The organism is Acinetobacter sp. YH12096 (assembly GCF_013419215.1).
Classification (GTDB): domain Bacteria; phylum Pseudomonadota; class Gammaproteobacteria; order Pseudomonadales; family Moraxellaceae; genus Acinetobacter; species Acinetobacter amyesii.
In genome coordinates this window covers 1-57,671 of the sequence record NZ_VPAM01000018.1, presented here as the reverse complement: position 1 = coordinate 57,671, position 57,671 = coordinate 1, and the positions used below count along the sequence as shown (strand labels likewise).

Annotated in this window: 54 protein-coding genes, 1 tRNA gene, 1 other RNA gene and 2 pseudogenes (1 of these 58 running past the window's edge); 27 read left to right on the top strand and 31 right to left on the bottom strand. The window is 40.6% G+C overall.

The genetic code is table 11. The features are described 5' to 3' along the window. Positions 1-190, top strand: the 3' portion of a protein-coding gene (locus FTU36_RS09245) for a hypothetical protein (RefSeq protein WP_180117573.1). It extends 131 nt beyond the left edge of the window; the window shows 190 of its 321 coding nt (coding positions 132-321); its start codon lies beyond the left edge, outside the window; its stop codon occupies positions 188-190. After that, complete coding sequence (locus FTU36_RS09240) at positions 180-584, top strand: DUF3106 domain-containing protein (protein ID WP_180054931.1); 405 nt, start codon at positions 180-182, stop codon at positions 582-584. Before FTU36_RS09245 ends, FTU36_RS09240 begins: the two co-directional genes overlap by 11 nt. A gap of 86 nt (positions 585-670) precedes the next feature. On the opposite strand, the gene FTU36_RS09235 is transcribed toward FTU36_RS09240, so the two are convergent. The 4 genes from FTU36_RS09235 to cxpE all read right to left on the bottom strand — a co-directional run bounded on the left by FTU36_RS09235 (position 671) and on the right by cxpE (position 6,980). Then, a complete protein-coding gene (locus FTU36_RS09235) occupies positions 671-3,085 on the bottom strand; it encodes a CSLREA domain-containing protein (RefSeq protein WP_180117585.1) in 2,415 nt (804 codons plus the stop codon). 24 nt (positions 3,086-3,109) lie between these two features. Further along, positions 3,110-4,921, bottom strand: a complete 1,812-nt coding sequence (gene rbtA, locus FTU36_RS09230) for a rhombotarget A (RefSeq protein WP_180117571.1) — start codon at positions 4,919-4,921, stop codon at positions 3,110-3,112. A 118-nt stretch (positions 4,922-5,039) separates the two neighbouring features. Further along, entirely contained in the window at positions 5,040-5,744 is a 705-nt protein-coding gene (hda, locus tag FTU36_RS09225; RefSeq protein WP_078190380.1) for a DnaA regulatory inactivator Hda, read from the bottom strand. Between the two features lie 18 nt (positions 5,745-5,762). Beyond that, a complete protein-coding gene (cxpE, locus tag FTU36_RS09220; protein ID WP_180021921.1) occupies positions 5,763-6,980 on the bottom strand; it encodes a chloramphenicol efflux transporter CxpE in 1,218 nt (405 codons plus the stop codon). A 134-nt stretch (positions 6,981-7,114) separates the two neighbouring features. Here cxpE and purM point away from each other — a divergent pair, with 134 nt between their 5' ends. Further along, the gene (gene purM, locus FTU36_RS09215) at positions 7,115-8,185 is read left to right on the top strand and encodes a phosphoribosylformylglycinamidine cyclo-ligase (protein WP_078190382.1); all 1,071 of its coding nucleotides are present in this window, start codon (positions 7,115-7,117) and stop codon (positions 8,183-8,185) included. 9 nt (positions 8,186-8,194) lie between these two features. Further along, entirely contained in the window at positions 8,195-8,824 is a 630-nt protein-coding gene (gene purN, locus FTU36_RS09210) for a phosphoribosylglycinamide formyltransferase (protein WP_180117569.1), read from the top strand. Between the two features lie 74 nt (positions 8,825-8,898). Here the strand turns inward: purN and FTU36_RS09205 are convergent, their stop codons facing one another. After that, positions 8,899-9,708, bottom strand: a complete 810-nt coding sequence (locus FTU36_RS09205) for an alpha/beta fold hydrolase (RefSeq protein ID WP_180117568.1) — start codon at positions 9,706-9,708, stop codon at positions 8,899-8,901. Beyond that, positions 9,705-10,730, bottom strand: a complete 1,026-nt coding sequence (gene sppA / locus FTU36_RS09200) for a signal peptide peptidase SppA (RefSeq protein ID WP_078190385.1) — start codon at positions 10,728-10,730, stop codon at positions 9,705-9,707. Before sppA ends, FTU36_RS09205 begins: the two co-directional genes overlap by 4 nt. 127 nt (positions 10,731-10,857) lie before the next feature. Between sppA and FTU36_RS09195 the strand changes: the two genes are divergently transcribed. Beyond that, positions 10,858-11,829 (top strand): lysophospholipid acyltransferase family protein, encoded by a 972-nt coding sequence (locus tag FTU36_RS09195; RefSeq protein ID WP_180117566.1) that lies wholly within the window; start codon positions 10,858-10,860, stop codon positions 11,827-11,829. A 31-nt stretch (positions 11,830-11,860) separates the two neighbouring features. On the opposite strand, the gene FTU36_RS09190 is transcribed toward FTU36_RS09195, so the two are convergent. The 3 genes from FTU36_RS09190 to FTU36_RS09180 form a co-directional block, all read right to left on the bottom strand. Beyond that, positions 11,861-14,320, bottom strand: coding sequence for a DNA internalization-related competence protein ComEC/Rec2 (locus FTU36_RS09190; protein ID WP_180117564.1), 2,460 nt, complete (start codon positions 14,318-14,320; stop codon positions 11,861-11,863). A gap of 106 nt (positions 14,321-14,426) precedes the next feature. Beyond that, positions 14,427-15,110, bottom strand: a complete 684-nt coding sequence (gene lolD, locus FTU36_RS09185; protein WP_180117562.1) for a lipoprotein-releasing ABC transporter ATP-binding protein LolD — start codon at positions 15,108-15,110, stop codon at positions 14,427-14,429. Then, positions 15,103-16,338 (bottom strand): lipoprotein-releasing ABC transporter permease subunit, encoded by a 1,236-nt coding sequence (locus FTU36_RS09180; protein WP_078190389.1) that lies wholly within the window; start codon positions 16,336-16,338, stop codon positions 15,103-15,105. The genes lolD and FTU36_RS09180 overlap by 8 nt, the downstream gene beginning before the upstream one ends. Before the next feature lie 28 nt (positions 16,339-16,366). On the opposite strand from FTU36_RS09180, the gene FTU36_RS09175 reads away from it, so the two are divergent. Further along, complete coding sequence (locus tag FTU36_RS09175) at positions 16,367-16,936, top strand: PilZ domain-containing protein (RefSeq protein WP_180117560.1); 570 nt, start codon at positions 16,367-16,369, stop codon at positions 16,934-16,936. 7 nt (positions 16,937-16,943) lie between these two features. On the opposite strand, the gene FTU36_RS09170 is transcribed toward FTU36_RS09175, so the two are convergent. Then, positions 16,944-17,849 carry a DMT family transporter gene (locus FTU36_RS09170; RefSeq protein ID WP_180026965.1) on the bottom strand — a complete coding sequence of 302 codons (906 nt, stop codon included), beginning with the start codon at positions 17,847-17,849 and terminating at the stop codon, positions 16,944-16,946. Between the two features lie 5 nt (positions 17,850-17,854). After that, complete coding sequence (locus FTU36_RS09165) at positions 17,855-18,343, bottom strand: YaiI/YqxD family protein (RefSeq protein ID WP_372491130.1); 489 nt, start codon at positions 18,341-18,343, stop codon at positions 17,855-17,857. A gap of 266 nt (positions 18,344-18,609) precedes the next feature. On the opposite strand from FTU36_RS09165, the gene FTU36_RS09160 reads away from it, so the two are divergent. After that, positions 18,610-19,542, top strand: a complete 933-nt coding sequence (locus FTU36_RS09160) for a hypothetical protein (protein WP_180083887.1) — start codon at positions 18,610-18,612, stop codon at positions 19,540-19,542. A gap of 286 nt (positions 19,543-19,828) precedes the next feature. Here the strand turns inward: FTU36_RS09160 and FTU36_RS09155 are convergent, their stop codons facing one another. The 4 genes from FTU36_RS09155 to FTU36_RS09140 are packed head-to-tail and all read right to left on the bottom strand — an operon-like array spanning position 19,829 to position 22,884. After that, entirely contained in the window at positions 19,829-20,701 is an 873-nt protein-coding gene (locus FTU36_RS09155) for an alpha/beta hydrolase (protein WP_180008944.1), read from the bottom strand. Between the two features lie 25 nt (positions 20,702-20,726). Further along, complete coding sequence (locus FTU36_RS09150; RefSeq protein WP_180117558.1) at positions 20,727-21,425, bottom strand: BON domain-containing protein; 699 nt, start codon at positions 21,423-21,425, stop codon at positions 20,727-20,729. Between the two features lie 60 nt (positions 21,426-21,485). After that, positions 21,486-21,893: a YraN family protein gene (locus tag FTU36_RS09145; protein WP_180117583.1), complete on the bottom strand. Its 408-nt coding sequence runs from the start codon at positions 21,891-21,893 to the stop codon at positions 21,486-21,488. Positions 21,894-21,939: 46 nt separating this feature from the next. Continuing rightward, positions 21,940-22,884 carry a penicillin-binding protein activator gene (locus FTU36_RS09140; protein ID WP_180011993.1) on the bottom strand — a complete coding sequence of 315 codons (945 nt, stop codon included), beginning with the start codon at positions 22,882-22,884 and terminating at the stop codon, positions 21,940-21,942. Positions 22,885-22,894: 10 nt separating this feature from the next. Between FTU36_RS09140 and rsmI the strand changes: the two genes are divergently transcribed. Both rsmI and FTU36_RS09130 read left to right on the top strand, forming a co-directional pair. Continuing rightward, positions 22,895-23,737 (top strand): 16S rRNA (cytidine(1402)-2'-O)-methyltransferase, encoded by an 843-nt coding sequence (gene rsmI / locus FTU36_RS09135; protein ID WP_078189168.1) that lies wholly within the window; start codon positions 22,895-22,897, stop codon positions 23,735-23,737. Between the two features lie 101 nt (positions 23,738-23,838). Then, positions 23,839-24,261, top strand: coding sequence for a hypothetical protein (locus FTU36_RS09130; protein WP_180089311.1), 423 nt, complete (start codon positions 23,839-23,841; stop codon positions 24,259-24,261). A gap of 113 nt (positions 24,262-24,374) precedes the next feature. On the opposite strand, the gene FTU36_RS09125 is transcribed toward FTU36_RS09130, so the two are convergent. The 6 genes from FTU36_RS09125 to FTU36_RS09100 all read right to left on the bottom strand — a co-directional run bounded on the left by FTU36_RS09125 (position 24,375) and on the right by FTU36_RS09100 (position 31,049). Beyond that, entirely contained in the window at positions 24,375-24,623 is a 249-nt protein-coding gene (locus FTU36_RS09125) for a hypothetical protein (RefSeq protein ID WP_078189169.1), read from the bottom strand. Positions 24,624-24,797: 174 nt separating this feature from the next. Next, positions 24,798-26,042 carry an FAD-dependent monooxygenase gene (locus FTU36_RS09120; RefSeq protein ID WP_180117556.1) on the bottom strand — a complete coding sequence of 415 codons (1,245 nt, stop codon included), beginning with the start codon at positions 26,040-26,042 and terminating at the stop codon, positions 24,798-24,800. After that, positions 26,039-27,247 carry a 2-octaprenyl-6-methoxyphenyl hydroxylase gene (ubiH, locus tag FTU36_RS09115; protein WP_180021933.1) on the bottom strand — a complete coding sequence of 403 codons (1,209 nt, stop codon included), beginning with the start codon at positions 27,245-27,247 and terminating at the stop codon, positions 26,039-26,041. The genes FTU36_RS09120 and ubiH overlap by 4 nt, the downstream gene beginning before the upstream one ends. Before the next feature lie 382 nt (positions 27,248-27,629). Next, on the bottom strand, positions 27,630-28,805 hold the full coding sequence (locus tag FTU36_RS09110) for a tetratricopeptide repeat protein (protein WP_180117554.1): 1,176 nt from the start codon (positions 28,803-28,805) through the stop codon (positions 27,630-27,632). 189 nt (positions 28,806-28,994) lie between these two features. After that, positions 28,995-30,329, bottom strand: a complete 1,335-nt coding sequence (gene pepP / locus FTU36_RS09105; RefSeq protein WP_180117552.1) for a Xaa-Pro aminopeptidase — start codon at positions 30,327-30,329, stop codon at positions 28,995-28,997. A gap of 102 nt (positions 30,330-30,431) precedes the next feature. Beyond that, positions 30,432-31,049: a UPF0149 family protein gene (locus FTU36_RS09100; protein WP_180008931.1), complete on the bottom strand. Its 618-nt coding sequence runs from the start codon at positions 31,047-31,049 to the stop codon at positions 30,432-30,434. Positions 31,050-31,113: 64 nt separating this feature from the next. Here FTU36_RS09100 and FTU36_RS09095 point away from each other — a divergent pair, with 64 nt between their 5' ends. The 3 genes from FTU36_RS09095 (at position 31,114) to ssrS (ending at position 32,237) form a co-directional block, all read left to right on the top strand. After that, entirely contained in the window at positions 31,114-31,665 is a 552-nt protein-coding gene (locus FTU36_RS09095; protein ID WP_180117550.1) for a hypothetical protein, read from the top strand. 2 nt (positions 31,666-31,667) lie between these two features. After that, a complete protein-coding gene (locus FTU36_RS09090; protein WP_180106900.1) occupies positions 31,668-31,955 on the top strand; it encodes a cell division protein ZapA in 288 nt (95 codons plus the stop codon). A gap of 99 nt (positions 31,956-32,054) precedes the next feature. Continuing rightward, positions 32,055-32,237, top strand: a non-coding RNA gene (gene ssrS, locus FTU36_RS09085) — 6S RNA. A gap of 472 nt (positions 32,238-32,709) precedes the next feature. Here ssrS and FTU36_RS09080 read toward each other — a convergent pair. Both FTU36_RS09080 and FTU36_RS09075 read right to left on the bottom strand, forming a co-directional pair. Then, positions 32,710-33,174, bottom strand: a complete 465-nt coding sequence (locus FTU36_RS09080; protein WP_180117548.1) for a hypothetical protein — start codon at positions 33,172-33,174, stop codon at positions 32,710-32,712. An 84-nt stretch (positions 33,175-33,258) separates the two neighbouring features. Continuing rightward, positions 33,259-34,458: a YncE family protein gene (locus FTU36_RS09075; RefSeq protein WP_257224818.1), complete on the bottom strand. Its 1,200-nt coding sequence runs from the start codon at positions 34,456-34,458 to the stop codon at positions 33,259-33,261. Positions 34,459-34,787: 329 nt separating this feature from the next. On the opposite strand from FTU36_RS09075, the pseudogene FTU36_RS16895 reads away from it, so the two are divergent. Continuing rightward, positions 34,788-34,889 (top strand): annotated as a pseudogene (locus tag FTU36_RS16895) (IS5/IS1182 family transposase); the annotation flags it as partial. An 88-nt stretch (positions 34,890-34,977) separates the two neighbouring features. Here the strand turns inward: FTU36_RS16895 and FTU36_RS09070 are convergent. Beyond that, the gene (locus tag FTU36_RS09070; protein WP_168378085.1) at positions 34,978-36,582 is read right to left on the bottom strand and encodes an isocitrate lyase; all 1,605 of its coding nucleotides are present in this window, start codon (positions 36,580-36,582) and stop codon (positions 34,978-34,980) included. 683 nt (positions 36,583-37,265) lie between these two features. Here FTU36_RS09070 and FTU36_RS09065 point away from each other — a divergent pair. The 4 genes and pseudogenes from FTU36_RS09065 to FTU36_RS09050 all read left to right on the top strand — a co-directional run bounded on the left by FTU36_RS09065 (position 37,266) and on the right by FTU36_RS09050 (position 41,657). Then, complete coding sequence (locus tag FTU36_RS09065; RefSeq protein WP_078191331.1) at positions 37,266-38,258, top strand: LysR family transcriptional regulator; 993 nt, start codon at positions 37,266-37,268, stop codon at positions 38,256-38,258. A gap of 129 nt (positions 38,259-38,387) precedes the next feature. Further along, positions 38,388-39,716, top strand: coding sequence for a hemolysin family protein (locus FTU36_RS09060; protein ID WP_180117544.1), 1,329 nt, complete (start codon positions 38,388-38,390; stop codon positions 39,714-39,716). Positions 39,717-39,769: 53 nt separating this feature from the next. Further along, positions 39,770-40,048 (top strand): hypothetical protein, encoded by a 279-nt coding sequence (locus tag FTU36_RS09055; protein ID WP_180026970.1) that lies wholly within the window; start codon positions 39,770-39,772, stop codon positions 40,046-40,048. 267 nt (positions 40,049-40,315) lie between these two features. After that, positions 40,316-41,657: pseudogene (locus tag FTU36_RS09050) on the top strand (CitMHS family transporter). Positions 41,658-41,753: 96 nt separating this feature from the next. On the opposite strand, the gene FTU36_RS09045 reads toward FTU36_RS09050, so the two are convergent. Then, positions 41,754-42,260 (bottom strand): hypothetical protein, encoded by a 507-nt coding sequence (locus tag FTU36_RS09045; RefSeq protein WP_078191335.1) that lies wholly within the window; start codon positions 42,258-42,260, stop codon positions 41,754-41,756. Between the two features lie 195 nt (positions 42,261-42,455). Here FTU36_RS09045 and FTU36_RS09040 point away from each other — a divergent pair, with 195 nt between their 5' ends. The 3 genes from FTU36_RS09040 (at position 42,456) to FTU36_RS09030 (ending at position 44,202) form a co-directional block, all read left to right on the top strand. Beyond that, positions 42,456-43,190: a hypothetical protein gene (locus FTU36_RS09040; RefSeq protein WP_180117543.1), complete on the top strand. Its 735-nt coding sequence runs from the start codon at positions 42,456-42,458 to the stop codon at positions 43,188-43,190. 169 nt (positions 43,191-43,359) lie between these two features. Next, positions 43,360-43,445, top strand: a tRNA-Leu gene (locus FTU36_RS09035). Between the two features lie 88 nt (positions 43,446-43,533). Next, on the top strand, positions 43,534-44,202 hold the full coding sequence (locus tag FTU36_RS09030; RefSeq protein ID WP_180105386.1) for a hypothetical protein: 669 nt from the start codon (positions 43,534-43,536) through the stop codon (positions 44,200-44,202). Between the two features lie 60 nt (positions 44,203-44,262). Here FTU36_RS09030 and FTU36_RS09025 read toward each other — a convergent pair whose 3' ends face one another. From FTU36_RS09025 to rlmE, 4 genes are all read right to left on the bottom strand, one after another. After that, positions 44,263-44,577, bottom strand: a complete 315-nt coding sequence (locus tag FTU36_RS09025; protein WP_180073592.1) for a DUF5713 family protein — start codon at positions 44,575-44,577, stop codon at positions 44,263-44,265. An 87-nt stretch (positions 44,578-44,664) separates the two neighbouring features. Further along, entirely contained in the window at positions 44,665-45,519 is an 855-nt protein-coding gene (gene folP / locus FTU36_RS09020; protein WP_218949917.1) for a dihydropteroate synthase, read from the bottom strand. A 112-nt stretch (positions 45,520-45,631) separates the two neighbouring features. After that, positions 45,632-47,530, bottom strand: a complete 1,899-nt coding sequence (ftsH, locus tag FTU36_RS09015; protein WP_078191443.1) for an ATP-dependent zinc metalloprotease FtsH — start codon at positions 47,528-47,530, stop codon at positions 45,632-45,634. A 136-nt stretch (positions 47,531-47,666) separates the two neighbouring features. Beyond that, entirely contained in the window at positions 47,667-48,317 is a 651-nt protein-coding gene (rlmE, locus tag FTU36_RS09010) for a 23S rRNA (uridine(2552)-2'-O)-methyltransferase RlmE (protein WP_078191339.1), read from the bottom strand. Positions 48,318-48,512: 195 nt separating this feature from the next. Here rlmE and FTU36_RS09005 point away from each other — a divergent pair, with 195 nt between their 5' ends. Continuing rightward, positions 48,513-48,836 (top strand): YhbY family RNA-binding protein, encoded by a 324-nt coding sequence (locus FTU36_RS09005; RefSeq protein ID WP_078191340.1) that lies wholly within the window; start codon positions 48,513-48,515, stop codon positions 48,834-48,836. Between the two features lie 6 nt (positions 48,837-48,842). Next, positions 48,843-49,382 (top strand): DOMON-like domain-containing protein, encoded by a 540-nt coding sequence (locus FTU36_RS09000; protein WP_078191341.1) that lies wholly within the window; start codon positions 48,843-48,845, stop codon positions 49,380-49,382. A 255-nt stretch (positions 49,383-49,637) separates the two neighbouring features. On the opposite strand, the gene FTU36_RS08995 is transcribed toward FTU36_RS09000, so the two are convergent. Continuing rightward, positions 49,638-50,123, bottom strand: coding sequence for a hypothetical protein (locus tag FTU36_RS08995; protein ID WP_180005424.1), 486 nt, complete (start codon positions 50,121-50,123; stop codon positions 49,638-49,640). Positions 50,124-50,432: 309 nt separating this feature from the next. Here FTU36_RS08995 and carA point away from each other — a divergent pair, with 309 nt between their 5' ends. The 3 genes from carA to greA all read left to right on the top strand — a co-directional run bounded on the left by carA (position 50,433) and on the right by greA (position 55,403). After that, positions 50,433-51,575, top strand: coding sequence for a glutamine-hydrolyzing carbamoyl-phosphate synthase small subunit (carA, locus tag FTU36_RS08990; RefSeq protein ID WP_180117541.1), 1,143 nt, complete (start codon positions 50,433-50,435; stop codon positions 51,573-51,575). Between the two features lie 13 nt (positions 51,576-51,588). Beyond that, positions 51,589-54,819 (top strand): carbamoyl-phosphate synthase large subunit, encoded by a 3,231-nt coding sequence (gene carB, locus FTU36_RS08985; RefSeq protein WP_168378094.1) that lies wholly within the window; start codon positions 51,589-51,591, stop codon positions 54,817-54,819. Between the two features lie 107 nt (positions 54,820-54,926). Further along, positions 54,927-55,403, top strand: coding sequence for a transcription elongation factor GreA (gene greA / locus FTU36_RS08980; protein ID WP_180117539.1), 477 nt, complete (start codon positions 54,927-54,929; stop codon positions 55,401-55,403). A 77-nt stretch (positions 55,404-55,480) separates the two neighbouring features. Here the strand turns inward: greA and FTU36_RS08975 are convergent, their stop codons facing one another. Beyond that, the gene (locus FTU36_RS08975; protein ID WP_180117537.1) at positions 55,481-56,062 is read right to left on the bottom strand and encodes a TetR/AcrR family transcriptional regulator; all 582 of its coding nucleotides are present in this window, start codon (positions 56,060-56,062) and stop codon (positions 55,481-55,483) included. A 139-nt stretch (positions 56,063-56,201) separates the two neighbouring features. On the opposite strand from FTU36_RS08975, the gene FTU36_RS08970 reads away from it, so the two are divergent. Together FTU36_RS08970 and FTU36_RS08965 are read left to right on the top strand one after the other, a co-directional pair. Continuing rightward, positions 56,202-56,606, top strand: a complete 405-nt coding sequence (locus FTU36_RS08970) for a RidA family protein (protein ID WP_180117534.1) — start codon at positions 56,202-56,204, stop codon at positions 56,604-56,606. A gap of 98 nt (positions 56,607-56,704) precedes the next feature. Beyond that, complete coding sequence (locus FTU36_RS08965) at positions 56,705-57,337, top strand: CatB-related O-acetyltransferase (RefSeq protein WP_180117532.1); 633 nt, start codon at positions 56,705-56,707, stop codon at positions 57,335-57,337. The last annotated feature ends 334 nt before the right edge of the window (positions 57,338-57,671 follow it).

The following is a 57,671-nucleotide window of genomic DNA, read 5'->3' as shown; positions in this document are numbered from 1 at the left end:
TTTCTGGAAAATGTCTGGCTTTGCACTTGCAGCAGCAATTGCAGGTTTTGTCATTTTACCGAATGCGACTGTACTGGATGACAAACCACAAAATCAGGTGATTTCAACCCCTAAGCTCTCCCCTCAAATGGTGGAGGATCTTGAAATGTTGATGGTTCTGGGTGAGGACAAAGTTCCACATGGCAGCTAAAAAATTAGCAATTGCATTCTGTGCTTTTAGTTTTTTGCAAACCAGTTTTGCTGGCTTTGATCGCTTTTGGATATTTTCAAAAGATGCAAATACTCAAGTCAATGAAACTTGGGATTCGCTATCTGAAGCAGAACAACAGGCTTTAATTAAAAAGTATCAGGCTCTCAAAGAGATTCCTGCAGATCAACGTGTCAGCTTGCAACAGCGCATGGATTGGTTCACCCAACTTCCAGATAGTGAAAAGCAGCGTATGCGCGAAACATGGCAAAAAATGAGTACTTTAGAACGTAAAGAACTCGCGACACGTATGCAAAAAGCTAGTCCTGATGAAAGACCTGCTATTCGCGATGAGTATATCAATAAATATTTACAGCCTATCGCTGTCGTTCACTAATCAAAAACAACAGTATGTTGTGAAAATCAAATCTATTACATTAGTTAAGCCATAAAAAAAAGCCTCTTATCGAGGCTTTTTTTGTCTTACTTGCTCAACCGACGTTGACGATACACACCTAAACCAATTAATGCCAACAGTCCAAATACTCCCATTGAGCCACCGCCGCTAGAAGAAGAGTTGGTGTTTTTCGCGGTATTCTTAAGAGTCAGAATTGCATTGCTTGATGCAATGCCATCACTATCGACAACACTATATTCAACAGGATAGTCAAACTGACTAAAGCTATTTTTTACAGAGAAGGTAATCTTGCCACCGTAGCAGGTTTCCTTTAAATAACTTGCTGGGCAACTGCCACTATACTCAGCTTCAAAGTTTAAACCTGCTGGGATTTTCGTAAAGCGAATGGGAATAATTTGGCCTTCATCATTTTTATGCCATACCGATTTGCCCGCTGGCATAGATGCAACTGGACCATCACCATCATCATTGGCATTTTCTAATAAATTATTGACGGTAACAGACAAATTATTTGACGGACTAATTGTATATTGGGCAGCTTTGGCCACTGGAGTCATATTTTTAAATGCCACACGGACCACACCAGAGGATTCCGCCTGACTCCCTGTCTTTTGTTTTAGCGTATATTTACAAAAACCGTATTCGGTAGGTGCTGTTGTTGCCCCACTGGTGCGATAAATAACGATTTGTTTTATTCCCGCATCCCAATCACAGTGTAGGTCATGTGGTGGATTACCCACAATACTTGCTTCGCCTGTACTAGACACCGTAATTTCACTACCAATGCCGATTGGTGAAGTCGTCACGGTATAGTTGTCTGCATTTAAGGCAATTTGTCGTTTTTCAGCACTACCATTCACTGACTCTTCTTGAGGTAATGATGCCGGGAACGGATCAAAATAAACCGCACGATATTTAAGGTTATTTTTTAATGCACTGAATACCGCTTCGTATTTTGTTAAATCATCCTGATTGGCAACTTTGTATTCTGCATAATCTGGATCTTCGATATCCTTTTTCAAATCATCAATTGTTTTTTGATATTTCTCTTGAATAGCTGCTAAGGACTCGTTGGTAATCTCTGCCATATCTGCTGCAGTTAAATTCATTAATTCAACCGAACCAATCTCACAAGTATTTCGTTGTGCAGGTGATAGCTGCAAGGTACCATTCGTAATCCGCAAAATACCCCGTTGATCGGCTTTACTACATCCCTCTAAGCCAAGATTGATCAAGTCAAAACCACTGCCGATCGCTTTCGGGTAATACAAAGGTAAATACAAGTTATAAGCAGATTTTGTTTGTAGGGCGCTTAATAAAGTGCCCATAGCATAACTACTTACATCATGGTTTTGCAGAAAGCTTTCTGTATTATTCAGCACACTTTCGGGTAAATCACACTGCCCAGCTGCCAGTTCAAAAGCATTATTACTCGCAACAAACTTTTGACCATTATCAGGTACAGCATTATTCAGATAACGACAAGACTTACCACCAGTATTATAGGACAACACATTGAAATACCAAGCTTTTCCACCATTATTGTCATAATAATAAGTACTAGCCGCATTATTTTCGACTATTGTATTACTGGTTAAAACGAAGCTAGAAAAAGCACTTAAACGTTCCGTTCCCTGAGAAATGGCACGGATAATACTACCCGCACTTGGATTTGCTTGGTTTTTTGCAATCGTATTTGCTGTCAATTCAACTTTGGCCTTTCCACAGAAGTCCATCACACTATTACTCGTCGATGAACCATTTTGAATAATACTGCTTTGCTGGAACACAATTTCAGGCTGGGTATCCCCCAAGTTCCCGATACAGTCCATAGCAACAACACTACCTTTAGGTGCAACGTTGCCCTGAACTAAACTGCTCACCAATAATGTTTTTTTCGACATATTATGCGCAACAGAGTAAATCGCACCACCTGCAACTTTGGCTTGAGAGTTTTCTATTGCACCATTATTTAAGGTAAATGCCCCCCCTAAATACAAGGCACCACCTCGATCTTCTGCCATCCCGCCAGTAAGGCGAACATTATTGACGATAAAGTTGGCTTCTGAACGTGAAGTATTAAAAATACGCGATTTGCCTTGGGCATTAATCGTCGTTCTAATATCTTCATAGGCAGGAAATTTCTGCGTCAGTAAATTTTTTGAATCATAGTTAAAGCGACTTTTCCCCTCAATCACGATCTGATTGAGCGGAACTAACTCACCTTTAGTCAGAAGATATTCACCTGCTTCAAGTTGAATATAATCGGTCTGCCCATTATTTGGATTACCGACATTACATCCACCAAAAGATTTGTTTTTACGTGCAGTTTCAATCGCTTCACGTAAAGAACATTGATTGAGATTTTCACCATTTTCATCCTCAAAGGTCGTAACTTTGATGATGTTACTTGTCGCTGCCATAGATGACATAGCCGCAAGGACCATGACCGCCAGCAATCCTTTTTTATAATTTTTCATGTGCTGTCCTTAATTCTATCCAGACTATTTTTTAAAGCGACGAAATCCAACTAAGCCAAGCAGCGCAAAAATACTCGCCCAGCCTAGAGCACCACCCGAAGTTTTAACGGTTTTACTTTCCATTTCATTGTTTGGTTCTTGGAAAATACGCACTTCTGCAGCTAAATAATTTTTTGCCGAAGTATTAAAACGGGTTGAAGACGTCACCACACGCAATTCAAAAATATCTGCGCCATGCCAATTTCCATTTGGCGTGTATTCAAAATCACCATTCAAATTCAGTGTGAATTTACCTTTTGATTCGGTGCTTTGTACAACTATTGGACAACCATCTTGCCATGGCTCACCTGTTGGATTTGCCATACCCATCACTTTTGTACATTCTTCTTTTGGAATTAAATCACTGTCACCTAAAGCATCTAAGATATTAAACTTCGCCACTTCACCTGTACGTATGTCTTTACCTAAGCGAGGCATGCTCACAGGAACCACAATTTCTATAGCCCCACGATCACACCAAACATCATCCAAATTACGATTTTTTCCACGCTGATCAGAAGACTCACAATACACATGATGCTCATTGCCATCTGCTGTGGTCTTCCCCTTATTTAATATCGGGCTTGAGAAAATCGTTTCGTAATCTAATAAAATACGAGGACGTAAATAACCAATAAATGCGTTATTTGCTGTGGTAAATGGACAGAAAAGTGCATTACGATCTTCTGTTAAGGTTTTACAGCTACCTTCATCTTCACCCGCAATTAAACTCGTCCCAGACCATACATCATTTAAATTTGCAGCAGGCCCAACAGGACAACTCGCAGCCACTAAGTTGTTATAAAAAACAGATTGGTCTGTTCCTGAGTTCACGACTTTACAATCTTGAGCGGTACCACTGAGCGCATTACCAATCACCACACTATTGGCTAAATAAGCATGCTCAGAGGTACTATTTAGTTCGATACCGCCACTGTTCTTCAGTACTGTAATATTATTGAGTGCTAAACCATCACGTAAGTTGACAGCAAAACCTTTGTTTTTGAAAAAGGTGCTATTGGCAATGATATTTTGAGGGTTACTGAACACCAACTTACTGATGTCTGCGAGCCCATTTTGATTGTAAACAATCGCTCGACCAGAAGTGCTTTCATTATTTTTGAACAAAGATGTATAGATTTCATAAGCCGGTGCTTCTGAGTAAATTGCACCACCATCTACCGCTTTGTTGTTTTGAAAAATCGTGGTTCGTATATATAGACGGCTTGCTACAGCTGCGCCATCTTCTGAGAATCCAACATTGTAGATTGCACCACCAAGTCGTGCATAGCCATCTTCAAACTTTACATTTTCAAGTGTAAGTTTTTCATTATTAAAAATGATGCCGCCTTTATCAGCACATTGATCTTGCTTACATCCTTTAAATGAAATTTCTTTAAAATTGATCGCAAGTAGTTCTTTTTCGCCATCATTAATATTAAAAATTTGATCCTTACCCGTCATTTCAATGACGGCATTATTGAGACCGAGTACGACATCTTCATTGACGTTACTGTCATACGCCGTTTTCAGATTCAGTTCTGCTTTAATATCAATTTTTTTAGTGAGTTTATAAACTTCATTTTTTTTCAGAGAAATTGAGGCATAGGCATCTTTACCCCCGCAACCATTATATCCGGCTTCTGGCATACCATTATTGATATATTCTATGGCTTCACGAAGTGAACATTCCTTGTCATCCTTTACAACATCTTCAGTGGTTGTAACGGTAATTTCTGCGCTAAATGCATGACCTGCCATGAGAAGCATGCCAATGCCTATGCTCTGTTTGAGCATATCCATCTCCTTAAATATTTTTTATCTTTTTATTCTTAAGTTGCACAATCCTTGCAACATTAAAATATTTTTACGTACTTTGTCACAGCTTGAGTAATTACTCAAGAATTTTTATTGCTTACCGATATTCATCAATTAGGGCAAAAATCTGTCTTAAATTTGCATGACTCAATTTGACTTTTTCACCTTTTAACATCTGAATAAGTTGTTCTAAAGAGCGAAGTAAAATAGACGCCTGATGCGGCCCATGTGCCAACAAATAATCTACAATTTGTTGATCCATATGGATGCCACGTCGCGCCAAAACAGAGTTTACGAGTGCTTGTCGGTCTGCGTATAAACTACCATTTGGTACTTTTACACTGACAGCCTGAGTTAATCGAGACTGTAAATCTGGCAGTTCAAGTTTGAGTTCAATGGGCGCCAGCCGAGATGAAAAGACCAATTGACCACCTTCTTCGTTATTATAATTAATCAGGTGAAAAACAGCTTTTTGCCAATGTGGAACTCCGCTAATCGCTTCAATATCATCTAAAGCCACTAAGTCATAGCGATCTAGCGAAGTAATCGCTTCAGTGGGAGCATCGAGCAATTCAAGCAATGAAACTTGAATTGCTGATTTGCCAATTTCTAAATAGGAGTCACATATTGCAGACAGTAAATGGCTTTTTCCTGTGCCAGCTCCACCATAGATATAGAAACGATTCATTAAACCAGCATGTAACTGACGAACACCATCGATTACATGCCCCCAACTCGGCCCAGAAAAATCACTAATTCGGGCATCGAGTTGTGGTTCTATATCTAGCTGCAATTGACGCATATCTATATTTTGGCCTTATCAATCTTTATGTTCTGATCTTTCAATGTTACTCGAAATTTCAGGATCTTGCAGCGAATTTGCAGACTGATTTTTGAGCTCAATATCGACAGCAACTTGATTGGTTTCTACGTTTAAAGTGCCACTTGCAGCATCATTTACGACAAGTACATCATTTCGGTATAAATTACTTTTCTCGTAATTTTCGCGTGCATGACGTAATAAGACCACAATAATCGCTGCAACGGGTAGTGCAATGAGCATTCCGAGGAGTCCTGCCAATTGCGCGCCTGCAAGGACTGCAAATACCACTGCCACAGGAGACAAACCAATTTTGTCGCCTAATAAGAAAGGCTGCAAAATATAACCTTCTATTGCCTGCCCTACCATGAATACCACCAGTACTAAGGCCAAATGCACCCAATCCAAACCGAATTGGAACAGGCAAGCCACAATTGCCGAAATAATACCAACCGCAAAACCCAAATACGGAATAATACTGGCTAGACCCGCAATCATCCCAATGATGATGCCAACCTCAATACCGACTAATTGGAGTCCAACCGCATAAACAACGCCCAATAAGAACATTACCAAGAATTGGCCTTTTACAAATGCACCTAAAACTTCATGACATTCGCCCACGATTGTGAGCGTGCTTTTTTCATATTTACGTGGAATAAGTCGACGCATGTTTTCTAACATACGCTCCCAATCTAATAAGAAATAGAAAGCTATGATTGGAATTAAGACAATCGTGCCACCAATCTGTATGAAATTCAGACCCGATTGTGCCACTTTTAACAACATGGCTTGGATACTGTCTGCACTATAGTTGGTTTGAATATACTCCATGATCGCTGCTGACATTTGCTCTGTATCAATTTCCATCGGTACAAGATTAAATGTCTCTGATAACCACGGCAGGAATGTATAGTTGACCCAATGAATATTGCTTGGAATATTGTTTTTCGCATACATCAACTGTTCCCATACCAGTGGTACGAGGAACCACATTGAAAGGAATATAGCGACACCAATTCCAATAAAGACCAAACTGATAGATAACCAGCGCGGCAAGCCAATATTATGTAATTTATCGACTAAAGGGCTAAATAAATATGCAATTAGAAATGCGCCGATAAAAGGAACAACTACAGGCTTTAATAAGTATAAAACCCATATGATCAATGCTATCCCAGCAAGAATAAATATTCGGCGCAAGGTGCGATCACCCATATAAAGTCACCTTTTTTCAATGTAATCGTTATAGAAAGGAAAATATTTTAATAAAGATAACATTTTAGTGCGAAATAGCATAAGAGTTTTGCATATTCAGGTTATAATCCCCGCGCGAATGCGGAGACTTCATTATGAGCAACTCAACTTCTACCCCAAACACTGGTTTAAGCTACAAAGATGCAGGTGTCGACATTGAAGCGGGCGACGCGTTAGTCGATCGTATCAAATCTGTCGCGAAACGTACTGCACGTCCTGAAGTAATGGGCGGCCTAGGCGGCTTCGGCGCTCTTTGTAAAATTCCTAAAGGTTATGAAGAACCTGTTCTCGTATCTGGCACAGATGGTGTTGGTACAAAATTACGTTTAGCATTGAATTTGAACCGTCATGACACAATTGGTCAAGACTTGGTTGCAATGTGCGTAAACGATCTTCTCGTATGTGGTGCTGAACCACTGTTCTTCCTTGACTACTATGCAACTGGCCACCTCAACGTTGACGTTGCAGCAAATGTTGTGACTGGTATCGGTGCGGGTTGTGAACTTGCAGGCTGTGCATTGGTTGGCGGTGAAACTGCCGAAATGCCTGGTATGTATGAAGGCGAAGACTACGACCTTGCAGGTTTCTGCGTAGGTGTCGTTGAGCAAAGCAAAATTATTGATGGCTCTAAAGTTAAAGCGGGTGACGTTTTAGTTGGTGTTGCATCTTCTGGCGCACACTCAAACGGTTATTCACTTCTTCGTAAAATTTTAGATGTGAAAAACGTTGACCTTACTCAAATCGTTGATGGTCGTCCACTTGCAGATACAGCAATGGAACCAACTCGTATTTATGTAAAACCAATACTTCAGTTATTGAAAGAAGTGGATGTACACGCAATGGCACACATCACGGGTGGCGGCTTACCAGGCAACCTACCTCGCGTACTGCCAAATGGTGCTCAAGCGGTAGTCAATGAAGCATCTTGGGAATGGCCAGAATTGTTCAAACTACTTCAAAAAGAAGGTGGTGTTGAACAATTTGAAATGTACCGCACATTTAACTGTGGCGTAGGTATGGTTCTCGTGGTTGATGCAGCCGATGCTGACAAAACAGTTGAATTACTCAATAGCCTTGGCGAAAAAGCATTCACAATGGGTCACATTGCAGACAATGCTGAATCTGTTGAAGGCGCTGACGAAAAAATCCGTGTAGTTTTCGCATAAGCAACGTTCATGATTAAAATTGCTGTACTTGTTTCAGGCAGCGGATCTAACCTGCAAGCCCTGATTGATGCCAATCTATCAGGTCAAATCGTTGGGGTGATTTCCAATAGACCTGACGCTTTTGCACTGCAACGTGCAGAAAAAGCAAAGATTGCAACTGCAGTCATTGAACATAAGCAATATCCAAGTCGTGAAGCTTTTGATGATGTGATGCATCAACAACTGCTCGACTGGGATGTTGATTTGGTCATTTTGGCAGGCTTTATGCGCATTTTAAGCGCAAAATTTGTCAAAGCATGGGAAGGAAAAATGATTAACATCCACCCTTCTCTGCTGCCAAATTATAAAGGAATGCATACTCATCAACGTGTTTTAAACACCGGTGATGTCTTCCATGGCTGTACAGTTCACTATGTGACTGCAGAGCTGGATGCTGGTCAAGCGCTTGCTCAAGGCGTACTTAAAGTCAAAGTGCATGATCATGCTGAAAGTCTGGCAGATCGTGTTCACGAGCTTGAGCATGTGATTTATCCTCAAGTGGCAGAATGGATTTGTAATGGTACGATCCAACATACTGCTGATGGGGTGTTATATCGCAATCAACCGATGCAAGAACCTATTCAATTCTGCAAGTTTTAAAATCAGTTTTATCTATTTTAAATAGAAATAAAAAACGCATCCTTGGATGCGTTTTTTTATTTGACTACATTTAATCATTCATGTTTGGCATGAACCGCTAACATTTGTTTGATTAACTCAACCATTTCTACTGGTTTTTCTAATGGAAACATATGACTGCCGCTAACCACTTTAAATGGAATCGCAAATTTTTTCTCGACCATTTGGGGAAAGTGACGTGCCAAAAATGGCCCCTGCTCTGCAATTAACTGCTGTACAGGTACTTGCGGTTGAGCATGAGGTAACCACCACAGTGAAGGATTGGTTCGAAAAATATGAACTTCATCATCACGTGAAATCGTCAACTCCACCCCACCACGCAGTTTATCGTCCATCAAGGCATGATCAATATAAGCTTGATAACAGTCTGGATCGAAATCTTTATAAAAACCTTTCGGCCTTAAAAGCTCTGCTGCTTGTTCACGGCTGTCCCAATGATCACGACGACGCTTCGACAATCCTGCTGGGGACATTTTATCGAGGACTTTAAGTTTGAGGAGTTTTGCGATGTGCAAAGCAAAAGACTCTTTCCCCATGATCATAGGCGGATCAATCATTAACACTTGTTCAAACAATTCTGGGCGTTGTAACGCAGCCTGAAATGTTAAAACCGAACCTAATGAGTGACCTAATCCAATCACCTTACGACCATTGGCCTGACGTACAATACTGTCTATTACCTGCTGTGTTAAGCTTTTCCAATGGTTATCGATTGGGTAACGCTTATCTGGCCCAAGTAACGGCACATAGATCACATCATATTCATCACTCAGTAAATCAAACAATTTTTGATAAACCTGTGATGGCACGCCATTGGCGTGCGCAAAATGAATTAACGGTTTCATTGTAACTTCGTGCTGTTTTCAGATTGAACCTGTTGTGACAATGCACTTGCCAAACCTTGACCAAATGAACTTCCCATACGACCTAGCACAGAATCAAATGGACTATTTTCAATGGTGTAGTTTACGGCTTTTTCAGTTTTCAATTCACGTTTCAGGCTATTTAAACTACCTGTACGGTCAGCAATACCCAGCTTCACAGCCTGATCACCTGTCCAAAATAAACCTGAGAAAATAGCCGGATCATTTGATTTTAATTTCTTACCGCGACCTTCTTTCACGGCATTAATGAAATGCGCATGAACGTTATCGAGTACACCTTGAACATGTGCTTTTTGTGCAGCATCGACAGGTTGAGTCATGGATAAAATCGCTTTGTTCTCACCCGAAGTCATAGTGCGATCTTCTACACCGAACTTTTGCATCAAACCACTAACACCATAATTCGGCATGATCACGCCGATTGAACCCACTAAACTTGAAGGATTGACAATAATTTCATCTGCAGCAGACGCAATATAGTACGCACCTGAAGCACCAGTATCACCAATAATGGCATACAGTTTTTTATCGGTATGGGCTTTTTTCAAGTACTGAATTTCTTGCCAGATTTCATCAGACTGAACAGGTGAGCCACCCGGTGAGTTAATATTTAGAACAACGGCTTTGCTTTGTTTATTTTCATAAGCTTTTTTCAAAGCTTTGATGGTATTTGCGCTGTTTACACTTTGCTTGTCCGCTGCAATGGTCCCAATGATATCAACCACGGCAATATGTGAACCCGCTGTTGCTGCAGGATCTGATGATGACATGCTACAACTTTTCGCCATCGCAATGATAATAAATAGCAAATAAGCAAAGGTTAAAAATTTAAAAAATATACCCCATCTACGTGCTCTACGTTGTTCCTCAACGGAAGAAAGCACGGCTTTTTCTAATATTTTCCATTCATTTCCAGTTGGCTGCTGGATATTGTTTGAAGAACTTTGCTGTTTTTCTTCAGGTTTTGGTGGCCATTCGGACATAAAAAAACCCATTTGATCGTTAATTTGTAGTCATTATATACACGCTAATCGCTATAACTGTCTAATCAATTCATTTTCCCCTATAATTATTTTAAATTTTCTTTCATTTCTTTCAGACTTAAATAAGATGACCGACCAAAATTCACAGGACACTACATATCACCTGTTAAAATTTATCAGCCGTCAACCTATTCAAATTTCTAGATTAATTGCAAAAGGTTTGGCTGGGTTAGTCAATGTTTTAAAAATCTCTAAAACCTACTCTACGATTCAACGCAATCTTAAAATTGCATTGCCTGAATTATCAGAGTCAGCTCGCATTCAACTCACTAAACAAGCGATTCGAAACGAACTTTGTTCTTATTTTGAATTTTTTAACATTTGGGGTGCAAGTACAGAAAAAAATATTCAACGAATTCATCACGTACATGGCGCTGAATATTTACATGAAGCGCTCGCCCTACAAAAAGGCGTTGTACTCGTAGTACCACATTTTGGTACTTGGGAAATCATGAATGCATGGGTTGCGCAGTACACTCAAATGACCATCATGTACAAGCCGGTAAAAAGTGAATCTGCCAACAATTTTGTTCGTGCTGCACGAAGCCGCGAGCAAGCCACATTGGTTCCAACCGATGAATCAGGTGTACGTCAAATTTTCAAAGCCTTAAAACAAGGTGGGACGACAGTGATTTTGCCAGACCATACGCCAAATGCCGGCGGCGAAATGATCCCTTATTTTGGCATCCCATTAAAAACCAGTAATTTAAGTGCCAAACTGATTCAAAAAACCAAAGCACGTGCACTCCTACTTTATGCTATTCGCAATGATAATCATGGTTTTGATATGCATATCGAACCTATGGATGAGAATATCTATCAAGGCAATGCAGATGATGGCTCGATAGTTATCTTTAAAGCAGTGGAAGATTTAATTCATCGTTATCCAGAGCATTATCACTGGAGCTATAAACGCTTTAAAGCCAACCCAAAATTGAGAAATCTATACAATATTAGTGATGAAGAAGCCGCTCAACGCATTCGTGATATTCGTGAGGAATATCAAAGACAGCAAAAAATGAAAAATGTGACAGAATGACATTTTCAAGCAATATACTTGAAGCAGTTTTCTATTCAGATTCTTTTGATAGGCTGCGATATAGATCGAGCCATTTATACTTTGTTCGCTCTTCGATCAACTCGATTTGCTGTTTATTTTGATTGAAATGAATACTTCCACTTTGTGCAGTTTGCAAGAGTGGAATGTCTAATTGTTTGAGACGTGTTTGGGTCATCTTTGCAGGATGTCCATAACGATTAAATCGCCCCGCAGAAGCAATCGCCAACTTGGGCTTAAAATGGTTTAAAAACGCATAGGATGAACTGTGCTGACTACCATGGTGTCCAAGCACCAAGACATCGACTTTTAGGTCTGGATAATCACGTAATATTTGATATTCAGTCTCCCAACCCGCATCCCCCATCAATAGAAAATGTCTTGGTCCATTGACGCCTTTGACCGTCACATACAGTACACAAGAGCGTTCATTGGCATTCCATTGGGCATTTGTCAGATCTTCAGGCTTTGGCGAGAGTATTTCAAAATAGACTTGCTGATCCCAATTCCACTGTTGACCACGCTGACATAAACGCTGTGGAACTTGGTTCGTGGTTTGTACTCGCTCATTACTTGAAAGCTGCCCGATATCAAGCTGTTGCTCCAATGAGAAAAAACCACCGCTATGGTCTTGATCTAAATGAGTCAATAACACCCGATCTAGTCGATGGACACCATTCACACTCAAAAATGGCCGGATGATATTTTGCCCGACACTAAATTGACTTTCATCATAGTTTCCACCGAAGTCTACCATCATATGATGATCTACAGAACGGATATAGATCGCCTGCCCTTGCCCCACATCTAAAATTGAAAGTTGAAAGTTTGCTGAATTTCTCCATGGGATAAACAGAGCAAAAAAGGCAATGACCGCCCAATATTTTGGCAAGATACCTTCAGGTAAAAATAAGATTACTACAACGAGTATCAACAGTATGATTTGAGTTGACGTCAATGCGACATCGTGCATTTTTGGTGCAAAGAGTCGATCTAAGCCATAGAGAAACACATGCAATATTTCCAAACACAGATCATTGAATAAAAAAACCAAATGCGCCAAAGGTGTAGAAATATAAGAAAGTGCCCCTCCGATGATATCTAAAGGAACCACCACTGCCCCTAGCCACGGGATGGCGAATAAATTACTTAATGGGCTAATCCACGTGACTTGCTTGAAAAAAATCACCATCAATGGAAATAAGGCAACAAAGATTTTCCATTGTGATTCCACCATCAACCACATTGAATGCCTTAACTTTTGCCAAAAACTGACTTCCGCTTGAGCCAGTAAATGCTTCCTTAAGGTTTGATAAATCCGCAGTAAAATAAAGCATGCGCCATAAGACAACCAAAATGCTGCGGATAAAATACTAAAGGGGTCCACTAGCAATAAAATAGCGGCACTAAAAATCAGCAGTTGAAAAGGCTGAATGGTTTGCCGTAACAAAAGCATGCTACTTGCAACTAGGCAGATCGTCAGCGTTCTCAGTGCAGGTATTTCAAAGCCAGTAAATGCGCAATATAGAAGGACACAGAAGATAAAGGGCACGACCAATACATATTGTTTAGGCCATTTGAGATAGATTTTGGGACAATATTTACGGATACCCAACTGCATCGCCCAACAGAGCATGCTAGCAAAAACCAGCACATGCGGACCAGAGATCGCCAGTAAATGACTCATCCCAAAGCGTTGAAATAACTCACTGGTGCCTTCAGTGAGTAAACTTTTATCGCCTGTAAGCAGTGCTAGCAGTAAGCCATGATTCCGCAGCGGTTGTTGATATATAAACGCTCTTAAATATAAACGTTGTTGTTCGACTTTTATTTTGAACTGATGTAACACACCTTGATGCCGTTGATACTGTTGACCGTAGCCCATTGCAGTCATATGTTGGGGTGGTATCAATTCGACCGACTTCACCTTTAAACTGGCATGTATATTTTGCTGTACGCTCCACCGCTCTTGGTCAAATGCACCTTCTGTCACATAGCTTTGGGTAGGTCGTAACTCACCATACATACGGTAGTACTGTCCAGGGACCAACTGAATCGTCTGTTCATTATTTTGCAAAATTGAATTGGGTAAATACGCCATAAAATATTGAATCTGCTGATTCACATTGAGCACTTCAATTTTTTGCTGAATCGCTTGGTCTTTGAGTTGGCTGATCTGTGGAATATACACAATAAACTCATCTTGTTTGCTCTGATGCTCAACCAATGCCAAACGCTGATCGAGTTGAGTATTGGCGAAACTAAAGCCGAGAATTGCACCTATGCAAAGATTTGCACTGAGCTGTAAGATTTTCGAAAAGATACTTTTTAGTTTTGGTGAAATGTAGAGCTGTAGCACTAGCCAAATCAGGACAATAAAAAGCAACTGAGCTGTCGAGAGTTGTGGATTCCAAAACATGAACCCCATAAAAGAAATACCTAAAATCCAGCCAATACAAAAACTTTGTAACATGAGTCGTCATTATTTTTATTATGTGCTGGCAATAATAAAGCCCACCGCGGTGAGCTTCAATCAAACAATCTTAATCCACTAATTTTTTACAAAATCAATTTAGCGCTTAGTCATCTACCCATAAACCATCTTGCATATGCAAAATCGCATCAGCAGATTGAGCTAAATATTCATCATGGGTCACAATTAGCATTGCCATGTTAAATTCTTTACGTAATTCAGACAGCAACTCAAAAATCCTCACCGCGGTTTTGCGGTCTAAGTTCCCTGTTGGCTCATCAGCCATCATCAACTTAGGTCTTGCTACCAATGCACGAGCCAAAGCCACACGTTGACGTTCACCGCCTGAAAGCTCACCCGGTTTGTGCGTCATGCGGTGGGAAAGTCCAACGCGTTCCAAAAGATATTCAGCTTGCTGCTTCACTTCTTTGAAGTTACTCAACTTACGTAACATCAATGGCATTGCCACATTTTCAAAGGCGGTAAATTCAGGCAGCAAGTGATGGAATTGGTATACAAAACCTAAATGCTCATTACGGATATAACCACGCTCTGCTTCACCTAAAGTGTCAAAGCGTTGACCATTAATCATCACTTGACCCGATGTTGGACGATCTAAGCCACCCAATACATGCAATAACGTACTTTTACCAGAACCACTTGACCCCACAATCGAAACAAACTCACCTGCTTTGACTTGTAATGAAAGTCCACGAATCACATCGACTGTAGACTTCCCATCGGTAAAAGATTTGGTAATGTTTTGGGCATCTAAAACTAAATTACTCATAGCGTAGAGCCTCTGCAGGTTGAACTTTAGCTGCACGTAATGCCGGATAAATAGTCGCGATAAAGCTAAGACCCAATGATAAAGATACAATCACCACAACATCTTGCCATCTTAAATAAGACGGTAAATAGTTGATGAAGTAAGCATCAAACATATTTAAGCCCAATGTTGTATTCAACCAACCGACTAAATTACTAATACTCGATGCAGCGATAATCCCTAAAATCGCCCCAGACACCGTACCAATCACCCCAATCACTGTACCTTGCACCATGAAGATCCGCGTGATTGTAGCCGGTGAAGCGCCTAGAGTACGCAAAATGGCAATATCGGATTTTTTATCAGTAACCACCATCACCAATGAAGACACGATATTAAATGCTGCAACCAATACAATCAGGAACAGCAATAAACTCACCATTGCCTTTTCCATTTGAATCGCGCTGAATAGGTTGCCGTGTGTATAAGTCCAGTCAGAAGCATAGAAGTTTGCAGGTAGATCACGCACAATTTCTTGAGACACTTGTGGCGCTGCAAAAATATCATCCAACTTCATACGGATGCCTTGCGCACCATCTGGCAGTCTTAATAAAGTCGACGCATCGTTCAGGGCCACGTAGCCCATCATCGAATCAACCTCTGCACCAATACTGAAAATACCCACAATTTTAAATCGTTTAAAACGCGGAACGACCCCAGCCGGCGAAGGAGTTGCTTCAGGAAGCACTAAGGTCACACTGTCATTCAAGCCTAAACCTAAGGCATCTGTCATTTGCTTGCCAAGGACAATACCAAACTCACCTTTTTTCAGGTTATCGATACTGCCTTCCACCATATGGTCTTGGATAATTGATACCTTTTTTTCATACTGCGGTTCAATCCCACTGACCATAATGCCAGACACTTGACCTTGTGCCGTCAACATTCCCTGTAATTGGGTGAATGGTGCGACCCCTTGAACATGCTCATGCTGCTCAATTTTTTTTGCAAGTTCAGGCCAATTTGTTAAAATTTGTGTTGAAGAAACAGTGGCTTGAGGTATCATTCCTAAGACACGAGTTTTCAGCTCACGATCGAAACCATTCATCACAGATAAAACTGTAATAAGGACTGCCACACCAAGCGTGAGGCCGATCATGGATACCAGAGCAATAAAAGAAATAAAGTGGTTACTGCGCCGAGCGCGAGTGTATCTCAACCCTATATACAGCGAGATTGGTTTAAACATAACCATCTAGTCCGAGGTAATATATATTATGGAAAACTTACAGCATCAAAGCGTTCAAACTGAACGCCGTGTAATGTCGCGTATCGATGCTGCTTTGCGCATCAACTATCAGATTATCTCTGATGATGTTGCACTGAATGATCCTTACGATCCTAATTTTGTATTGCCGCGCTATTTTCTACTACTTGCTGAATTAGATCAATTTGATCATGCACTCAACTACGAATTAGAACAATTAGCTGAGAAAGATCAACAAATTGCTCGAATCTTATCCTTATTTAACCAAAAGTTAAACCTTATTACGGGTTCTTTATACGACGCAATTGTACAAAGCATGTTACCAGTGCCTGAACATGTCAATTTTTCAGAAACAGGATTAAGTTTTTTCAGTGAACGTCCAATCAAAGAAGGTACTTATATCCACCTCACCTTAAGCCACCCTGAAAATTTTTTCCATATTGCGGCAACTGCGCAAGTGGTTTATAGCCGTGAAGAAGAAAGCAACTTATACCGTACGGGTGCCTATTTTATCACACTGCTCCCTCAAGACCGCGTCAAACTTGCAGAGTGTATCGCACTGACCCAAAACAAAGAGTGATTTTTAATCAATGTTTTAATTTGTGGGCGAGCTCTCTGTTCGCCCGAAAATCTTTATAAAAATAAACAAACAAGCCTGATAATAGAATCACAGCACCAAGTAAAACCATCAATGATAATTTTTCATCATTCAGTAAAGCACCAAAGAGCATAGCAAGCATGGGTGTGAGTACCGTTGTTAAAGACAAAGTTGTCGCCTTGATGTTTTGTACCAGTTTGAAATAACAAAACATTGCAATCAATGAAGCCATAATCACTGCATAAAATAAGCCAATGAGTGCTTTGGTCGAAGGCATCTGTGTAGGTGTATACTGCCAAATAAACGGTAGCATTGCAGCAGAAAATAGTGCTGAGATAAGAATCGAACCCGTGGCTTGAGACATGGGCTGCAATGGCGCATTGACTTTTTTCACCCAAAAAATCGACATACAGTAGACGAATACGCTCATTAACATTAAGACAATACCAACAGGCTGTACGTGCTGATCACTGCCGCCTAAGCAAATAATGGCTAAACCACAAACGGCAATCAACATCCCAATCCATTGCAAGCGATGCAGATAGGTATGAAAGAAGAAACGACCGATCAGACCCGTCATAATTGGTGCCAAACCAAACATCAGGGCAATAATGCCTGAGCTGAGATAGGCCGTTGCCATATAGGTAAAAATCTGAGAACCAATAAAACTAAATGCCCCCGCCAAATAACTGTGCAGCGAGGTTTTATCCATCGGAAGTTTATGTTTAAAAATAAACAATAATGCAACAGCCAAGGGTAATGCGATAAAAAAGCGTAATGTCAGTGCCCAAAACGCATTGATATCACTGACACTCCAAACGATGGCAAGTGGCGTGGTCGACCAAATGAACACCAACAACGCATAGGTCGTCGCTAGATTTGTTTTAGATGGCATGGTTTTTACTTCTGCGCCGTTTTACGTTTTTGCTTTTGAATGGTTTGATCTAAGCTACTAGAAAATTCGCGCTTATCACGTTCAGAAATCGGGGCTGGACCACCGGTTTGCACACCTGCGCCCCGTAAAGTATCCATAAAGTCGCGTAAGTGTAGGCGAGCTTTGACATTTGCTGTGGTATAAATCTCACCGCGTGGATGTATCGCTATACCGCCCCGCTCAATCACTTCAGCAGCAAGTGGAATATCCTGTGTCATCACGATATCGTGCTCTTTCATGCGCTGAATAATTTCTTTATCCGCTGCATCTGCCCCACTCATCACTTGAATCGAGTTAATCCGCACTGAAGGCGTTATCCCAACATTTTGATTGGCGACAAACGTGACTTCTAACTGGTAACGATCAGAAGCACGAATAATTACATCACGTAAAATGCGTGGTAGCGCATCTGCATCCACCCATAATTTAAATGGCAGCACTGATTTTCCATTCACTTTTAAACATGACTCATAGTAACAAATCTACATGACAATTTGGGGATCTGCATCCGCTGAATGGATCTACATTTCTCTAATCATGAGAATCGAAAAGCTGCAAAATGACTCCAACTTGGGCTTATTTTCCAATGCTTTTACATTTAAATCCTACTGAAAACATTTTTTATGCATGATTTCATGATAAATATGACGTCGGTGACTTGAAAATTTCAAATAACCCTCGATTTATGAATTATGAAACCAACCCAATATCAATTGTGCATATGAAAAAACAAAATAGCCCTGAAATTATCACTATTGAAGATCAAACTTTTGGTAGTCATGTTGAACATTGGAATTTGCTCACCGGCAACCCGACAACGGATGTACCAGTTTGGCTGGGTCAGGCATTGGATGCACCCATTATGCCGATGGGCTTATGCGCACAAGAATCTGATATGGATCAAAGTACCTGGCTGATTCAAGGTCCATCACAAGCGTCGATTCAACTGTGCCAAGTGATTGCGGTAGAAAATAATAAACCTAAAGCCGTTAAAACTGCATTTCCAAGTTTTGATAGCCCGTATAAAACCAAAGCCACCATTGAACGTATTATTACCTGTAAATCCAATACGCAAGCTGTGCTTTGCCTCGACTTAGGCGCAAATACCAGTGTGTATGCTTTTGATAGTTTATATAGCGTCAATCACGACCAATATGAAAAAGATGCAAGCTACAGTGTGCAACTCAATGCTTGGGCCTATGAACTCGAAGCTGTCGCAGAACATGAACAGCTTGTCGTTGACGATCCTGCATCGATTAAACATCATCGTGCTTTAAACGATATCTTGGCAGCAAATAATGGTATTGCCCCTGCAGACTTACACGAACAAATTAAAGCGTGGCAACCGAAGTCTGAAGATGACAAAGCGCCAGTCACAGTCGATTTTTCTAAAATGGTTGCATACCTATATGGTGAAAATCTTGGCCAAGAAGACGAAGCATGGTTCCAAGGGCATATAGTTGGCAAAACCGCCATGCAATTTAAAGAGCAAGACTATACGCTGTATGATGTGACCTTAATCCACGAAGAAAACCAAGAAGCGGTGATTGTTCGTGTTGCAACACGAAATCCGGCGCATAAAGATTTCAATGTTGGGCAATATATTCGTGGCAATCTGTGGATACAAGCCAATATTTACGCGAAATCTGCCTAATTGGAATTCAAATCTAAGAAGAAAAAAACCACCAAAATATGGTGGTTTTTTTTATTACTTAAATTAGTATTTAACGTCAAACACTAAACTTCTTTCATAAATCAATTTTAAATCAATACTTAATTCACAAAAAATATTCCCTCTCCTTTTCAAGGATGAGCATAATTACGCGCAAGAAGGAGAGGATTTATATGAAAAATTTCCCTCATCTTAGAGGAAGAAGGGCTTTCAGTATTAATCTTGCTACGAATTAATGATCATTTTTTTGACTTATGAAAGCTATCTACTAGCGTGGACTAATTTCATCGAGTACACGCATGATTTCAGCTTTGGTTTTAAAGAAGCGACTAAATAAACTCGAAACTGAACCAATCATCGTGATGTGCCCAACACGTGGGATTTGAATCAACTGACTGTGGTTGCCTGAGGCTTTTAATCGACGATCTAAATCTTCACTATTGCTATAGCCAACGATATTGTCTTTATCCGCAGTAAATAGATAATGCTTCACTTGATTGTGCTCAACAAAATAATACGGCATCACTTGTTGATACGGTACATTTTGATCAAAGGCATCTGCACAAATCGGATCACCTTTATAATCAAAATGATATGGCCCTGCCAATCCCACAATTGCACGAATATTCTCTTTCACTTGTAGCTGATAAGGCGTCGGATGATACAGTGCAGACATGACATTAAATGCCCCTGCCGAATGTCCCATTAACACCACATTTTCCACTTCAATCTGCAACTTATGCTGAGACTGCGTCAAATAGTTTAATGCAAGGCTAAGATCATCAATTGAAGCCGGAAAAATATATTCAGGTGCGAGATGGTAATTAATGACAGCAACATCGAAGCCTTCTTTGGCAAAAGCTTCACCAATGAATCCATAGTCCTTTTTGTCACCATGCATCCACGCTCCACCATGTACAAATACGATGAGTGGACGTTGCTGACGAGGTGCTGACGTGCGATACAAATCTAGGCGATGGCGCGCTTTTAGACCATAAGGGATATTGTTTTGAACATGATATCCTTGTTTGGGTGTCAGTCGATTTAATGCATAACTGCCAAAATCATATAACCGAAAATTTCGGTATAAAGATTTAGCCAAATCCATTTTTTGCTGAAGCCGCAGAGACCATTGATTCATATTTTACAGCATCATTTCCGACATTTTATTGAGCATTTGGATCGACAGCATCCGGATCTATCGCTACAGGCGTTTGTACTTCAGGTTGCACATTACCTACAGCAGGTGTGGTGTAACTTGAGTTAATTGAACGTGCCCGTGGATTTGGGTTCTGATCAATATTATCGATTAAAGTGACAATTCGCGTTACATTACCCACTTGTTGCAAGATTTGATTTAAGTCTGTGATTTCCGCACTGTTTAAACGGCCCATCACATAAAGAACAGCATCTTCAGTATGAATGTGTACTTTGCTGTCAGATACCACAGACGCTTTCATAATCAAACCACGGGTATTCGCAGTGACCGCAGTATCTTGCATGATGGTGCTATAGCTGATCTGATTACCCACTGTAATATAGTTATGTACAGTTTTGACATCACTCATTGAACGGACATTTTCTTCTGCCAATTCTTTTAAATGATTATCTGGCACCTGCCCAGTCAATAAGACATTGCCATGAAAACTTTCAATATTGACACGTGACTGTTTAAAACGAGTATCTAATTTATATAAGTTAATTTTTGCTGTTCGAACAATGGAAGAGTCAATAAAAACTTGTCCCAATGAGCGTGCGCCGCTTTCAGTTCCTACAGGTGCTGATCCTGTTCCATTCGAAATAAAACTCGCACAGCCAGATAAACTTGCGACACAAAGCATCGTTATTGCAATACGCTTAACCACTCAGCACGACTCCTCAAATTTCCACACGTATTTTTCTATGCGTTTACACAGTTTGTTTTATCAAAGATTAATCAACTCTTGATCAAAAGTAAAAGCATTTTCAATCCATTGCTGATGATACGGGTATTTAGAAAAGTCTTGCTGTAGTGTTTTTGCAAAGTGTTGATAAAAATCAAAACAAATTGCATCAAAGCGACAATAATAATTTTGAAAATGTGACTGTTCATTTAAAAAATGCAACGCAGTCTTCATCATCTTACGTTGTTTATGAATAGAGATACTTTCGATGGCTTGGGCATAACGGGTATGCGAACGAGCTTTAACTTCAATAAACACCAATTCTTGACCACGTGTGATGATCAAATCAATTTCACCATAACGACTATGATAATTCTGTTGCACCTGTACATAGCCTTGCTGCTCAACCAAACGCAGCGCTTGCCGTTCTGCCCACTGCCCCAGATTCATCTGTCCCAAATTCATCTGCTCTAAGTTTAGCTGCATCATTTCATCCCTAAAGTGAGATTGCCACGATGCCTTTTTTACTTCGCTCATAGCAGTGAGGAACACGCTGAATATTGTTTTGACTAATTTTGATTAGCCCTGTTCGTCCCTGAAACTCAATGCTTTTTAATTTCGGTTCTTGCAAATATTGTTTTGCGATATGCCATGTGTCTCCGCCAAAAGCTAAAAGACGTTGATATGGCATATCTACTGGATTTTCCTCATAAGCTCGGATCAGGTCAGGCCAACGCGCGTCATGCAAGGCAGGTGCATCACAAAATTTCAGCCCTACAGGAATGGGCTTAGTGGCTTCAATCGCATTGGCGACGCTATATAGTTTCGTTTTAGGTAGTTTTTTTTGACTGTTTATCCATCCATTATTGCCTAGCAACAGCACCCCTTGATTTTTGTCTAGCTTCGTTGGGAGTTGTTCAACCACTTGAATCGGCACTGAACTTTGGCTGATTAAGGACATGAGCAGTAATTCATGTTCTGCCTCTGTTGCGGGCTGACGTAACACTAACACTTGCGCTAATTTGTCTTTTTCGAAGACTTTTTGGAGTGCTAAAGCATCATCACGTTTCGATAGACTGTACTGCCAGACATTGGGAATTTGGCTCGTCGTTTCATTTAAAGCCAACACGCGGACTTTCGGCTTGGCTTTTACAAGTGCTTCAACATCTTGGCGTGCTAATGGACCAATCACCAATTGAGTTTTTTTATTTACCTGTTGCTTCAATATCGCCGCAATTTGCTTTTGATTTGAATCCACAAACTTAATGGGTACTTTGTAATCTGATGATTGATATGCGCTATTGAAACCTTGCTTAATACTGGATGCGGCTCGCGCCATAGGGCCAGATTCAGGTAGAATGACCAAGACGTCTGCCTGTGCAGCAGTAAACAGACTGCTTAAAAGGCAAAGACCCAAAATTTTGTTCTTATTATCCAACATGGAGAAACCTATGAGTGCTCAGTTATTTGTTGTTGCAACTCCAATCGGGCACTTAGATGATATTAGTTATCGTGCAATTGAGGTATTGAAGTCGGTTAAAATTATTGCCGCCGAGGATACACGAACTTCAGCACAATTACTTAAACATTTTAGTATCAATACACCTTTAACCGCCTGCCACGACCATAACGAAAGTAACAAAATCGACCAGCTGATTGAACGCCTCGAAAAGGGTGAAAATATGGCGCTAATCAGTGATGCAGGCACGCCATTGATCAGTGATCCTGGCTTTAAATTGGTTCGAGCTGCACAAGAAAAAAATATTCGTGTCATTCCTGTGCCAGGTGCCTGTGCTGCCATTGCAGCTCTCAGTGCTGTCGGCCTACCCAGTGACCGTTTTAGTTTCGAAGGCTTTTTACCTTCTAAACAGTCACAACGTCTTCTAGCATTGGAAAAACTGAAAGACGAAACTCAAACCATGATTATTTATGAAGCGCCGCACCGTATTGTGGATTGCCTAAAAGATATGTCGAATGTCTTTGGTGCAGATCGTCCTGTGGGCTTTGCACGTGAAATTACCAAAACATTTGAAACTATTAAAAAAATGTCTTTGGGTGAATTGGTTCATTTTGTCGAATCTGATCACAATCAGCAAAAAGGCGAAATCGTTTTGGTGATTGGTGGTGCGACCGAAGAAAAAGACCTAGAGCAAGAAAAGTTAGACAAATTGCTAACACGTTTACTTCAAGATTTGTCCGTTAAAGCTGCCTCTCAATTGGCTGCAGATTTAACTGGGATTAAAAAGAAAGTGGCCTATCAACGAGCTTTAGAGTTAACCCAAGCGAACGATTAAGCTTAATTTTTTCTTTTAATTTGAACCGCTTATGGAACCTACGGGTTCCATAAGCTATCCCATACAATAATTTAAATAGAATGAAAAAAGTTGCTTATAACATGTCCATAAATCTGTCTGTCAAAAAACCGCTGGTGTTCATTCTCTTTAATCTGGTTTGGCTCACGACCCTTGCACATATTATTTATACTGGCATTCAACCCTATCCGCACTATATTAGTGGCGAGCAAATGACGGCCGATCATAGCGCGATTGCGATGGTCTGTGGATATTGTTCCCTCTATTTTGTAGTCGGTAATTTACTGAAACTGAGCCAATTTTGGGATAGGCATCGCTATTGGGCTTATGTCGTTTTGAGTGCGGTATTACTTTTTCAATCTTTTGTCGCTGCTGTGGCGGCCATGCATGCACCGCCGTATATTGCTGCATTTATTATTAATTGTATGTTTTTGCTTTTACTGCATTTTGTTTTCTATCCTATTTACGCGATCAGTCGTAAATATATGAAGCCAAAGACGGCTTAAAATAACTACACAACGTCATAACTAAACATGCTTAGTTTAAAAATGAATGACCTTCAGCCTCGCACAAGTGAATGAAGCAAAAAAAACACCACATGACGTGGTGTTTTTTCATTTTAATCTTTTGCCGATTCGTCTGGAGGGACTTCGGTAATACGACCACCACGCGCTAAGAACGCAGCAACTTCATCTTCAAGCGCCTGACGTTGTTTTAGTTTTGCAGTCACTGTTAATGTTTCAGCTTCAGAGGTGTCACCATCAGAGGCAGAATCAGCTGCGTCACCTGCACCTTTTTCAGCTGCTTGTGCTTCATCTTCATCAACTACTGAATCTTCTGGATCATCATAATCGTTCATATCAGTCATTGTGTTCTCCCCGCGAATGACTTCTGTTTGCCAGCGAATGGCTGGTTTTAAATTAACAGAAATTTAGCAATCTCTGAGCATTTCGACTAGTACCCACAATCAAAAAATCGTATCTTTTTTAATCAAAATCGTAACCTTGTTTATACGACTGTCTAAAAAATATCTGACTTTGACCTAAGCTGCGTAGATTGTATCTTTTAAAATACTCAGACCATTGGCTTGAGCCATAAATGCATCTTTTAGAACAGTCTGATTTTCCACTTGTTTTAAACCAAAGTTTCGCGCCCACACCACAGGTGAAAAAGTGGTGGTTTCTAACCAACCAATCGCGGACATACTATGCATCATGGCATCGTTTTGCCCTTTACGGCGGTGCTCATAGCGCTTCAAACTTTGTTCATGTGCCCACACACCACGTTTTTTATCGGTCAAAAGCACATCGCAAAGCACTGCTGCATCTAAACAGCCAATATTCACGCCTTGTCCTGCAAGTGGATGAATCACATGAGCCGCATCACCAATCAACGCCAGACCATCATGCACATATTGCTGTGCTGCTCGCGCTTTCAATGGAAATTTGGCACGTGGTGTTGCTTCTAAGACCTCACCGAGCATGTGATGACTTTCTCGAGTGAGCAACGCAGTAAATTCAATATCGGATAAAGCCACATATTCATCGGCATAATCATCTGGTAAGGTCCACACAATCGATTGCCAATAACCGCTTTCTTCTTTTTTCAGACTCGCCATCGGCAAAAATGCCAAAGGTCCTGTTTCTAAGAAAATTTGACGCGCTACATGCTGATGCGTTTGGGCGGTTTTAATTGCACAGCTTACACCGGCTTGTTTATAGTCCAGCACATCTAGATCGATGAAAGCTTGCTCACGGACAAATGAGTTTGCACCATCTGCACCAATCACCAGTTTTGTTTTGAGCTGGGTACCATCTGCGAGGTGAATGATCCACACACCAACGCCACGCTCAACTCGACTGACCTTAACTTGGGTTCGGTAGTCTTCAAGCTGTTCTAGCATTTTTTCTTGAATGGCTAAATTCAATACACTTGGTTCAACCATTGAACCTAAAGCTTGCTCAACTGATGGTGTTTGATCTGCAACATGACCAAAATTGATTTCGCCATAGCCATTTTTATTCCACACCTGCATGCCTGTATAAGGCTGCTGACGGGCAAGCTTTTCCCAAACGCCCACAGTCTTGAGTAAATGAATGGTGGCTTGACTGAGCGCCAAAACTCGAGGATTCGCAACACTTTTGGTTTTTTCTGCATCCAATATAGGTGCCGCATCCAATACCGTAGCCTGCACACCGCCCTGCGCCAATAACAATGCCGTTAAGCCACCGACCAAGCCGCCGCCGACAATCACAGCATCCAGTACATCTGTATGATTTAAACTCATGCTTTTAGCCCCATTGCATAATTCGCGACCAAAGGCTTGATACCCGGAATGGTGTCAAAGGCAACTAATCCTGTATTACGGATCAATTTTAAAATTGGGTTCTGGTTGCTAAAACCACGTACAACTGAATCACAGAATTTAATCACCCGCTGCTGATCGGTCAGGCGCGATTTTTCATAATCCAGCAGCATAGCTGCATCACCCAAATCGGCATTTTTTTCAACTTGCTCTGTTAAATAACGACGCAGTACATAGGCATCGCGCATACATAAGTTAAAACCCTGACCCGCCACTGGATGAATGGTATGTGCAGCATTGCCCATCAGCACTACACGGCCGACAGCTTGTTTTTCTGCAAGCACTTGGGATAATGGGAAGCTGAAACGTTTACCCGTTTTTTGGAATTTACCTGCACGGTCGCCATAGGTTTCTTGTAAGGCATCTAAGAAGTGCTGATCATTTTCATCACCCATCCACTCGCCTTCAGTTCCTTTAGGAACAGGCCAAACCACTGAGCGGCGGTATTCACCCGGAAGTGGCAATAGCGCTAACGGGCCAAGTGGACTAAAGCGCTCGAAACCGACATGAGCATGCGGTTTAGAGGTTTGCACCGTAGTGACAATCGCCACTTGGTCATAGTCATGTTCTGATGCGCCAACGCCTAGGGCTTTGCGGCAGAATGAATCACGGCCATCTGCGGCAATCACGATTTTAGATTGTAGTTTGAGCTGTTCTTCAGCACGCTGTGCTTCTATATATGCAAAGTCTGCATCTTGCATCAGTGAAGTCACTTGTACGCCATCAATTAATTCGATTAATGGTTGTTTTTTAACTTCTGTGAGCAACACACGACCGAGCCATGCATTTTCAATGACTTGTCCAAAGCTTTCGACTTTTTCTTGTTCTGCTTTTAGTCGTGCCTTACCAAAACTGCCTTGCTCTGTAATATTCACCTCTAAAATAGGCGTGGCATGTTCTTGCAAAGCATCCCACAGACCAAGTTCTTGATAAATCTGCACCGTACGGCGTGACAAGGCGCTGTTTCGCGCATCAAAACTAGAGTGATAAGGCGCAAGGTTTGCATCATCATAATTTGGGTATTTAATGGCTTCTAAAAGTTTTACGCCAATTTTGGCTTTGGCCAACATGAGTGCCAGACTTAAACCGACCATACCACCACCGACAATGATGACTTCTTGCTGCATGCTTACTTCCTTTTTTATCAAGTATTCGAATTTAGGAAATTCACTCGAAATACATATAATCTGTAATGGATTTTATCTTACATCAAGGGCATGATTTTTTATAATGAAATACAAATTTGTTGCGGGTATTTGCACTGAATAAATACAAAATAAATCATCTCTCGCCGTAAATATTCATCTCAAAAAATAGCGAATCACTTAAAATCACAATAAAAATGACTGAGCCGATTAAATTTCCGGCTCAACCACAGATCATTTTAATTTCAAGCATCAGCTTCCTCATTCAAATGATTCACATCGCCCTTCATAAAAAGTGCCTTGTTATTCTGCCTAACTGATGTTACGCAGTAACATCAGTAATTTAAATAAGGTGCTTAGGAAGTTAAGCATTAAAATACTGGATTAATTTCTGTAATCGAATTTCTGCATCTTGATTAAAAGCATTCGCCGCTTGGTGATACCAGCGCTTTGCTATCTTTAAGTCTAGATTTACACCATTACCCAGCTCATACATTAAACCAATTTTATAGGGGGCAATTGCACAGCCTTGTTTTGCCGATTGCTTGTACAAGTTCATAGCTAGATTATAATCTTGATCAAGAATTTCGCCCTTTTCATATATTTCAGCAAGGGCCGTTCTTGCGTTTATATTTCCCTTTTCCACTGACTGATTCAGTAGATCTAAAGCAATATGAACCTCTGTTTTACATGGTTTTTTGAACAACAGCGCTGCTAACTTCAGCATCGCCGCATCATCCCCTTGATCAACCGCTTTTTGATACCATCCTTGTGCTGTTAAATCATTTTTTTCGACGCCGCATCCCATTTCATACATTTCACCCAATTTAATTTGGGCTGCAATATCCCCTCTTGATGCTAAACTTAAATAATCATCATAAGTACGCTGATTGTTATACTTAAACTTTATTTTCTTTACTGGATTATAATCACTATCAAAGATTTCAAAACCGACATAGATTTTAAAGAGTTCAATCAATAACAGCCGAACCAATTGAGTATGATAAATTAAATGATCCTTTTCGCTAAAATAATAATATTGATAATAGCTTTCCAAATCTTCATTGATTTCTTCTTTTAAACTGTTTAAATCAGTCGTCCATTTTTTTTGAACTTTGCCATTTTCAACATATTCGTATAAATACCTTGTTGAAAAGTTTAACCATTCCTTTTCAAAATCTTGTCTTTCTCCATCCATGTAAAGTTCCTCTTCTTCCGCTTGAATGACACATCTAATTTCTGCACCCTCTTTATAAAGCGCATAGCTATAGCTTGAATTTGTGTCTGCAAAATCAAAGAATATCATCCATTTAATCGGTAACCCACTGCTCAGCAAGCTGCTCCATTTTTCAGGTTCAGTAAAAGCAAAATGCGCTAATCCGGCACTATTGATACAAACAACATGATCCGTCAGCCACTCTATATCTAATGCAGATTTTGAGTTTTCTTCAAAATAAACCAGCCAATCATTTACCAGTCTTTCTATATCCTGTTGATTGCCATTAAAGGGAATAACCACCCCAGCTTTTCTAACGCCCATAATTATGATTAAAATAAAAAATTTATACGATTAATTTTAAAAGACTTATATCTAATTTTTGTAAAAACTTAACATCAGAAAATCAACTCCATTGTTAATTACACTTGTCTATATAACTAGTATTTATAAGACTGCTTGTAGATAAAAAAAGCCGATCATCTGACCGGCTTTTTTAATTACTATATTAACTTAAGCGGCTTTCGCTTTCGCCATCAGCGCTTCAATCTCTTCTACAGATTTCACCACTGCAGCGGTTAAAACACGTGGACCATTTTGAGTTGCTACAACATCATCTTCAATACGGATGCCAATCCCACGCCATTTTTCATCCACTGTTTCATCATCTGGCGCAATATAAAGACCTGGCTCAACAGTCACAACCATACCTTCTTCATAGGCACGCCATTCACCGTCTTGTTTGTAAGAACCGACGTCATGCACGTCCATACCGAGCCAGTGACCTGTTCCATGCATATAGAACTGGCGGTAACTTTCTTTTGCGATGATTTCGTTAATATCGCCCTGCATGATGCCAAGATCCAGCAAGCCTTGAACTAAAATACGCACTGCAACGTTATGCGGTTCTTTATAAGAGTTGCCGATACGCACAGCATCAATCGCCGCAATTTGCGAATCGAGGACAACATTATAAAGTGCTTTTTGTTCAGGGCTGAATTTACCGTTGACTGGGAAAGTACGGGTAATATCTGAGGCATATAGCTGATATTCACATGCGGCATCAATCAGTACCAAATCACCATCTTTTAATTCTTTATCATTTTCCACATAGTGCAGAATACAGCCATTTTCACCACCACCAACGATGCTGTTATAGGACGGTACACAACCATTTTGACCAAAGACATAATTCAGTTCTGCTTCTAGTGCATATTCCATCATGCCCGGTTTAACCGTTTGCATGGCGCGGGTATGCGCTTCTGCTGAAATATCCGAAGCAATCTGCATCAGTTCGAGTTCATCATCAGACTTATGCAAACGCATTTCATCGATAATGCGATCCAATTGAATGACTTGTGCAGGCGCACTTGCACCCTTACGTGATTCACCGCTTGCAGTTGCAATCCACTGCGCCACACGAGCATCAAAATCTGCTTGCTGCCCAATACGGTAAAATAATTTATCTTTATTTTGTAATTTTTCTAAAATTTCTTCGTCTAATAAATCGATAGCAAAGGCTTCATCCGCGTCATAGTCATCAATCGCACCATCAATACCCGCACGGTAACCATTCCAAATTTCCATTTCACGGTCACGTTCACGGCAGAACAAACTATAGCTATAACCTTCTTCTTCGCTATCAAAGGTTTCAATCACTGCAACCGCTTCAGGTTCAGCAAAACCTGTTAAATAAAAGAAACTACTATCAGCACGGAATTTATAGTCAGCATCTCGGTTTCGCATGGCTTCTTTGCTCGTGGCAATAATTGCGATGCTGCGTAAGCCCATTTCACCTGCAAGGATGTCACGACGTTCCTGAAAATCTGCTTGAGTTAATTTCTTCATTGATATGCTTCTTATACGCTTGGACTATGATTGATTTAATAGGATGATGAACTCCTTAGATAGAGCCCATCATCTATTAATTATTAATGCAAAAAGAATGCCTTAACTTGGACGGTGTGGGGTGAACATTTCAACCACATTGCCCGCTTGAGCCAATGAATTTTTAGCGCTCAGTTGTAGCAACGGTGTTTCTGAAACATCAACTTTGGTACGTCCCATCGACAGACTCACTGGGATTAAACGAACAAATTCGTATAATTCCTGATAGCTTTCTTCACCTTCTTCATCATCATCTGAATCTTCAAATTCTACTGAAGCGACATCTTGTAAATGCTCAATCAATTCTTGCTCATTGGTACGCAGATGTCCTGCCGCCAAACCAAAACCAAGAACCACACCTGCACACCAGTCTGCCAATGCTTGTACACGCTCACCTAGTAAGTGATCATCATCTGGTAATAAAGGAAGATAGTCGAGTTCATCATCTGAAAGTGAATGAGCTACATCTTCTGCTTCTTCAGTTAACAATGCCAATGCATCTTCATCTAATTCAGCAACATCAAGCGTTGCTAAAATTTGTTGCCACTCTTCACGACTCGGGGGTTGTGACACACAAACTATACCAGTGAGTAGACCATGTAACTCACTTGGGCTTGAAATTTCTTCAATTTTAGAAAAATTGTGGGACCAATCTGACCAACCTGAAATATCGTCTTGCATTCGCTTATCCAATCTCTATACTTCGTATATATTACCTTTGTTTGCAAGACTGTGCGACTACGTTATGTTAGAAGAATTACAGCGTCTCCAAGCGCATATTAGCGTTTTAAAAAAGCGACTGGCGCAATTTGAAAGCGAAAATAATGCCCTACAAGATGAGAAAAACTCGTCTGATGAGCAGCATCATGCTCAAATTGTACATAAGAACGGTATTATCACCTCCAAACAAGAAGAAATTGATACGCTGAATGAGCAATTAACTGATTCACGTGCTCAACTTCAACAGCTGAATACTGATGCAACTGCTTTGGCTGACCGATATAGCCGTCTTGAAAAAAGCTGTACTGATCTAAAAAATCGTTTTCAAGAAATTTTGGCAGAACGTAATGAGCTACGTATCGTTAAAGAAAAGATGCAAAATGAACAGCGTCATGCTCAGCAAGAAATTCAGGGTTTAAAGCAAGAACGTGAACGTTTATTACAAAAAAATGAACATGCTAAAGCAAAAGTTGAAGTGATTATTCAACGTTTAGCTATTTTAGGTACAGCTCAAGATCAACATGCGCAAGAAATTCAACAATTGGCACATCCGACTGAAAGTAATGAGGAAGTTTGATCATGAGTGAACAAATTGCAGTTGATTTAAAAGTTCTAGGTCATAGTTTCCGTTTAGCAACGACTTCTGACCAACAAGTCGATTTAGAACGCGCAGCACAATTACTGAATGACAAATACGATGAATTTCGTCGTAAAGCACCACGTATGGAACCGAGTAAGCTGATCATTATGGTCGCACTTGAATTAATGCAAGAAGTCCTGTCAATGAATAAGAGTTTGCAAGAATATGCAAACTGCGAACTTTTGTTGCAAAATATTTTGGAACAAGTTGAAGAATTGACTGATTAATCGGTGGTTTAGTGATTATACTTTGCCCGATTGCTTCATTTTAAACACTTTGTCAGTGTTTGGTGATTTGCCAATAACGCTGAATTCGTTATACTGAGCACATCTCTGAGGTGTTCGCCAGCTAGGTCTAATCCCCTGCCGATACTTAAACTTATGGATGTGTTCTGTATATTCTGAGCGTATGCCCTCCTCGAGTGGGAAACCCAGCGAGTGTACGTCGCGTCCACCTTGAACTCATCGGGTTCAGGGTCACGACATTTGCAGCGGCATCTTCGGAGTGTTTATCTTCCAAGTCATTAAATGAATTTTCAGCATTCAACTCAATTCAAAAATATTCTAAAAAATTCACTATTCTATTTCTGCGCTATTCGACTCCTGTTCTTTTCTTAAAAACTGATGTTACGCACATAAAAGTAATTTCGCATTTTTAAAATAATTTTAAGCCTATTCGACGGAGTCTTACATCTAAGGATTAAATAAAGAGATTAGCCTTCGGCTGGAGATACTTTTGTTTCGGCAAAAGTACCCAAAACCATTGTCATCCGCAAAACTCGTTCACTACCGTCAAATTATTCAAAGCATCACAAAAACATTTTTGATTAGAAGTAGTCCTGTCTTAAACACTTGCGGATGACGTTACCGCGTATCGTTGTTTTATTTGAAGCAAATTGCGCTTTGATGTTACTGCGTAACATCAGTTAAAAATTTTTATTCAAGTTTGTTCACCTTCAAAAGCTGATTTAATCCGCCTTATTCAATTTTTGAGTTGTTCCAGTTTAGCTAACTGTCTATCCAAAGCTCTGTCCATTTCAGGAAGTATTTGTCGTAAATATTGAATTGATGAAATGGCTTCATCCAATTTCACGACGCCTTTTTCAACCAATCTGTATTGTTGCTCGAGTAGAGCGAGTACTTGATTTTGATTCGGCTGCTGTCCCTGACTCATCAGCGTGTTTATTTGCTGAAATTGTTGATATACCTGTTCACGTTGCTGTAATAGCTCAGAGTGCGTTTCTCTGTCGAGTATTGATTGTTTGGAATTAGAACTTGAATGCTGCAATACATTTTCTGTAGTTCGCTCAGAACGTGTTTCAGACACTTTTTGTTGATCTAACGGTAGCTGTTCATGAACCTCCTGCTGCTTTGGTTTTAATAACTGAATCATCAACAATAAAATCAAGCCAACCACTAACCCAATAACAATCCATTTCTTATACATGATTCAATCTCTAAATGTTTTTCAATTAAAAATTCAGAGCCGATTTGACTCTGATTTTTCCATTTTCTTTTGATTTAAACTGTTTTACTGACTGCCCCATCCTGCTGGTGCATAACCTAAACGAACACGCTGTGGGTGATTACCAACTGGAACTGTGATGACTTTTTCACCTGTTGCAAAATCAATCACGGTTACTGCATCTGTGGCACTTTCAGAAATGACACAACGCTTACCATCTGGACTTTGCGTTGCCCAATACGGTTTGCCTGCAGCAATCAATTTCGCCGCGGTCAAAGTTTTACGATCGACGATGGTGGCATAATCATCCATCGTTCCTGCAACACATAGTTTTTCACCATCTCCACTGATGGAAAGCCCATGATGACGTGAGTCATTTACCCATTTCGTGCGATCAGAGGGAATAGTTGTACTTCCCGGAAGCTGTGCAATGCGCGTGACTTTGTCTTGATTGAGATCATATTCGACCAGACCATTAAAAAATGAGACCTGAGCATAGATTTTGGATTCATCTTTACTAAATACAATCGGTCGAACTGAGTTAGACAGGTCTTTACGGCCAAAGGCATCCAATGCAGGTCGAAAATCAATTTTTTTCAAGACTTTAAAATTATTAGCATCGGCAATGGTGATATAGCGTTTGCCTTTAGTGAAATCCTGCCACGCTGCATCCATTGAGGTTTCCACATTACCTATGGCTGAGTTAAGAATTTTTGTGCCACCATCAAAGTAAATATTTTCATGTGGCTTATCTCCTGTGGCAAAGCGCCCGAGCTCCTTGCCTGTGTTGATATCGAGTATATGTACGACATTTTCTGAAGACGCTGATACTGCAACCTGTTGCCCATCAGGGGATACTGCCATATGGTCTGCTCGAAATCCCTCAACGGGTGTGCGCCAATTAATTTTCCCTGTTGCTATGTTAATCGAGACTACATCTGCAAAACTTGGGCGTGATGCAACTACCGATTTGCCATCTGGTGTGGAATACATGTCATCGACCAATTGATCATTTCCCTCTCCTGCCGTATTACGAATATAGCTATAAGCGATTAATTTTACTGGGTTAAGGTAAATTTCAGTGAGGCGTTGTTTTTTGTCGGGCACCATATTGATGACACCAACTTTCTGATAGTTTTTTGCAGGATTGATCACTGTAACCGTACCATCCCAATTATTGCCGACAAAAAAGACTTGCTGGCTATTGGGTGGAACGGGTGCAGTGGTTGTCGCTGCGAAAATAAGTGGCGACACCGTAACTGTCATACAAAGAAGTGTCCTGATCCAGAGATTTTTTTCCATTTTTATTGTCCATTCATTTGTTTTTATGCATACCTTTTGACCAAAGCCATAAGATAAGTGTCGCTTTTTTAGCGCAAAGAAAGCTTATTAAATATACAAGTGTAGATATAGCGTATTTGTTTTAATTCCGATGAGTTGTTGATTAAAGGCGCACAAACCTGCCACTAAAGGCTTCTTCAATAATGTAATATTCTATCTCTGCTCCATTCCACCACTTTTCTTTGCTTCAAATATTTCATTCAAATCTTTTCAATTTCAAAAGCTTATTTAAGAGTTGTCCCAGTTTGGCTTGCTATCTATCCAAAAAAACAATCCAGAATACATTTGCAAGACTCAAGCAGAACTATGAAAAATCAGTTGCCTTAGCTTACATATTTATTTGGCTGTCATTATGAAATATCAACAGAACCTAAATTCAACACGATTTTAAGGCCATAAAAAAACCCAGCTTTCGCTGGGCTTTTTTTCGAATCAGTTCAATGCTTAGTGAGCAGCGAATTGGTTCATTGTGTTTTTCGCATCGTCACCCGCTTTAAGCGCGTTGTCACCAGCGAAGATTTCTTTGTGGTCGTCACCGATGTCAGAACCAGCCATTGCTTGGTGTTTAACACAAGAAATCGTACCGCGGATTTCTTTACGTTGAACGCCAGCTACATAAGCAAGCATACCTTGGTCGCCGAAGTAACCTTGAGCAAGCTCGTGAGTAGAAAGAGCAGCTGTATGGTAAGTCGGAAGTGTGATCAAGTGATGGAACACGCCCGCTTCACGAGAAGCATCAGCTTGGAACGTACGAACTTTTTCGTCAGCTTCAGCAGCTAATTCAGAGTTATCGTATTCAGCGCTCATTAGTTTAGCACGGTCGTAAGCAGAAACGTCTTTACCTTCAGCAACCCAACGGTCGTAAGCTTGTTGACGGAAGTTTAAAGTCCAGTTGAATGAAGGCGAGTTGTTATAAACAAGTTTCGCATTTGGAACTGTTTCTTTAACACGGTTAACCATGTGAGCGATTTCTTCAACGTTTGGAGTCGCAGTTTCGATCCAAAGAAGGTCAGCACCATTTTGAAGGCTAGATACACAGTCAAGTACAACGCGGTCAATTTGCGTGTCTGGACGGAACTGGTACAAGCCAGAAGCAAGACGTTTTGGGCGGTGAAGTTTACCGTTACGCTTGATTAGGATTTCGTCTTCTTGAGCTTCTGAAATGTCAATTTCAGTTGTGTCTAAGTAGCTGATGTATTGAGAAGCGATGTCGCCTGGCTCTTTAACCACTGGGATTTTTTGAGTCAAGTCAGCGCCTTCAGAGTCAGTACGAGCAACGATGATACCGTCATCAAGACCCATTTCTAAGAATGCATAGCGAAGAGCGTGGATTTTCGCGATGAAGTCTTCGTGTGGAACTGTAACTTTACCAGCTTGGTGACCACATTGTTTAGCGTCAGATACTTGGTTTTCGATTTGAAGTGCACAAGCACCCGCTTCGATCATTTTCTTAGCTAGTAAGTAAGTCGCTTCTTCGTTACCGAAACCAGCGTCGATGTCAGCAATAATTGGCACAACGTGAGTTTGGAAACCGTCGATTTGAGCAGTGATTTCAGCAGCTTTAGCAGTATCACCAGCTTCGTTTGCTTTTTTAAGCGCACGGAACAAGTCGTTTAATTCTTTCGCGTCAGCTTGACGTAGGAAAGTGTAGATTTCTTCGATCAATGCAGGTACTGAAGTTTTTTCGTGCATAGATTGGTCAGGAAGTGGACCGAATTCTGAACGAAGAGCTGCAACCATCCAACCTGAAAGGTAGATATAGCGACGTTCAGTTGTACCGAAGTATTTTTTGTTCGCAATCATTTTTTGTTGTGCGATGAAACCGTGCCAGCAACCTAATGATTGAGTGTATTTGCTAGAATCAGCATCATAAGCAGCCATATCACGACGCATAATAGCAGCTGTATATTTCGCAATGTCTAAACCAGTTTTGAAACGGTTTTGCATTTGCATACGTGCAGCATCTTCTGGGCTAATATCGCGCCAAGTGCTTCCGAATTTTGCTTTTAATTCACGGATTGCATCAATCGCTGTTAAGTATGTAGACATGATATGTTCCTGTAATAATATTAGGATTTTTCTGCAACGTAAGGCTAAAATCATACCCTCGAATGATTGTTCAGATTTAGAACACTTCGTTGCGATAGACACAGAGTAGATTGACTAAAAAAATTAATCCAATATTCTGCATTAATTTTCAGTATTTATTTAAAAAATATGTAGATTAAAGTCGTATTATAATAATTAACCAACATTTATAAGTATTTGTATTTAAATACTTTTATTAAAATATTTTGCTAATTTTTTTGTCTATTTTTCAAACATTTTGATGAATTATTCTTCATTAGACTTAAGTCGACTGAGCATTCACTTTTAAAAAAAACAGCATTTTTTACGCCATTTTTGCCCAAATTCACCAAGCTAAATACTTGGTTATTCTGTCTTCAAATGATCATGTAAATGAGATATTTCATCTAATTTTTTTGTTTTATGAACATCACATCGCATAAACAAAATTGCTCCGTATTTTTATTTCACTCACTTAAAAATATCGGTCTAAACAGATAATAAGTATTTAAGAAATATGTGCTGGCACTTCAGCAAATTTGTCTTAAAACTGCCGAATTTTAGTACAAAAGTACACGTCATTTTTTCATCCATTTTTTACACAAGCCTTAGTAGTTATGGCATAATCAGATAAATTTCATGATTTTATTGTCGGTATTTATTTTATGAATCTGGAGCGGGTCGATCTCAATCTATTAATTTATCTTGATGTACTTCTTCGTGAAAAAAACGTGACTCGTGCTGCCGAGCAACTGGGTGTAACTCAGCCTGCGATGAGTAATATTTTACGTCGTTTACGCAACTTATTTAATGATCCACTTCTTATTCGTTCTTCAGAAGGTATGACACCTACAGAACGTGCGCTTGAATTACAGCCACGTATCCGTGATGCTCTCTCTGACCTTTCGATGATTTTGGAACCTCGTACCGAGTTCCGACCTTACACCTCAAATCGTGTCTTCCGCATCATGACTTCAGATTATGCTGAAGCAACACTGGTGCCGCGCCTAGTAAAAGCTTTGCGCTCAGAAGCACCCAATGTGGTTCTCGATTTTTTAACGCCTAGTGATGTGTCTTATCGAGATATGGAACAAGGTAAAGTCGACTTGGCGATTAACCGCTTTAATGAAATTCCGCAAAGTTTCCACCAAGTTTTGGTCTGGCGTGACAGTTTTTCATGCCTTTTAAATGCCAAGCACCCTGCTGCAAATAATTTAAACCTGAAAAGCTATCTAGATGCACAACACATTTGGGTATCTAAAACAGGTATGGGTGTCGGTTTTGGTGTCAATCCTGAAAAACAAGCGGGTCTAGGTTGGATTGATCAGGCTCTAGAACGTATTGGCCAAAAACGTAAAATTTCAGTTTTTACTCGTCATTATCAAATGCCTGGCTTATTGGCCTCGAATGTTGATTTGGTTGCGACTCTGCCAAGCCGTATCGCTCGCCTTCAAGCCAAAAGTCAAAACCTATTACTTCGCGATCCACCATTCTATATTCCTGAATTTGAATTAAAAATGGCTTGGTGTCCATTACTTCATCATCACCCTGCTCATCGCTGGTTACGTCAACTTATATTGTATGTTGCACGTCAAATGATTGAAGAAGAAAACCGCGAATACTTAATGAATAACTCTCAGTTTTCACAGTATCAGTAATTAATTCTTTAATTCCTTATTAATTCAAACGTATACTGTCACTATATAGGTAGTAGTTAAGACTACTACCTTGCCCATTTTTGTGTTAGAAATACAGAAAAATAGAATGAATCACAAACAGGTGTATTCGTGAGCCTTTTCCAAAATATTGTCATTATTATTCTCCTGATCGTCGGTGCGGGTTTTCTTTCATTAACAGAAATTGCCCTTGCGGGTGCACGAAAAGTAAAACTTAAAATTTTGGCTGAATCTGGAGATTCACGTGCACAACGTGTGCTTGACTTACAAGCCAACTCAGCAGACTTTTTCGCCGCATCACAAATTGGCTTAAATGCTGTGGCAATTCTTGGCGGTATTTTGGGTGAAGGTGCTTTTCGTCCTTACTTCATTAGCTTAGTCACTCGTTTTTATCAGGGCCCGTGGACTGAAACTATCGGTTTCACCCTGTCGTTTACTTTAGTCACATCCTTATTCATTCTATTTGCTGATTTGATGCCAAAACGTTTGGCGATGATCGCACCTGAAAAAATTGCCGTTGCTGTTGTTGACCCGATTCAAATCTTTATTAAAGTGTGTAAGCCAATGGCGTGGGTGATTAATGCCATTGCCAATTTGTTGTTTCGTTTATTCAAAGTGAACACAACACGTGATGACAATATTACCTTTGACGATATTTCAGCCGTGATGGATGCCGGTGCTCAAGCTGGTGTACTACAAAAGCAAGAACACCACTTTATTGAAAACGTATTTGAGCTGGAAGAACGTAACGTCCCTTCAAGTATGACTACACGTGAAAACGTGGTGTACTTTACCCTCAAAGAATCAGAAGCCAGTATTCGTCAAAAACTCGCTGAATTTCCGTATTCGAAGTTTTTGGTCTGTAGTGAAAATATTGATGACGTAATTGGCTATGTAGATGCCAAAGATATTTTGGTTCGAATCCTCAACAATCAGTCACTTTTACAGCTCAACGAAAATACTATTCGTAATGTCCTCACGATTCCAAATACCTTAACACTGTCCGAATTACTCGATCGCTTTCGTTCAACCAAAGAAAAATTTGCCGTAGTAATTAACGAATACGCGTTGGTTGTCGGCGTTATTACCCTCTCCGACATTATGATTACCGTGATGGGCGACTGGGTAACACCGATTGAAGCAGAGCAACAAATTATTAAACGTGATGCGGATTCTTGGCTTATCGATGGCAGTACGCCAATCGAAGATTTGAAGCATGCACTCGCTTTAGATGAAATGCCGGATGAAGAAAACTATGAAACCCTTGCCGGCTTTATGATGTTTAAACTGCGTAAAATTCCACGTCCAGCGGACTTTGTTACTTATCATGGCTACAAATTTGAAGTAGTGGATGTAGACCACTTTAAAATTGACCAATTATTAGTGACTCGCTTAAAGCCGGCTGAGACTGAACTTGATATACCAGAAGAATCGGATTAATTCGATTCTTCTTTTTCTAAAACAATAAAATATAAATACGATGGAATACGAAGATGTCTTTTTCACTTAAAGCGATTTTGACTTGCTTTAGTTTTTATACTGGGGCTTATCTGATCTATTATTTTTTTAAAGCTCATCCACAACCTTTATTTCTATTGCTCGGTGTTACACTGATCGCCACTGCGTGGTTTTTAACGCCTTATCCTTATGAACGTGGCAGACAACAATATGACGAAACCATGCGTTTTGGTCTGTTTTTTTATAATCCCTTAATATTTTGGTTCCGATTTTTTAGTTGGCCGATTCGGACGCTACTGTCTATTTTTGCATAAGCGTACTTGTTGTGATCAAACTGTATCTGCACAGCACTTACAGTTCTCTACTGATGTTGAATATATGTAAACAGACCACATTTTTTGAATAAAAATTAAAATAAATCGAAAAATCTCCCTTCCTTAATACCTTCATTATTAATGACTATTTCCCACTAAAATAGTGATGTATTTCACATTTTCTCACCTTTGTTTTGACTGATGAAATTTATCTTTATGCTCTGCCCTTGGATTTAAAAACAGCTTTATATTTCAAAGGAATGAACCATGTTAACCGTACTCGGTTTGGGCATGATCTTGTGCTTTATGTATTTGATCATGTCGAAACGCTTAAGCCCACTTGTTGCACTGACTTTAATTCCCCTACTTTTTGCCTTGATTGCGTGGTTACTTGGTTTTTATTTTGACAGCTTGTCACACATACAAATAAATGAAATTGGCGAAATGATGATAGAAGGTGTAAAAAAACTTGCACCGACTGGCATCATGCTGCTTTTTGCGATTCTGTATTTTGCCATCATGATTGATACAGGTTTGTTCGACCCTTAGGTGAAATTTATTTTAAAAATGGTCAAAGGTGATCCCTTAAAAGTCGTTCTTGGAACCATTACCCTGACGTTAATTGTCTCTTTGGATGGAGATGGTTCCACAACCTATATGATCTGTGTTGCTGCCATGCTGCCACTCTATAAGCGCTTAGGTATGAGCCCATTGATTATGGCATGTTTGATTATGCTCTCTAGCGGCATTATGAACCTTACGCCATGGGGTGGGCCTACAGCCCGCGCCGCCAGCGCACTTCATGTCGACCCAAGTGATGTTTTTGTTCCGATGGTTTTACCGATGTTATTTGCCATCGGCTGGTTGTACTTTTTGGGAACCATGTATGGCCGAATGGAAAGAAAGCGTCTGGGAATTGTCCAATTGGATATCAGCCATGGTGAAAACATTCAAATTTCAGATAATCCAGAAGCCAACCGCGCAGATCTACGTTGGTTCAATGCACTGTTAACCGTCGTTCTGATGATTTGTCTGGTTTTTAGTATTTTACCTATGCCTATTTTATTCATGGTGGCTTTGTGTATTGCGCTAGTCGTCAACTACAAAAATGTCGACTTGCAGAAAAAATTAATCGCACATCATGCAGGTAGTGCTTTAAATGTGGTCGGTATTATTTTTTGCTGCAGGTATTTTTACCGGTATTTTAGCTGGAACAGGCATGGTAGAAGCCATGTCTAAAGAACTTGTGGCGATCATCCCTGAAAGTATGGGTCCCTATTTAGCACCAATCACCGCTGTTATCAGTATGCCGATGACTTTCTTTATGTCGAATGATGCTTTCTATTTTGGGGTTTTACCAATTCTTTCCGATGCTGCCGCTCATTATGGAATTGCACCTGTAGAAATGGCACGTGCCTCCATCGTAGGGCAACCTGTACACCTACTCTCTCCGCTTGTTCCTTCGACCTATTTACTCTGTGGACTTGCGGGTATCGAGTTTGGACAACATCAGAAATTTACCATTATCTGGGCTGTAATCACGTGTTTTGTCATGTTAGCAGCGGGTCTAATCTTTGGAATGTTTCCGTTTTATTCGAGCTTAACTTAAAAAGTTAAAGATAAAAAAGCACCTGATGGTGCTTTTTTTATGCTTAACAATACAGAACTAGCCAGTGCTTTACACTCACAGGTTCATTTGTAGTGGTTAATGCTTTGAAATTAATGCTTCTAGAACTGCTTCATAATGTATGCGAATGTCATCTTCTAAAATTTTATAAACATTGTCGAATTGCACCATTGGCCAGCCTTCTTTCCAAAATGGGAAAATGTTATGCAGGTCATGAGTCACCGTTGCGTCTTCACGTACAATCGCTTGTGCAACTTGTGACAGTACTTGTGCAGTTTCGGCACCATCAATCGCTAAATAATCGATACCACGAACTTTCAAAATACGGATACGATCTTTTTTGTAGCGGATTTTTTTACTTTGGCCTTCATTTAAGCCTAAAGCCAAAGTCACAGCTTCAACAAATTTATCTTCAAATGCTTGATTTAATTTTACCAAAGCTTGTTTGTGTGCTTCTTGACGACCAGCTTTTCCCCCACTACGAATCACTTCATTTGCTTCAGTATTTAAAACATCTGATTTCATCGACTGAAGAATGTCTAGAATTTCGATATCGCTTAATGTTTCAGGAGAATGATCAGTCATAAACTGCCTATAAAAACTTAATATTCAATAATCATGTATTTTCGCATAAAAGAAGGATGAAAACTGCGACCTTCGCTATAGAAATTGCGTTTTCTCTTATAATGTTCAGATATACAACATGATTTAGAAAAAAATTCTGTCAAAAATATCGAAATCAACTATATTATTTTCACGCTTTAATACTAACGTCACAATATGGCTCAAAAGAAACAGGCTGCTCTTTACCTTCAACAACTGAAACAGCAATATCCAGCAGCCTTTAAACATAATTATTTATTTTATAGCCAACTGAAAACTCAAGGCATTTTAGACGAACTCAAAGAGCTTATTCCTTGGGTTTTGGCGGCGATGATTTTTATTTCTTTGAGCATGAGTATTGGACATGCAGTGCAACTGTATTTTCCAGAAATGAGTGAGTTTCGAGCTCATGGTATTGCTGTACTGAGTATTATGCTGTTTTTCATGCTGGTTGTACCCTTAGTCATCAAGCAAATCAAGCACAGTTCAATGTCACTGTATCAAAGTTTGAAGAATACGCCGTTCAGACTTGCGATCGTGATTTTATTACAGTTACTCAATATCGCCTTTTTACAAAGCACCTTTGTTCAATCTGTATTGTTCTTTTTCGCCATGAGTTTCGGCTTTGTGCGTTTTTATAAAGAAAATCTATTCAAAGGTGGAAGTAACACGCAAGAATACTATTTTCTGCAAGAAACACGTCGTATTGCTTATTGGTCGTATAAACAAATGCTTAAAGCAAAATTACGTTTGACACTCAGTAATCAAAATCAAGCAAATCATAAACAGTTATCTGAGCGCTTTACACAGTTCCAAAATTTGCACATACAAATGCTACATCAGGAAAATCAGCTATGTAAAAAGCTAAAGCACCAAAATGTTGAACATTATCTTGATGAGTTAATGAAATAAGTCGGCGTTAATGAAGTGCAATAATCTTTCAATCACTGCTCAAAAAGTCATTCAATACATCACTAGTTTTGAATATTTTCAACTTATATGCATGAATTGATTGATTTTAAAACAAACACCATCAAATACACTTGCCAAGCTCCATTTCGTCCTCTATTATTGCGCACATGCCCGAGTGGTGAAATCGGTAGACACAGGGGATTTAAAATCCCCCGCCCACAAAGCGTGCCAGTTCGAGTCTGGCCTCGGGCACCATTCTTATACTTCTAAGATTGGTGCAATAAAAGATCCAGCAATTTGCTGGTTTTTTTATGCCTAAAATTTAGAAATCTATTATTATTCGATGCCGACACCTTCAGATTTTAATCTCCCCGCACTACAACTCAAGCATCCCGATGCCTTTTATCAACGGCTGCTGTTTGCACATTTTAAAATTATCAATCTCACACCCACTGCACCTGTTTTAATCTTTAGCTTTTGCCTGATACTTTCTATCCCCCTTAGCAGCGCTGTACTTGGTCATATGCTTTCAACGGCACTTTCAATACACGACCCCAAAATGGCGTTTAATCTTGGTATATTGATTATTCTTCCTTTGATCTATTGCTATGTCTGGTATGCACATTATCAAGCACGTTTTAGCAGCAAGTCCGCAGTTCAACGCCTGCAAATACAACTATATCTCCTTGGCGGATTAACACTTCTCCTTGCTATAAACTTTAAGTATCTACAAACAGATGTATTAAACCTCATCAGTCTCAGTGGACTTTTTTTCAGTCTGTTTTTATGTGTATTTACTGAATTACTTTATAAACCTGAAAGCAGCGCCATTGAACGAGTAAAACTACAAAAGCTTCGCCAACTGGCATTTTGGTCTTATCAACAATCTTTAAAACAAAAAGAACATCAATCGTATTTCTACGCCCTACACTTACAAGCCATGCAAGAAGAACAAAAATTATCAGCATCGATCAAATCATCCTTTAAAGATTTTTTAGACAATGCTCAATGACTTTTTAAAACTCTGGACACAAAAAAGCCCTGTCACTACAGGGCTTTTTTTAAAGTTCAATTACCATTCTCGATTAGCAACCAACTCTTCCATTTCAATATCCATATGGCCTTCATCTTGCAGCACCATCATCATGGCTTCTGCAATATAATCTGTAGCCGTATCATCCAAAGACGAATCTAAATCTTCAAATTGAGGTTTCATCTTATTGAGCTGTGCAACCGTTTCATTGGCAAAATGGTAGATATCAGTTGAACTTAAATCTGCTTTTGCAATTTTCTTCGCAAATTGAACAACCAATAACTTCACCTCTGCAACCAACACATCTGGGTAATATTCATCATCAAACATGGGTAGCAGTAAATCTGCAAACATACGAAACTCTATCACAAAATATTCAGGGCGCTTATATAACACAAATACTACAATTCACCAAATTTATTGGGATTCAGTATTTTCAAATCAGACTGCATTCTGCATGGCTTGCCAAACACGTATCGCATCTACCGTTGCTTTGACATCATGTGCGCGAACCATACATGCACCTTGTTGAATGCTGAGTAGATGCGCTGCAACCGAGCCTACAGCGCGATTTTGTGCATCTGCACCACCAAGTGCCTCACCGATAAAACGCTTACGAGATAATGCCGACAGGATCGGATAGCCCATGTCATTCAATTGATAGAATTGCTGTAAAAGCTTTAAGTTTTGCTGTGCATTTTTAGCAAAACCAAAACCTGGATCAATCATAATGTTTTCTGCACGCACACCGGCGTCTAATGCATCTTGCACACGTTGCTTTAATTCATCGATGACGTCAGCCACGACATCTTGATACTGATCTAGATTATTCATCGTGGTGGGTTCGCCGCGCATATGCATAATGATCACTGGAATGTCCAGTTTTGCAGCGGTTTCTAAGGCATTCGGCCGAGTTAATGCACGTACATCATTCCAGATATGCGCACCTGCCTGAACCGCTACCTCAATCACCTCAGGTTGTGAGGTATCGATAGAAATCACTACATTGTGTTTAGATAAGGCTTCAACGACGGGTACGACCCGTCGAATTTCTTCTTCAACCTCAACAACAGATGCACCCGGACGTGTTGACTCACCACCGACATCAATCACTGTCGCGCCATCAGCAATCATTTGTAATGCATGTGCTATAGCTTGGTCTTTACCATTGTGTTTGCCACCATCACTGAAAGAGTCCGGTGTGACATTTAAAATCCCCATCACATGTGGCTCTGACAAATCTAATTGCAAGTTACCACAGTTTAAAATTTTATTAGGCAAAGACACTAACTTCATATTACACATCCCAGATTTTGCTGTGCTTATTTTAACGCTAAGTTTGCTCAGCATTTCGCTTACATGCATTTATTTTCATATAAAAAAACCACCCGAAGGTGGTTTTAAAATTTTATGCTTTTGGCAATGACGGTAATGGTGGTGGAACATCTGGACCATCCGTTGGTGTGACATCAATCACTGGATTTTCAGCGATGTACACTTTTGGTGGTTGAGGTTCACGACCTTCCATAATGTCACGGATTTGATCACGATCAATGGTTTCCCATTCAAGCAATGCTTTTACCATAGCATGTGCTATATCTTTGTTATTTTCAAGAATATCGCGAGCAACTTTATATTGCTCATCTAAAATACGGCGAACTTCGCGGTCAACTTCAAGCTGAGTTGCTTCAGAAATCACACGACTTCCTAAACCACCCATGAATGACTGCTGTGAGTCATCTTCGTAAACCATGACGCCCATCTTATCGGACATACCGTATTTAGTAACCATTGCACGTGCCATTTTCGTTGCACGTTCAAAGTCATTTGAAGCACCAGTCGACATTTGGTTAATGAAGACTTCTTCTGCAATACGACCACCAAACAAAATTGAAAGTTCATTCAACATTTTGTCTTTGTAATGGCTGGTTTGGTCATGTTCAGGCAACTGCCAAGTCACACCCAGTGCCCAACCACGCGGCATAATTGTCACTTTATGCACTGGGTCTGTACCCGGCAAGATTTCAGCAACAATCGCATGACCTGCTTCATGATAAGCCGTCGCACGACGCTCTTCTTCACGAATCACCATCGATTTACGTTCAGGACCCATGTAAAGCTTGTCTTTAGCATCTTCAAAGTCATGCATATCGACCGTGTTCTTGTTACGACGTGCAGCAAACAGTGCTGCTTCGTTTACAAGGTTAGCCAACTGAGCACCCGAGAAGCCCGGTGTACCACGTGCCAAGACTTTAACATCTACACCAGTCACAGAAGGTAATTTTTTCAAATGTACATTCAGGATTTGCTCACGACCTTTAATATCCGGTAGAGATACCATCACTTGACGGTCAAAACGACCCGGACGAAGTAAAGCTTTATCCAATACGTCAGCACGGTTTGTTGCAGCAATAACGATAATACCTTCGTTGCCTTCAAAGCCATCCATTTCAACCAACATTTGGTTTAATGTTTGCTCACGCTCATCATTACCACCACCTGTGCCTGAACCACGGTGACGACCAACGGCATCGATCTCATCGATGAAAATGATACATGGCGCATGACGCTTTGCTTGTTCAAACATGTCACGGACACGAGACGCACCCACACCCACGAACATTTCAACAAAGTCAGAACCCGAAATACTAAAGAAAGGTACTTTCGCTTCACCCGCAATCGCTTTAGCAAGTAAAGTTTTACCCGTACCCGGAGGACCTACCATGAGCACGCCTTTCGGAATGCTTGCACCAAGTCGTTTGAACTTAGATGGATCTTTTAGGAAGTCAACGATTTCAACAACTTCTTGTTTAGCTTCATCACAGCCCGCAACATCAGTAAATGTCACTTTGATTTGGTCTTCAGACAGCATTTTTGCTTTTGACTTACCAAAACTCATTGGGCCATTCTTACCACCAGCTCCACCACCCATGTTGCGCATAAAGAACATGAATAACAGAATGATTAAAAGAACAGGGAAACTTGCAATCAGAAGTTGCATCAAAATACTTTGACGCTGTGGCGCTGTACCTTCAACAACAACATTGTTCTTGATCAGGTTCGGCATAAGTTCAGGATCTTGAACCGCAGGACGGATACTTTCAAACTCTGAACCGTTTGATTTTTCGCCACGAATTCTTTCGCCATCAATGGTGACTTGTTTAATCTGACCCGCATTTACGGCTGCCACGAACTCAGAATAGTTCATCGCGGTCGGTTGATTGCGGTCACTGACGTTGCTGAAGATTAAAACCAGCACGCCTAGGATAACCAGCCACAACACGGCATTCTTAAAAAGATCGCTCAAAGCTTTATTCCCATTTCTATCTAATTCGTTCAATCCCACTTACATGGGTGACTCTAATACTTACGCTGCAGAGTAGCTTCGCAATAATTTAAAAACGTACAAAATGCACAATTTTTAACGAGTTGGCAAGTAAACTTTACTTGAAAGCTTTCTTACGTCCCTGCCCGATTAAAAACACTTCTTTAGATCGAGCACGTGAAGCCGCCGGTTTTGCTGTTTTCAGCACATCAAATGTGTCTACAACTTGCTTACGGTATTCATCAAATCCAATACCTTGGAACACTTTAACAACAAACTGTCCATTTGGTCCAAGAACCTTTTGAGCAAAGTCGATTGCTAATTCACAAAGATAGATCTGACGCGGTTGATCTACAGCCTTATTACCTGATGTATTGGGGGCCATATCTGAAATTACAACGTCTACAGTACGCCCATCTAAAATTTTTAACAATTCATCGAACACTTCTTGTTCACGAAAGTCACCTTGCAAGAAGGTCACATCGGGTAAAGCATCCATTGGTAAAATATCTGAAGCAATAACCAAACCTTTGTCGCCAACAAGTTTACCGGCAATTTGCGACCAACTACCTGGTGCAGCACCTAAGTCGACAACGGTCATGCCTGGCTTGATCAATTTGTATTTTTCTTGAATTTCAAGCAATTTATAAGCGGCACGCGCACGATATCCTTCCTTTTGTGCTTTTTTCACAAAGGGGTCATCAAGATGCTCACGCATCCAGTCACGACTACTTTTGGATAATTTCTGGTTAGTAATGCGGGTAGCCATAACTCTCTAAATAAAAAAAACTTCTCAGTCTTGATTGTACGTGAAATTCAGCACTTTTGCAGTAGACATGTGTATCTAAAAAGCATCTTAAATCATGTTTTTTTCAATAATCTTCATCGAGAAAATGCCGATTAAATACAGCGCTTCAACTTTGATTTTGCTATACTAGGTCGTTTTTAAAATTAGGTTATATTTATGGCGGCTTTATCTATTCAAGAACGTAAACGCTTACGTCAAATTGGTCACACCCTAAACCCAGTTGTAATGGTTGCGGACAAAGGCTTATCAGAAAGCGTTGTTGAAGAATTAAACCGTGCGTTAAACGACCATGAGTTAATTAAAGTGAAAGTTGTGGCAGAAGACCGTGAAGCTCGTGCTGCAATGATTACTGAAATTGCGACTGTTTCAGGTTCTGAAGTTGTTCAAACGATTGGTAAGATTGCGTTGATTTACCGCAAAGCGGCAAAACAAAATGCAAAACTGTCTAACCTTGTTCGCTACGCACACCTGTCTAACTAAACATTTATGGCAAGCTTCGAACTCAGCGCTTTTGATCGTCGCTTTCAGGCTGTATCAGTCGTTGGTGCTATCGAACAACAAAGCCCATATACTTTAAATGTGGGTTATTGGATTCGAGACCCAAATCAACTGATTCAATGGCCAGAATTGGTATCAGCTCATCCACGAATCGATTTTTTGTGGGAACAGACCTGCTTAGAAGTTTTTATTGGTGTACGCAATGAAGACTTTTATCGTGAAATCAACCTCTCCCCTTCACAAGCTTGGCAGGCTTACCAGTTTGAAGAATATCGCTATCCAGAAGATATGCCGCCACAAGCTGCTTACGATATTGAACTGAATCAGTTGAAACGGACGCACTATGGCTTAAATGTCAGTCTTGATCTGACAGAATTTATGCTGAAGTACAAACTTAAATGGGAAGATCTCTATATTGGTCTCACTGCAGTACTAAAAACCCCTCAAGGTGAACAGTACTATGCCATGCAGCATAGTAGTCCAAATGCTGACTTTCACAACAAACGTGATTGGCTACATCAGTTCTAAACCATTTGATGTTTTAAATACGATAAAAAGCAAAAGTACGATCTTTTGCTTTTTTATTGCCTGCTTATTTTAAATAAGTGCTTTTTATTTTAAATAAGTGCTTTGGACTTAAATGTACTATTCACAATAAGGGAGCCATTAATGACTCCCTTATGCATAAAACGTTAACTCGAAGTTTAATTTGCTCTCACCCAATCCAGTTCCCTGGAATGACTAGACTTAGCTCAAGCGTTTTAAAATTCATGTCATTCACAATTAACTTTTAAGATCTGTGGTTTGATCCGTAACTTCAGCTTTCACTGGTGAAACTTTTTTCCACGCTTCCAAAGTATGCTCCTTAGAACGCTTAAATGTTTCTGTTAGATGATCTTTGTGCTTTCCTGAAATTTGGGTCACATCTTCTTTCAGCTCTTTTCCAAGTTTTGAAAGATCATCAATAACCGTATTAAATTCAGTTTTCACAAATTCTTTGAGTTCACTAAAATCTTTTTGCGATGAACCAAACTGAACTTTTAACTGATCAAGTTTATTCAATACATCTTGCTTCAACTGACGCAATTGATCTTGCACACTGGCATTCAACTGCTTTGCCTCTGCTCCGATCTTTTCTTTGCTTTCAGTGACCGCTTCTGTGGCTTGAACACTTGCCTCTTTTGCAACTTGTTCAAGCTTTTCAGCACCTTCGATAACGACTTCTTTCAGGGAGGTTTTAGCCGCTGTTTGTTTTTGTTGTGTTGCCATGACTTTGTACCTATAGTTTTTGCTGACCGACCCACATTAGCGCTTTTTGATAAATTTTAATTTATGATTTGTCTGACAATAATTAATTGCTTACATTTTTCTAAGATTTTGCAAAACCAAACTTTATTCTAAAATGCAAGCGCTTTATCTGCTTTATTCCTGATATTTACGATGGACTTTCAGTGGCTTTCTGCGTATAATGCCGTGTTAAGTTCAAGCGAGCAGATGTAAGGAGGGTAGGTTTTTAAGCAGCCTTCCTTTTTTTTCGTCTTCTCGCTTTTTTACAGCCTAAATTTCAGGAGCTTTGGTTTGAGCACCCCAGCAATTTTAGCCCTTGCCGACGGAACTATCTTTAAAGGTACTTCTATTGGCGCATCGGGTAGTACGACTGGTGAAGTCGTTTTTAATACAGCAATGACTGGCTATCAAGAAATTTTGACTGACCCTAGTTATGCACAACAACTTGTGACACTAACTTACCCACATATCGGTAACACAGGTTGTAATGATGAAGACGCTGAGTCAGGTCGAATTCATAAAGTATGGGCTAACGGATTGATCATTCGTGACCTACCTTTATTGCATAGCAACTTCCGTGCTGAGCAATCACTTGGTGATTACCTTGAACAACACAATGTTGTTGCTATTGCAGACATCGATACACGTAAATTAACGCGTATTCTGCGAGCAAAAGGTGCACAAAATGGTTGTATCCTTGCTGGCGAAAACATTACAGAAGAAGAAGCTTTAGCTAAAGCACGCGCTTTTGGTGGTTTAACTGGTTTAGACCTTGCAAAAGAATGCTGTGACCCTGAAGGCTTTGAATGGACTGAAGGTTCTTGGACATTAGGTAAAGGTTTCTCTCAGCCTGAAGCTAAATTCCATGTTGTTGCATACGATTACGGTGTCAAAACCAACATCTTACGTATGCTCGCAGACCGCGGTTGTAAATTGACTGTCGTGCCTGCGCAAACTCCTGCTGCTGACGTACTTGCATTGAATCCAGATGGCGTGTTCTTATCGAACGGCCCCGGCGATCCAGCTGCATGTGACTACGCAATTGAAGCTGTAAAAACAATTGTAGAAGATGCTCGCAATGTACCAGTATTTGGTATTTGCTTGGGTCACCAAATTCTTGCACTTGCTTCAGGTGCAAAAACTGTGAAAATGCCTCACGGCCACCACGGTGCCAACCATCCTGTTCAAAACATGGAAACTGGTATTGTGATGATTACTTCGCAAAACCATGGCTTCGCAGTCGATGCAGAAACATTACCTGCAAACTTGAAAGCTACGCACAAATCACTGTTCGACCAAACCCTACAAGGGATTCACCGTACAGATAAACCTGCGTTCAGTTTCCAAGGTCACCCCGAAGCAAGCCCTGGTCCACATGACTGCGCACCATTGTTCGATCATTTCATCGAACTTATCGAAGCATCTAAGAAGTAATTAAGGAAGCATCATGGCTAAACGTACAGACATTAAAAGCATCTTAATTATTGGTGCTGGTCCGATTGTCATCGGTCAAGCATGTGAGTTTGACTACTCAGGTGCTCAAGCATGTAAAGCACTTCGTGAAGAAGGCTACCGTGTTATTTTGGTGAACTCTAACCCAGCAACCATTATGACTGACCCTGCGATGGCAGATGCCACTTACATCGAGCCAATCACTTGGCAAACTGTAGCTGCAATCATTGAGAAAGAACGCCCAGACGCAGTTCTTCCTACAATGGGGGGTCAAACAGCATTGAACTGTGCACTTGCACTCGATGCCAACGGTATTCTAGAAAAATACAATGTTGAATTGATTGGCGCGACCAAAGAAGCGATCGAAAAAGCGGAAGACCGTAAACTTTTCGATATCGCAATGCGCAAAATCGGTTTGGAATGCCCTCGCGCTGACGTTGCAGAAAGCATGGAACACGCACTTGAAATTCAAGCGCGTTTCGGCTTCCCTGTCATTATCCGTCCATCATTCACTATGGGTGGTTCAGGCGGCGGTATCGCATACAACCGTGAAGAATTCATTGAAATCTGTGAACGCGGTTTCGATCTTTCTCCAACTAAACAATTATTGATCGATGAATCATTAATTGGTTGGAAAGAGTACGAAATGGAAGTTGTTCGTGACAAAAACGACAACTGTATCATTGTATGTACAATCGAAAACTTTGACCCAATGGGCGTGCACACAGGTGACTCAATCACTGTTGCTCCTGCACAAACATTGACTGACAAAGAATTCCAACTTTTACGTAATGCATCTTTAGCTGTACTTCGTGAAATTGGTGTAGAAACTGGCGGTTCGAACGTTCAGTTCGGTATCAACCCGAAAGACGGCCGTATGGTTGTGATCGAGATGAACCCACGTGTTTCTCGTTCATCTGCCCTTGCTTCTAAAGCAACTGGTTTCCCAATTGCGAAAATCGCGGCGAAATTGGCTGTAGGTTATACCCTTGATGAATTGAAAAATGACATCACTGGCGGCACAACTCCTGCATCTTTCGAACCTGCGATCGACTATGTTGTAACGAAAATTCCTCGTTTCAACTTCGAGAAATTCCCGCAAGCTGACGCAACTTTGACGACTCAGATGAAATCTGTAGGTGAAGTAATGGCCATTGGCCGTAACTTCCAAGAATCTGTGTCTAAGGCTCTTCGCGGCCTTGAAGTGGGCGCATGTGGTTTTGACGAAAAAATCGCTGTGGGCACTGAAGGCGCACGTGAGAAAATTCTTGTTGAATTGAAAGTGCCTGGTCCAGAGCGTATTTGGTACGTAGGCGATGCATTCCGTCACGGTTTCACTCTTGATGAAGTATTTGAAGCAACCAAAATTGACCGTTGGTTCTTGATTCAAATCGAAGACATCATCAAAACTGAAAATCAAATCAAAACTTTAGGTTTTGGTGATTTGAACGCTGACAACATCCGTTCGTTCAAACGCAAAGGTTTATCTGACCTTCGCATTGCGGACTTGATGGGCATTTCACAAAAACAATTCCGTAAACACCGTTGGAACTTGGGTGTAACTCCAGTTTACAAACGTGTAGATACATGTGCTGCAGAGTTTGAATCTGACACAGCTTACATGTACTCAACTTACGATGAAGAGTGTGAAGCAAACCCATCGAACCGTGACAAAATCATGGTCATCGGTGGCGGCCCAAACCGTATTGGTCAAGGTATCGAATTCGATTACTGCTGTGTACACGCTGCCCTTGCAATGCGTGATGACGGCTATGAAACCATCATGGTGAACTGTAACCCTGAAACTGTTTCTACGGATTACGACACATCAGATCGTTTGTACTTCGAACCAATCACTTTGGAAGATGTACTTGAAATCGTGCGTATCGAGAAACCTAAAGGCATTATCGTTCAGTACGGCGGTCAAACTCCGCTTAAATTGGCTCGTGCTTTAGAAGAAGCTGGTGCACCAATCATCGGTACATCACCAGACGCAATTGACCGTGCAGAAGACCGTGAACGTTTCCAACAAATGATTCAACGTCTGCAACTTCGTCAACCAAACAACAGCATTGTAAAATCTGCTGAAGAAGGTATGGCTGAAGCAGCAAAAGTTGGCTACCCACTTGTAGTACGTCCTTCGTATGTCCTTGGTGGCCGTGCGATGGAAATCGTGTACAACGACGACGAATTGAAACGCTACTTACGTGATGCGGTTCAAGCATCTAACGAAGCGCCAGTACTTCTTGACCACTTCCTAGACGATGCGATTGAAGTTGACGTGGACTGCGTATCTGACGGTAAAGACGTTGTGATCGGCGGTATCATGCAGCACATCGAACAAGCGGGTATTCACTCAGGTGACTCAGCATGTTCTATTCCTCCTTACTCTTTATCTAAAGAAGTTCAGGACGAAATGCGCCGTCAAACCATCGCTATGGCAAAAGAGCTTGGCGTAATCGGTTTGATGAACGTACAGTTTGCGGTTAAAGGTACTGACGTATACATCTTAGAAGTGAACCCACGTGCATCACGTACTGTTCCATTCGTATCTAAGTGTATCGGCGAATCTTTAGCGAAAGTGGCTGCGCGTTGTATGGCAGGTCAATCTCTAGAATCTCAAGGATTCACTACAGAGATTATTCCTGAACACTTCTCTGTAAAAGAAGCGGTGTTCCCATTCAATAAATTCCCTGGTGTTGACCCAATTCTTGGCCCTGAGATGAAATCTACAGGCGAAGTGATGGGTGTAGGTAAAACATTTGGTGAAGCGTTCTATAAAGCTGTGTTAGGCTCTAATGACCGTTTACCAGGCCTACCAACGGAAGGCGAAGTTAAACATGCATTCTTATCTGTTCGTCATTCTGACAAGCCTCGTGCTGTTGGTATTGCGAAACAGTTGACAGATCTTGGCTTCAAAGTGATCGCTACTGGCGGTACTTATGATGTGATTAAAGATGCAGGTATTGAATGTGAACGTGTGAACAAAGTGACTGAAGGCCGTCCTAATATCGTAGACCGCTTGAAAAATGGCGAAGTTCACCTCATTATCAATACAACTGAAGGCAAACAGGCTCAAGAAGATTCATTCTCGATCCGCCGCTCTGCATTACAAGGTAAAGTGTATTACACAACTACCCTTAACGGTGCTGATGCAGTATGCCAAGCTTTAGCAATCAAATTGCCAATGGATGTATACCGCTTACAAGACCTTACTAAAGGTTAATTAAGTTACCGAGAAGTCCCGCCACCTCTCGGTGGCGGGCTTTTTTTCATTTCTAGGTCAGTAAAAATTTTACTGATTTTTTCTTTTTACAAACATGAGGGACAACAATGCAACGTTATCCTATGACTCCCGAAGGCAAAATTGCCCTAGAGAAAGAATTACAGCAACTTAAAAGTGTTGATCGTCCACGTATTACTGCAGCAATTGCTGAAGCGCGTGAACATGGGGATTTGAAAGAAAACGCAGAATACCACGCTGCTCGCGAGCAACAAGGTTTCTGTGAAGGCCGTATCCAAGATATCGAAGGTAAACTGGGTGCTTGCCAAGTGATTGATGTTAAATCACTTGAGCAAAATGGCCGTGTGGTTTTCGGTGTGACTGTGACCATTGAAAACTTAGATACTGAAGAACAAAAGACTTATAAAATCGTAGGTGATGATGAAGCAGACTTTAAGATCAACAAGATCTCTGTGAACTCTCCGATCGCGCGTGGCCTGCTGGGTAAAAACGAAGGCGACGATGTGAAAATCGTGACACCACAAGGTGAAGTTGAATACGAAATTGTAAGCGTTGAATATATCTAATTTTTAACTAGATATTTTAGGCTGTAAGACCCCTCAGATGAGGGGTTTTTTATTGAGCCTAGAAATTCCCATCGATTTTATTTTAAGAAGCCAGATGCCAAGGCTTCAAATGCCTGTAAAGCCTGAGGTAAGACCTGTGCAGGATCCTCACTAGAAGCGACCCATAGTGCTGCATTCATTGCTGCACCATTTAAAAATATGGCTGCCGCTTCAGAATTCACTGCTTTAATTCGGTCTGCTGCCAATAACTGTTCTACGCATTCACGTGTCGACTGCAGGCATTTATTTTGACTTGGCCAATGTGCGGGGTCCCCTAATACTGCCGGACCATCACGTAGCACAATCCGTTGGAACTCAGCATTTAAAGCATGTTCGATATAGGTACGCCCTTCAAGCATCAATCCCTCCCATAGATCATCAGGCTGCTCCAGATGTTGCCCGGCATATTCAGCCATTTCTGAATCAATCTGATCGACCACGGCAGCAAATAAGCCCTTTTTATCGCCAAAATGATGGTACAGCGCACCACGGGTCAGCCCTGCTTCTGCCGTGAGTTTATCCATTGAGGTGTCTGCATAGCCATACTCAGCAAACGTACGGCGTGCCACTTCAATCAGTTTCTTGCGGGTTGCCGCCATTTTTTTTTCACGAACAGACATTGCTTTGATTACCTCATCATCACAAAAATTTTAATTGACATACCAGGCGTATGTCAATTATGTTGACATACGATACGTATGTCAAAAATAAAACTGCTTTCCCCCCACTTTTAAAACCAGATATTGAATGAGAATAAACATGACTAGAATTGCAATATTTCCCCAAGATCGCCATGCCTTGTATGAACAGCATGGTTACTCTGCTGCTATTAAATCGGAAAATTTACTCTTTGTATCAGGCCAGGTCGGTAGCCGTGAAGATGGCAGTCCTGAACCTGACTTTGAGAAACAGGTAGAACGAGCTTTTGAAAACTTGGCTGCTACATTGGCAGCGGCTGGTTGTACTTTCGATGATATTGTCGACGTCACGACCTTTCACACCAATCCTGAACAGCAATTTGAAAGCATTATGAAAGTTAAAAACCAGATTTTTACGCAAAGGCCCTATCCGAATTGGACAGCTGTGGGGGTGACCTGGCTGGCAGGTTTTGACTTCGAAATCAAAGTCATTGCGCGTATTCCTCAATCCGCTAAGGCCATATAAAACTTAATCCTGATCAGGCCAGTTATTGAATGGGATTGTTCTCCAGCTTAGAGACCAATTCGCTATAATGGCGTATTCCTTATTTTTGTATTTTGGTTATGGCTGAAAAACTGATTAATTCCCCTGTGAACCATTGGTGCGAGTTCGAATTCATCTCCAAAACCGTGAAGAATCCGAATATTCATATCAAGGGCAATTACAGCTATTACTCAGCTTATTGGGATCAAGGTTTCGAGCGTTGTGTGGTGCGTTATCTGCATGACAAACCAGCCACACCAGAGAAACCAATTGACCAGCTTTATATCGGCAATTTCGTCTGCTTTGGCGCAGAATGCGTAATTATGATGGGTGGCAATCAGTTGCATCGTACTGACTGGATTTCAGCATTTCCGTTTGATACACGGAGTTTTGTCCCTGCGGGTGACACAATCATTGGTGATGGATGCTGGATCGGCTCACGTGCGATGATTATGCAAGGCGTTACACTGGGTGAAGGTGCTGTGGTGGCTACTGGTGCAGTAGTAACCAAGGATGTGCCGCCTTATGCAGTAGTAGGCGGAGTCCCTGCTAAAATTATAAAATATCGCTTTCCTGAAATAGATATCAAAAAACTACTTTCCCTCAAGCTCTATGATTTAGATGAAAAGCAGTTTTTAAAGATGCGGGAGCAGTTGCAGACGGATGATATTAATAAAATATCTAATTGGATCCAAACCCTTATTCACCCCTGACCAAATCTTCATCTAAATGCGTGTTGATATAATCTGAAAACTTTTAAGAGAAATGTTCAACATCTTTCAATGAACCTATACAATATTGAGAGTAAATAGCTAATATTTCCTGCCTTTTTCGTTCACCTCCTCCACCAAAGGCATAAGTCACTTGCTCAGCTTTACGCAACTCATTAAATAGCTGAATGAACTCAACTGGCTGTAATGAATAGGGTCTGTTGACATTTGTTGATTAAAAAAATAGCGAGATAGTAAAATTAAATCGCCAAACCCAATTTTACACTCGCTATGCCTCGAACAATGCTAAATGATCAACACTGGTCCAAGTTACTTG

Excerpts from the sequence above, each read along its gene's own strand:
- rsmI (WP_078189168.1), top strand. The coding sequence starts at position 22,895 with ATGAGTGCTCAGTTATTTGTTGTTGCAACTCCAATCGGGCACTTAGAT.
- FTU36_RS09145 (WP_180117583.1), bottom strand. The coding sequence starts at position 21,893 with ATGAATCTGGGGCAGTGGGCAGAACGGCAAGCGCTGCGTTTGGTTGAG.
- FTU36_RS09190 (WP_180117564.1), bottom strand. The coding sequence starts at position 14,320 with ATGTTACAAAGTTTTTGTATTGGCTGGATTTTAGGTATTTCTTTTATG.
- FTU36_RS09025 (WP_180073592.1), bottom strand. The coding sequence starts at position 44,577 with ATGTTTGCAGATTTACTGCTACCCATGTTTGATGATGAATATTACCCA.
- folP (WP_218949917.1), bottom strand. The coding sequence starts at position 45,519 with ATGAAGTTAGTGTCTTTGCCTAATAAAATTTTAAACTGTGGTAACTTG.
- FTU36_RS09005 (WP_078191340.1), top strand. The coding sequence starts at position 48,513 with ATGGCGGCTTTATCTATTCAAGAACGTAAACGCTTACGTCAAATTGGT.
- FTU36_RS09095 (WP_180117550.1), top strand. The coding sequence starts at position 31,114 with ATGTTAGAAGAATTACAGCGTCTCCAAGCGCATATTAGCGTTTTAAAA.
- FTU36_RS09040 (WP_180117543.1), top strand. The coding sequence starts at position 42,456 with ATGGCTCAAAAGAAACAGGCTGCTCTTTACCTTCAACAACTGAAACAG.
- FTU36_RS09090 (WP_180106900.1), top strand. The coding sequence starts at position 31,668 with ATGAGTGAACAAATTGCAGTTGATTTAAAAGTTCTAGGTCATAGTTTC.
- FTU36_RS09160 (WP_180083887.1), top strand. The coding sequence starts at position 18,610 with ATGAAAAAACAAAATAGCCCTGAAATTATCACTATTGAAGATCAAACT.
- FTU36_RS09155 (WP_180008944.1), bottom strand. The coding sequence starts at position 20,701 with ATGAATCAATGGTCTCTGCGGCTTCAGCAAAAAATGGATTTGGCTAAA.
- FTU36_RS09240 (WP_180054931.1), top strand. The coding sequence starts at position 180 with ATGGCAGCTAAAAAATTAGCAATTGCATTCTGTGCTTTTAGTTTTTTG.
- FTU36_RS09070 (WP_168378085.1), bottom strand. The coding sequence starts at position 36,582 with ATGTCTACATACTTAACAGCGATTGATGCAATCCGTGAATTAAAAGCA.
- FTU36_RS09075 (WP_257224818.1), bottom strand. The coding sequence starts at position 34,458 with ATGACAGTTACGGTGTCGCCACTTATTTTCGCAGCGACAACCACTGCA.
- FTU36_RS08995 (WP_180005424.1), bottom strand. The coding sequence starts at position 50,123 with ATGGCAACACAACAAAAACAAACAGCGGCTAAAACCTCCCTGAAAGAA.
- FTU36_RS09125 (WP_078189169.1), bottom strand. The coding sequence starts at position 24,623 with ATGACTGATATGAACGATTATGATGATCCAGAAGATTCAGTAGTTGAT.
- FTU36_RS09030 (WP_180105386.1), top strand. The coding sequence starts at position 43,534 with ATGCCGACACCTTCAGATTTTAATCTCCCCGCACTACAACTCAAGCAT.
- sppA (WP_078190385.1), bottom strand. The coding sequence starts at position 10,730 with ATGTCCGAATGGCCACCAAAACCTGAAGAAAAACAGCAAAGTTCTTCA.
- FTU36_RS09000 (WP_078191341.1), top strand. The coding sequence starts at position 48,843 with ATGGCAAGCTTCGAACTCAGCGCTTTTGATCGTCGCTTTCAGGCTGTA.
- lolD (WP_180117562.1), bottom strand. The coding sequence starts at position 15,110 with ATGAGTAATTTAGTTTTAGATGCCCAAAACATTACCAAATCTTTTACC.
- FTU36_RS08975 (WP_180117537.1), bottom strand. The coding sequence starts at position 56,062 with ATGTCTGTTCGTGAAAAAAAAATGGCGGCAACCCGCAAGAAACTGATT.
- FTU36_RS09080 (WP_180117548.1), bottom strand. The coding sequence starts at position 33,174 with ATGTATAAGAAATGGATTGTTATTGGGTTAGTGGTTGGCTTGATTTTA.
- FTU36_RS09140 (WP_180011993.1), bottom strand. The coding sequence starts at position 22,884 with ATGTTGGATAATAAGAACAAAATTTTGGGTCTTTGCCTTTTAAGCAGT.
- FTU36_RS09180 (WP_078190389.1), bottom strand. The coding sequence starts at position 16,338 with ATGTTTAAACCAATCTCGCTGTATATAGGGTTGAGATACACTCGCGCT.
- ubiH (WP_180021933.1), bottom strand. The coding sequence starts at position 27,247 with ATGCAGCAAGAAGTCATCATTGTCGGTGGTGGTATGGTCGGTTTAAGT.
- FTU36_RS09195 (WP_180117566.1), top strand. The coding sequence starts at position 10,858 with ATGACCGACCAAAATTCACAGGACACTACATATCACCTGTTAAAATTT.
- FTU36_RS08970 (WP_180117534.1), top strand. The coding sequence starts at position 56,202 with ATGACTAGAATTGCAATATTTCCCCAAGATCGCCATGCCTTGTATGAA.
- cxpE (WP_180021921.1), bottom strand. The coding sequence starts at position 6,980 with ATGGGTGATCGCACCTTGCGCCGAATATTTATTCTTGCTGGGATAGCA.
- greA (WP_180117539.1), top strand. The coding sequence starts at position 54,927 with ATGCAACGTTATCCTATGACTCCCGAAGGCAAAATTGCCCTAGAGAAA.
- FTU36_RS09235 (WP_180117585.1), bottom strand. The coding sequence starts at position 3,085 with ATGAAAAATTATAAAAAAGGATTGCTGGCGGTCATGGTCCTTGCGGCT.
- FTU36_RS09120 (WP_180117556.1), bottom strand. The coding sequence starts at position 26,042 with ATGAGTTTAAATCATACAGATGTACTGGATGCTGTGATTGTCGGCGGC.
- FTU36_RS09100 (WP_180008931.1), bottom strand. The coding sequence starts at position 31,049 with ATGCAAGACGATATTTCAGGTTGGTCAGATTGGTCCCACAATTTTTCT.
- FTU36_RS09110 (WP_180117554.1), bottom strand. The coding sequence starts at position 28,805 with ATGGGCGTTAGAAAAGCTGGGGTGGTTATTCCCTTTAATGGCAATCAA.
- purN (WP_180117569.1), top strand. The coding sequence starts at position 8,195 with ATGATTAAAATTGCTGTACTTGTTTCAGGCAGCGGATCTAACCTGCAA.
- FTU36_RS09205 (WP_180117568.1), bottom strand. The coding sequence starts at position 9,708 with ATGAAACCGTTAATTCATTTTGCGCACGCCAATGGCGTGCCATCACAG.
- purM (WP_078190382.1), top strand. The coding sequence starts at position 7,115 with ATGAGCAACTCAACTTCTACCCCAAACACTGGTTTAAGCTACAAAGAT.
- FTU36_RS09065 (WP_078191331.1), top strand. The coding sequence starts at position 37,266 with ATGAATCTGGAGCGGGTCGATCTCAATCTATTAATTTATCTTGATGTA.
- pepP (WP_180117552.1), bottom strand. The coding sequence starts at position 30,329 with ATGAAGAAATTAACTCAAGCAGATTTTCAGGAACGTCGTGACATCCTT.
- FTU36_RS09045 (WP_078191335.1), bottom strand. The coding sequence starts at position 42,260 with ATGACTGATCATTCTCCTGAAACATTAAGCGATATCGAAATTCTAGAC.
- FTU36_RS09170 (WP_180026965.1), bottom strand. The coding sequence starts at position 17,849 with ATGCCATCTAAAACAAATCTAGCGACGACCTATGCGTTGTTGGTGTTC.
- rbtA (WP_180117571.1), bottom strand. The coding sequence starts at position 4,921 with ATGCTCAAACAGAGCATAGGCATTGGCATGCTTCTCATGGCAGGTCAT.
- rlmE (WP_078191339.1), bottom strand. The coding sequence starts at position 48,317 with ATGGCTACCCGCATTACTAACCAGAAATTATCCAAAAGTAGTCGTGAC.
- FTU36_RS09130 (WP_180089311.1), top strand. The coding sequence starts at position 23,839 with ATGTCCATAAATCTGTCTGTCAAAAAACCGCTGGTGTTCATTCTCTTT.
- FTU36_RS09055 (WP_180026970.1), top strand. The coding sequence starts at position 39,770 with ATGTCTTTTTCACTTAAAGCGATTTTGACTTGCTTTAGTTTTTATACT.
- FTU36_RS08965 (WP_180117532.1), top strand. The coding sequence starts at position 56,705 with ATGGCTGAAAAACTGATTAATTCCCCTGTGAACCATTGGTGCGAGTTC.
- FTU36_RS09175 (WP_180117560.1), top strand. The coding sequence starts at position 16,367 with ATGGAAAACTTACAGCATCAAAGCGTTCAAACTGAACGCCGTGTAATG.
- hda (WP_078190380.1), bottom strand. The coding sequence starts at position 5,744 with ATGCGTCAATTGCAGCTAGATATAGAACCACAACTCGATGCCCGAATT.
- carB (WP_168378094.1), top strand. The coding sequence starts at position 51,589 with ATGGCTAAACGTACAGACATTAAAAGCATCTTAATTATTGGTGCTGGT.